Annotated in this window: 54 protein-coding genes (1 of these 54 cut by a window edge); 11 read left to right on the top strand and 43 right to left on the bottom strand. The window is 40.1% G+C overall.

What is annotated here, in order from left to right; all coding sequences use genetic code 11:
- Nucleotides 1-109: 109 nt before the first annotated feature.
- A complete protein-coding gene (locus ACYZ0U_RS14750; protein ID WP_461453304.1) occupies nucleotides 110-472 on the top strand; it encodes a response regulator transcription factor in 363 nt (120 codons plus the stop codon).
- Here ACYZ0U_RS14750 and ACYZ0U_RS14755 read toward each other — a convergent pair.
- The 10 genes from ACYZ0U_RS14755 to rpsT form a co-directional block, all read right to left on the bottom strand.
- Nucleotides 438-944 (bottom strand): hypothetical protein, encoded by a 507-nt coding sequence (locus ACYZ0U_RS14755; protein WP_461453305.1) that lies wholly within the window; start codon nucleotides 942-944, stop codon nucleotides 438-440. The two genes, ACYZ0U_RS14750 and ACYZ0U_RS14755, sit on opposite strands and share 35 nt — an antisense overlap.
- 9 nt (nucleotides 945-953) lie before the next feature.
- Entirely contained in the window at nucleotides 954-1487 is a 534-nt protein-coding gene (locus ACYZ0U_RS14760) for an Mpo1-like protein (protein ID WP_461453306.1), read from the bottom strand.
- A 69-nt stretch (nucleotides 1488-1556) separates the two neighbouring features.
- Nucleotides 1557-3122 carry a ribonuclease Y gene (rny, locus tag ACYZ0U_RS14765; protein WP_461453307.1) on the bottom strand — a complete coding sequence of 522 codons (1566 nt, stop codon included), beginning with the start codon at nucleotides 3120-3122 and terminating at the stop codon, nucleotides 1557-1559.
- 225 nt (nucleotides 3123-3347) lie between these two features.
- Nucleotides 3348-3641 carry a cell division protein ZapA gene (locus ACYZ0U_RS14770; RefSeq protein WP_461453308.1) on the bottom strand — a complete coding sequence of 98 codons (294 nt, stop codon included), beginning with the start codon at nucleotides 3639-3641 and terminating at the stop codon, nucleotides 3348-3350.
- Nucleotides 3642-3662: 21 nt separating this feature from the next.
- Nucleotides 3663-3953 carry a hypothetical protein gene (locus ACYZ0U_RS14775; protein ID WP_461453309.1) on the bottom strand — a complete coding sequence of 97 codons (291 nt, stop codon included), beginning with the start codon at nucleotides 3951-3953 and terminating at the stop codon, nucleotides 3663-3665.
- Between the two features lie 93 nt (nucleotides 3954-4046).
- Nucleotides 4047-6446, bottom strand: a complete 2400-nt coding sequence (gene pheT / locus ACYZ0U_RS14780) for a phenylalanine--tRNA ligase subunit beta (RefSeq protein ID WP_461453310.1) — start codon at nucleotides 6444-6446, stop codon at nucleotides 4047-4049.
- A 144-nt stretch (nucleotides 6447-6590) separates the two neighbouring features.
- Complete coding sequence (locus ACYZ0U_RS14785; protein WP_461453311.1) at nucleotides 6591-6818, bottom strand: hypothetical protein; 228 nt, start codon at nucleotides 6816-6818, stop codon at nucleotides 6591-6593.
- A gap of 592 nt (nucleotides 6819-7410) precedes the next feature.
- Entirely contained in the window at nucleotides 7411-8118 is a 708-nt protein-coding gene (gene radC, locus ACYZ0U_RS14790) for a RadC family protein (RefSeq protein WP_461453312.1), read from the bottom strand.
- Nucleotides 8119-8182: 64 nt separating this feature from the next.
- Nucleotides 8183-8377, bottom strand: coding sequence for a hypothetical protein (locus tag ACYZ0U_RS14795; RefSeq protein WP_461453313.1), 195 nt, complete (start codon nucleotides 8375-8377; stop codon nucleotides 8183-8185).
- 147 nt (nucleotides 8378-8524) lie between these two features.
- On the bottom strand, nucleotides 8525-8779 hold the full coding sequence (gene rpsT / locus ACYZ0U_RS14800; RefSeq protein ID WP_461453314.1) for a 30S ribosomal protein S20: 255 nt from the start codon (nucleotides 8777-8779) through the stop codon (nucleotides 8525-8527).
- A gap of 196 nt (nucleotides 8780-8975) precedes the next feature.
- Between rpsT and ACYZ0U_RS14805 the strand changes: the two genes are divergently transcribed.
- A complete protein-coding gene (locus tag ACYZ0U_RS14805) occupies nucleotides 8976-9296 on the top strand; it encodes a phosphoribosylpyrophosphate synthetase (RefSeq protein WP_461453315.1) in 321 nt (106 codons plus the stop codon).
- 4 nt (nucleotides 9297-9300) lie between these two features.
- Nucleotides 9301-10263 carry a zinc dependent phospholipase C family protein gene (locus ACYZ0U_RS14810; protein WP_461453316.1) on the top strand — a complete coding sequence of 321 codons (963 nt, stop codon included), beginning with the start codon at nucleotides 9301-9303 and terminating at the stop codon, nucleotides 10261-10263.
- A gap of 25 nt (nucleotides 10264-10288) precedes the next feature.
- Here the strand turns inward: ACYZ0U_RS14810 and ACYZ0U_RS14815 are convergent, their stop codons facing one another.
- The 9 genes from ACYZ0U_RS14815 to ACYZ0U_RS14855 all read right to left on the bottom strand — a co-directional run bounded on the left by ACYZ0U_RS14815 (nucleotide 10289) and on the right by ACYZ0U_RS14855 (nucleotide 18523).
- Nucleotides 10289-10930 carry a VTT domain-containing protein gene (locus ACYZ0U_RS14815; RefSeq protein ID WP_461453317.1) on the bottom strand — a complete coding sequence of 214 codons (642 nt, stop codon included), beginning with the start codon at nucleotides 10928-10930 and terminating at the stop codon, nucleotides 10289-10291.
- Between the two features lie 47 nt (nucleotides 10931-10977).
- Nucleotides 10978-11721: a DUF4397 domain-containing protein gene (locus tag ACYZ0U_RS14820; RefSeq protein WP_461453318.1), complete on the bottom strand. Its 744-nt coding sequence runs from the start codon at nucleotides 11719-11721 to the stop codon at nucleotides 10978-10980.
- The gene (locus tag ACYZ0U_RS14825; protein ID WP_461453319.1) at nucleotides 11718-12452 is read right to left on the bottom strand and encodes a DUF4397 domain-containing protein; all 735 of its coding nucleotides are present in this window, start codon (nucleotides 12450-12452) and stop codon (nucleotides 11718-11720) included. The genes ACYZ0U_RS14820 and ACYZ0U_RS14825 overlap by 4 nt, the downstream gene beginning before the upstream one ends.
- Nucleotides 12453-12561: 109 nt before the next feature.
- On the bottom strand, nucleotides 12562-13686 hold the full coding sequence (gene dnaN / locus ACYZ0U_RS14830) for a DNA polymerase III subunit beta (protein WP_461453320.1): 1125 nt from the start codon (nucleotides 13684-13686) through the stop codon (nucleotides 12562-12564).
- Between the two features lie 37 nt (nucleotides 13687-13723).
- Nucleotides 13724-16129, bottom strand: coding sequence for a gliding motility-associated ABC transporter substrate-binding protein GldG (gene gldG / locus ACYZ0U_RS14835; RefSeq protein WP_461453321.1), 2406 nt, complete (start codon nucleotides 16127-16129; stop codon nucleotides 13724-13726).
- A 16-nt stretch (nucleotides 16130-16145) separates the two neighbouring features.
- Complete coding sequence (locus ACYZ0U_RS14840; protein WP_461453322.1) at nucleotides 16146-16802, bottom strand: hypothetical protein; 657 nt, start codon at nucleotides 16800-16802, stop codon at nucleotides 16146-16148.
- Between the two features lie 16 nt (nucleotides 16803-16818).
- Nucleotides 16819-17526, bottom strand: a complete 708-nt coding sequence (locus ACYZ0U_RS14845; protein WP_461453323.1) for an ATP-binding cassette domain-containing protein — start codon at nucleotides 17524-17526, stop codon at nucleotides 16819-16821.
- Nucleotides 17527-17676: 150 nt separating this feature from the next.
- Nucleotides 17677-18243 (bottom strand): hypothetical protein, encoded by a 567-nt coding sequence (locus ACYZ0U_RS14850; protein WP_461453324.1) that lies wholly within the window; start codon nucleotides 18241-18243, stop codon nucleotides 17677-17679.
- An 82-nt stretch (nucleotides 18244-18325) separates the two neighbouring features.
- A complete protein-coding gene (locus ACYZ0U_RS14855; protein ID WP_461453325.1) occupies nucleotides 18326-18523 on the bottom strand; it encodes a hypothetical protein in 198 nt (65 codons plus the stop codon).
- Nucleotides 18524-18766: 243 nt separating this feature from the next.
- On the opposite strand from ACYZ0U_RS14855, the gene ACYZ0U_RS14860 reads away from it, so the two are divergent.
- The gene (locus tag ACYZ0U_RS14860) at nucleotides 18767-20245 is read left to right on the top strand and encodes a glycine--tRNA ligase (RefSeq protein WP_461453326.1); all 1479 of its coding nucleotides are present in this window, start codon (nucleotides 18767-18769) and stop codon (nucleotides 20243-20245) included.
- Between the two features lie 133 nt (nucleotides 20246-20378).
- Here the strand turns inward: ACYZ0U_RS14860 and ACYZ0U_RS14865 are convergent, their stop codons facing one another.
- The 4 genes from ACYZ0U_RS14865 to namA form a co-directional block, all read right to left on the bottom strand.
- On the bottom strand, nucleotides 20379-21713 hold the full coding sequence (locus tag ACYZ0U_RS14865; protein WP_461453327.1) for a M16 family metallopeptidase: 1335 nt from the start codon (nucleotides 21711-21713) through the stop codon (nucleotides 20379-20381).
- 17 nt (nucleotides 21714-21730) lie between these two features.
- Nucleotides 21731-23110, bottom strand: a complete 1380-nt coding sequence (locus ACYZ0U_RS14870; RefSeq protein ID WP_461453328.1) for a M16 family metallopeptidase — start codon at nucleotides 23108-23110, stop codon at nucleotides 21731-21733.
- A 159-nt stretch (nucleotides 23111-23269) separates the two neighbouring features.
- The gene (locus ACYZ0U_RS14875; RefSeq protein WP_461453329.1) at nucleotides 23270-23689 is read right to left on the bottom strand and encodes an OsmC family protein; all 420 of its coding nucleotides are present in this window, start codon (nucleotides 23687-23689) and stop codon (nucleotides 23270-23272) included.
- Between the two features lie 85 nt (nucleotides 23690-23774).
- Entirely contained in the window at nucleotides 23775-24848 is a 1074-nt protein-coding gene (gene namA, locus ACYZ0U_RS14880; protein ID WP_461453330.1) for an NADPH dehydrogenase NamA, read from the bottom strand.
- 129 nt (nucleotides 24849-24977) lie between these two features.
- Between namA and ACYZ0U_RS14885 the strand changes: the two genes are divergently transcribed.
- Together ACYZ0U_RS14885 and ACYZ0U_RS14890 are read left to right on the top strand one after the other, a co-directional pair.
- Complete coding sequence (locus ACYZ0U_RS14885) at nucleotides 24978-25685, top strand: dienelactone hydrolase family protein (protein WP_461453331.1); 708 nt, start codon at nucleotides 24978-24980, stop codon at nucleotides 25683-25685.
- 134 nt (nucleotides 25686-25819) lie between these two features.
- Complete coding sequence (locus tag ACYZ0U_RS14890; RefSeq protein WP_461453332.1) at nucleotides 25820-27028, top strand: cation:proton antiporter domain-containing protein; 1209 nt, start codon at nucleotides 25820-25822, stop codon at nucleotides 27026-27028.
- Here the strand turns inward: ACYZ0U_RS14890 and ACYZ0U_RS14895 are convergent.
- A complete protein-coding gene (locus ACYZ0U_RS14895) occupies nucleotides 27025-27393 on the bottom strand; it encodes a hypothetical protein (protein ID WP_461453333.1) in 369 nt (122 codons plus the stop codon). The genes ACYZ0U_RS14890 and ACYZ0U_RS14895 overlap by 4 nt on opposite strands.
- A 147-nt stretch (nucleotides 27394-27540) precedes the next feature.
- Between ACYZ0U_RS14895 and ACYZ0U_RS14900 the strand changes: the two genes are divergently transcribed.
- A complete protein-coding gene (locus ACYZ0U_RS14900; protein WP_461453334.1) occupies nucleotides 27541-27879 on the top strand; it encodes a single-stranded DNA-binding protein in 339 nt (112 codons plus the stop codon).
- A 499-nt stretch (nucleotides 27880-28378) separates the two neighbouring features.
- Here ACYZ0U_RS14900 and ACYZ0U_RS14905 read toward each other — a convergent pair whose 3' ends face one another.
- From ACYZ0U_RS14905 to ACYZ0U_RS14935, 7 genes are all read right to left on the bottom strand, one after another.
- Nucleotides 28379-29083: an SDR family NAD(P)-dependent oxidoreductase gene (locus ACYZ0U_RS14905; protein ID WP_461453335.1), complete on the bottom strand. Its 705-nt coding sequence runs from the start codon at nucleotides 29081-29083 to the stop codon at nucleotides 28379-28381.
- Between the two features lie 24 nt (nucleotides 29084-29107).
- Nucleotides 29108-30886 carry an aromatic amino acid hydroxylase gene (locus ACYZ0U_RS14910; protein ID WP_461453336.1) on the bottom strand — a complete coding sequence of 593 codons (1779 nt, stop codon included), beginning with the start codon at nucleotides 30884-30886 and terminating at the stop codon, nucleotides 29108-29110.
- 45 nt (nucleotides 30887-30931) lie between these two features.
- Nucleotides 30932-31882 carry a lysylphosphatidylglycerol synthase transmembrane domain-containing protein gene (locus tag ACYZ0U_RS14915; RefSeq protein ID WP_461453337.1) on the bottom strand — a complete coding sequence of 317 codons (951 nt, stop codon included), beginning with the start codon at nucleotides 31880-31882 and terminating at the stop codon, nucleotides 30932-30934.
- A gap of 126 nt (nucleotides 31883-32008) precedes the next feature.
- Nucleotides 32009-33115 carry an NADH:flavin oxidoreductase gene (locus ACYZ0U_RS14920; RefSeq protein WP_461453338.1) on the bottom strand — a complete coding sequence of 369 codons (1107 nt, stop codon included), beginning with the start codon at nucleotides 33113-33115 and terminating at the stop codon, nucleotides 32009-32011.
- 12 nt (nucleotides 33116-33127) lie between these two features.
- Entirely contained in the window at nucleotides 33128-33427 is a 300-nt protein-coding gene (locus ACYZ0U_RS14925; RefSeq protein WP_461453339.1) for an ArsR/SmtB family transcription factor, read from the bottom strand.
- Nucleotides 33428-33562: 135 nt separating this feature from the next.
- A complete protein-coding gene (locus ACYZ0U_RS14930; protein WP_461453340.1) occupies nucleotides 33563-35932 on the bottom strand; it encodes a glycoside hydrolase family 3 C-terminal domain-containing protein in 2370 nt (789 codons plus the stop codon).
- A 100-nt stretch (nucleotides 35933-36032) separates the two neighbouring features.
- On the bottom strand, nucleotides 36033-36443 hold the full coding sequence (locus ACYZ0U_RS14935; protein ID WP_461453341.1) for a DUF1348 family protein: 411 nt from the start codon (nucleotides 36441-36443) through the stop codon (nucleotides 36033-36035).
- Nucleotides 36444-36570: 127 nt separating this feature from the next.
- Between ACYZ0U_RS14935 and ACYZ0U_RS14940 the strand changes: the two genes are divergently transcribed.
- A complete protein-coding gene (locus ACYZ0U_RS14940; RefSeq protein WP_461453342.1) occupies nucleotides 36571-38064 on the top strand; it encodes a gluconokinase in 1494 nt (497 codons plus the stop codon).
- Here the strand turns inward: ACYZ0U_RS14940 and ACYZ0U_RS14945 are convergent, their stop codons facing one another.
- The 4 genes from ACYZ0U_RS14945 to ACYZ0U_RS14960 all read right to left on the bottom strand — a co-directional run bounded on the left by ACYZ0U_RS14945 (nucleotide 38065) and on the right by ACYZ0U_RS14960 (nucleotide 45720).
- Nucleotides 38065-39510: a S53 family peptidase gene (locus ACYZ0U_RS14945; protein WP_461453343.1), complete on the bottom strand. Its 1446-nt coding sequence runs from the start codon at nucleotides 39508-39510 to the stop codon at nucleotides 38065-38067.
- A gap of 139 nt (nucleotides 39511-39649) precedes the next feature.
- Nucleotides 39650-41302, bottom strand: coding sequence for a SusD/RagB family nutrient-binding outer membrane lipoprotein (locus ACYZ0U_RS14950; protein WP_461453344.1), 1653 nt, complete (start codon nucleotides 41300-41302; stop codon nucleotides 39650-39652).
- Between the two features lie 26 nt (nucleotides 41303-41328).
- Nucleotides 41329-44433, bottom strand: a complete 3105-nt coding sequence (locus ACYZ0U_RS14955; protein ID WP_461453345.1) for a SusC/RagA family TonB-linked outer membrane protein — start codon at nucleotides 44431-44433, stop codon at nucleotides 41329-41331.
- A 39-nt stretch (nucleotides 44434-44472) separates the two neighbouring features.
- The gene (locus ACYZ0U_RS14960) at nucleotides 44473-45720 is read right to left on the bottom strand and encodes an ROK family transcriptional regulator (protein ID WP_461453346.1); all 1248 of its coding nucleotides are present in this window, start codon (nucleotides 45718-45720) and stop codon (nucleotides 44473-44475) included.
- A 552-nt stretch (nucleotides 45721-46272) separates the two neighbouring features.
- On the opposite strand from ACYZ0U_RS14960, the gene ACYZ0U_RS14965 reads away from it, so the two are divergent.
- Entirely contained in the window at nucleotides 46273-47037 is a 765-nt protein-coding gene (locus tag ACYZ0U_RS14965; protein WP_461453347.1) for an SDR family NAD(P)-dependent oxidoreductase, read from the top strand.
- 52 nt (nucleotides 47038-47089) lie between these two features.
- Nucleotides 47090-47998, top strand: coding sequence for a helix-turn-helix domain-containing protein (locus ACYZ0U_RS14970; RefSeq protein WP_461453348.1), 909 nt, complete (start codon nucleotides 47090-47092; stop codon nucleotides 47996-47998).
- A 16-nt stretch (nucleotides 47999-48014) separates the two neighbouring features.
- Here the strand turns inward: ACYZ0U_RS14970 and ACYZ0U_RS14975 are convergent, their stop codons facing one another.
- Genes ACYZ0U_RS14975 through fucP form a run of 4 tightly spaced genes read right to left on the bottom strand, consistent with a single transcriptional unit; the run spans nucleotide 48015 to nucleotide 52210 of the window.
- Nucleotides 48015-49028, bottom strand: a complete 1014-nt coding sequence (locus tag ACYZ0U_RS14975) for a zinc-binding alcohol dehydrogenase family protein (protein ID WP_461453349.1) — start codon at nucleotides 49026-49028, stop codon at nucleotides 48015-48017.
- A gap of 32 nt (nucleotides 49029-49060) precedes the next feature.
- Nucleotides 49061-49891: an amidohydrolase family protein gene (locus tag ACYZ0U_RS14980; protein ID WP_461453350.1), complete on the bottom strand. Its 831-nt coding sequence runs from the start codon at nucleotides 49889-49891 to the stop codon at nucleotides 49061-49063.
- 6 nt (nucleotides 49892-49897) lie between these two features.
- The gene (locus ACYZ0U_RS14985; RefSeq protein WP_461453351.1) at nucleotides 49898-50920 is read right to left on the bottom strand and encodes an aldo/keto reductase; all 1023 of its coding nucleotides are present in this window, start codon (nucleotides 50918-50920) and stop codon (nucleotides 49898-49900) included.
- Between the two features lie 21 nt (nucleotides 50921-50941).
- Complete coding sequence (gene fucP / locus ACYZ0U_RS14990) at nucleotides 50942-52210, bottom strand: L-fucose:H+ symporter permease (protein WP_461453352.1); 1269 nt, start codon at nucleotides 52208-52210, stop codon at nucleotides 50942-50944.
- A gap of 142 nt (nucleotides 52211-52352) precedes the next feature.
- Here fucP and ACYZ0U_RS14995 point away from each other — a divergent pair, with 142 nt between their 5' ends.
- Nucleotides 52353-53219 carry an AraC family transcriptional regulator gene (locus tag ACYZ0U_RS14995; protein ID WP_461453353.1) on the top strand — a complete coding sequence of 289 codons (867 nt, stop codon included), beginning with the start codon at nucleotides 52353-52355 and terminating at the stop codon, nucleotides 53217-53219.
- Between the two features lie 286 nt (nucleotides 53220-53505).
- Here ACYZ0U_RS14995 and ACYZ0U_RS15000 read toward each other — a convergent pair whose 3' ends face one another.
- The 4 genes in view from ACYZ0U_RS15000 to ACYZ0U_RS15015 are tightly spaced (at most 21 nt apart) and all read right to left on the bottom strand, a layout consistent with a single transcriptional unit that may run on beyond the window.
- Nucleotides 53506-54663 carry a glycoside hydrolase family 130 protein gene (locus tag ACYZ0U_RS15000; RefSeq protein WP_461453354.1) on the bottom strand — a complete coding sequence of 386 codons (1158 nt, stop codon included), beginning with the start codon at nucleotides 54661-54663 and terminating at the stop codon, nucleotides 53506-53508.
- Between the two features lie 21 nt (nucleotides 54664-54684).
- Nucleotides 54685-56022 (bottom strand): sugar porter family MFS transporter, encoded by a 1338-nt coding sequence (locus ACYZ0U_RS15005; RefSeq protein WP_461453355.1) that lies wholly within the window; start codon nucleotides 56020-56022, stop codon nucleotides 54685-54687.
- Nucleotides 56023-56024: 2 nt separating this feature from the next.
- Nucleotides 56025-57080, bottom strand: coding sequence for a LamG domain-containing protein (locus ACYZ0U_RS15010; RefSeq protein ID WP_461453356.1), 1056 nt, complete (start codon nucleotides 57078-57080; stop codon nucleotides 56025-56027).
- Between the two features lie 19 nt (nucleotides 57081-57099).
- On the bottom strand, nucleotides 57100-57671 hold the 3' end of the coding sequence (locus ACYZ0U_RS15015) for a RagB/SusD family nutrient uptake outer membrane protein (protein ID WP_461453357.1). The gene runs 934 nt beyond the window's last position; only the last 572 of its 1506 coding nucleotides appear in the window; the start codon falls outside the window, past its right edge; its stop codon occupies nucleotides 57100-57102.

The raw sequence follows: 57671 nt of genomic DNA on the forward strand, positions 1-57671 counted from the left end.
TATGTTATTGCATTTTGACATCACTCTGTAAAGTATTTGTTATAGGCAAAAACGTTCACACTTTACCTTTAAAAATTTCGTTTGTACCTTAAACCGCAACATTTAATTTATGCAGAAGCGAATTTTGTTGATAGATGATAATCAGGATATTCTTGACGTTATGCAGGAAGCATTGGTTTACCAGGAATATGAAGTTAAAGTTGCGCTCGACAGCAAAGAGATCATCAGTGATACTCAAAACTTTGAGCCTGATCTGATCATTTTAGATTATCATTTGACGGGTAAAAACGGCTACGAAATCTGCAGGCAATTAAAAACAGATCCTAAACTTGGTCATATTCCGGTAATCATCTGCTCTGCTTATGTAAATAAAGATGAGAACTTATCTGCCTGGGGTTGTGATGATGTAATTGCCAAACCTTTCGGGTTGGAAGAGCTTACTGAAAAGGTGAATAATTTGATATTGGATTAATTATATTATTTAGTTCTTTTTTGTCTTTTAAGGCCTCATATTTAAACAAGAAAGTGAACAAACAATAACAAACTAAAAACATGATGTATCCAGTTGAATCAGGTTTAAATTTCTGATTTGATGTAAATATAATAATTGATCCTGTCGACAGGATTAATATCCACAATAAAAACAAGATCGCTACAGGATGTATGTACATCACTATGCTAACCTTAGATTCTTTACCGTCGGAATTTACTTTGCATTTTATTATTGGACGAAAAGAATTTTGCCCTTGCTTTAAAGCTTGAATTAGACTAAAGCGCTTACCATCATAACTTCCGTCAAAATATTTTTCACGATCAGGCCTTTTAAAAATATTTTTAAGGCTGAATTTTATTGGCGGATTAATATTTTCTTCAATCTGCTTAATAACAGTTTCTCTATCAGAGTCACTTCTAATAATAAAACTTTCGACGGGAAGAAACCACATATTAATATACTAGTATTTGATCTTAAACCGCTTCACTACCAAATGCACTAAAAACAAGGGTGCTATCAAAATATTTTTGCACTGATACTCAAACGAAAGCTTTTTACTTTCCTTTTTATAACCACCATATAGCGCGGCACAACTTACAAAAAATATCAACCCGCATAAAGCACCCATTGGCGGCCCTCCTGCTTTTTGCCATTGCAGTAACAAGATGACGAGATAACTATACGCGAGCATTATAAACAGCATAAAATAGCTTAACAAAGGTGAAAGCCTGTAGTAATAATATACGCTTATCGCCAATAAAAATGATGACCAGTTAAAATCGGCATTGTACCGGCCCAAAAATTTGATGTAGGGAAATGGTATCGCCCACAATAAGCCGAATAAACTAAAAAATAACAGCGGGATAAATATAATATGAAGCAGGATATTTGTTGGATCCTGGTGCGCGGCGGCAAATTTATCAAAGTAAAATGCGATACTGCCAGGCTTGGCAGCAGGTACTGGCTGGGCTTTGGTTGTTTTCTTTTTAGACACGGTTATTGAATAATGAACGCCGAAGTGTTGTACTTCGGCGTCCGGTATTTTGGTGTTCGTTATGCTTTATTACTTAGCAAAAGCAACCGACCTGGTTTCCCTGATCACCGTAACCTTGATCTGGCCCGGATAGGTCATTTCAGTTTGGATACGGTTGGAGATATCAGCAGCTAAAACTTCTGATTCAGCATCGCTGATCTTTTCGCTTTCAACCACAACACGCAACTCGCGTCCTGCCTGTATAGCGAATGTTTTTTCAACACCTGGATAAGATAAAGCAAGCTCCTCAAGCTCTTTTAAACGCTTAATGTAACTTTCTACTACCTCGCGCCTTGCACCCGGCCTTGCGCCTGAAATGGCATCACAAACCTGGATTATCGGCGACAACATCGAGGTCATTTCCACCTCATCGTGGTGGGCGCCAATCGCGTTGCAAACTTCAGGGTGTTCCTTGTATTTCTCGGCCAATTGCATACCTAAAATCGCGTGCGGCAATTCCGGGTTATCATCAGGCACCTTACCAATATCATGTAACAGACCAGCACGTTTAGCCAGCTTAACGTTTAAGCCTAACTCAGCTGCCATGGTAGCGCAAAAGTTAGCCACCTCGCGCGAGTGCTGTAAAAGATTTTGACCGTAAGACGAACGGTAGCGCATACGTCCAACCATCCGGATCAACTCCGGATGTAAGCCTGTAATACCTAAATCTATCACGGTACGTTCGCCTATCTCAACAATTTCTTCTTCAATTTGCTTTTTGGTTTTGGCAACCACCTCTTCAATACGGGCCGGGTGGATACGGCCGTCGGTTACCAAACGGTGCATTGCCAAACGGGCAATCTCGCGCCTAACCGGATCAAATCCTGATAGGATAATAGCTTCCGGGGTATCATCCACAATGATCTCGATACCGGTAGCGGCTTCCAGGGCACGGATGTTACGGCCTTCACGACCAATAATTCTACCCTTGATCTCGTCATTTTCGATATTAAAGATCGAAACGGTATTCTCAATAGCAGCCTCGGTAGCCGTACGCTGTATTGTTTGGATAACTATCTTTTTAGCTTCCTTAGTGGCTGTCAATTTAGCTTCGTCAACAATATCCTTAATCTGCGCCATTGCTTTGCTGCGGGCTTCTTCGCGCAGGTTATCAACTAACTGGTTACGCGCTTCTTCGGCAGAAAGGCCAGCAATAGTTTCCAGTTGCTGCACGTGCTGATTTTTCAGGATCTCAACTTCTTCCTGCTTTTTAATAGCGATCTCAGTTTGTCTTTCTAAATTTTTACGCACATTATCCAACTCGTTTTCCTTGCGTGTCGCATTCTCCAAACGAGAGTTTAAGGATTGTTCTTTTTGTTTAAAGCTGTTCTCGCGTTGATTGTAAGCGTTGTTTTTAGCGTTAATTTCCTGCTCATGCTCGGCTTTTAATTGTAAAAAGCGCTCTTTTGCTTCCAGCAATTTGTTCTTTTTAAGGATCTCTGCATTATTTTCTGCATCCTTTAATATTAATTTCGCTTTGTTCTGGGCCTGGTTTTCCTGCGACTTGAAAAGTTTCCGTAACAGGAAACGGCCGATAATAATGCCTATCCCGGCACCGATCAGGAGCCCGATAATAGCATATAATGATGAATCCATTCTTTTTTTAGGTTATATAAATAAAAAAACCGCAACTAATTTTTAAGTGTTCATGTATTGAAAAACTTCGTTACAGATATAGGGACCATGGGTTACCGTTAATGTATGACGAATAACGCATGCCTCTTTGATCCGCTGAATATTGAAGCGTTAAGTTTTTAATAGTGAAACTCAAAATTTAACTGCGGTTAAATCTTAAATGCTCTGTTTTTATGTAAAGAACGTTTATTGCTTTGAAAAAAAATCGTTCAGTAAGTGATCTAAATGGTAAACCCTATCGGCTACATCCGTGTCCTCCACAGTAACCTTCTTCTCCGCTTTTAATGATGATGTTGCAAAATGCAGCACACTCATTGCAAGCAAATCCTGTTTATCCCTAACCGCGTAATTCTCCTGGTATTCCTTTATGCGGTCGTTGATCAGCTTAGCTGCCCTACGTATTATTTCTTCCTCTTCCATGTTCACCTTTAAGGGGTAAACTCTGTCAGCAATATTTATTTTTATAGAGATTTCTCCCATTGAGCTTTTTCACTATTTATGTTACTTTTTCAATAACACAATGCACTTATCTATTTCCTGCACAAATTCGTTAATTTTTTGCTTAATATCAACACTTTTTTCATTTGTTTCTGAAAAAGATTTTGCCAACTTCAATACACGAAGCTTTTCCTCCAAATCCTTAGTCTTATTTTTGCTGGCATTAAGCGCTGCTGTTAAGCTGTTATTCTCCAGTTTCAGCAGGTCGTTCTCCTCCTGCAAAGCAGCACAAAGCTCAATTAACCTCTCGGTTTTATCAATAACTTTATTTAATTGTTCTGCTACCTGGCTCATGGTTGGTTGATTGGGAGAGTGGTTGATTAAGTGAGTGGTTCTTTTTAATTGGAAACAGTTACTGCTCGCCAATCAACTATTCACCATTCACTACTATTTCCTAATCTCAGCTCCTGCTTCTTTTTCTAAATTATAAATTAATTTCTGCATTATCGCATCAATATTTTTATCGGTGAGGGTTTTCTCTATATCCTCGATGATAAAGCTTAACGCATATGATTTTTTGCCTGCCGGTAATTTATCGCCTTCGTAAACATCAAACACATTCACCTCTTTCAATAGCTTACGCTCTGTTTTTTGGGCGATCTGCTTTAATGCGCCGAATGTTACATTTTTATCGATCAGCATCGAAAGATCGCGCCTTACAGCCGGAAATTTTGATATATCCTGGTAAACGATCTTATTTTTGCGGGCAACGGTTATGATCAGGTCGAAATTAAAGTCGGCATAAAAAACCTCCTTGCTTACATCAGCCTTTTTCAATGCCGATGCCGCTACCGAACCAAATTTAACCAGTTGCTTATTGCCACGCATGTATTGTAAACCATAAGCAAGCTTTTCGCAGGTTGAATCCTCAATTGTAAAATCTTTCACATTCAGTTTTTCGATGATACCATCAACAATCGACTTCAGGTTATAAAAAGAAACCGTCTTTGACTTTTGTGCCCACGATTCTTCAGTATTGGCACCGGTAATAAATATACTGAAACGCTGGGTTTCGTTATATTTTTCTTCCTGAACGCTATACACCTTGCCAAACTCATAAAGTTTCAAATCGGCAGCGCGCCTGTTTTGGTTGTACGCAACAGCTTCCAAGCCAGAGTACAACATGCTTTGGCGCATTACGTCCAGATCGCTGCTTAGCGGGTTTAAGATCTTAACAGCGGTATCTAAATTATCTGAATAAGCCGACCTGGTCAGCGAGTTCGACATGATCTCGTTAAAACCATTAGCGGTTAAAATATCCGATAATTGGTTTTGCACCGAATCCTTATCAGGCCTGATAGATGTATTTAATGATGCCCTGATCTGAGTTGGGATATGGATATTGTTGTATCCATAAATGCGCAGGATCTCCTCAATCACATCCACATCGCGGGTTACATCCACCCGGTAAGGCGGCACTTTTAATGATAATCCTTCGGCAGTTTCATTAACGATCCGGATGTCCAAACCGTTGATGATCGCTTTGATCTCATCATGCGTAATAGACTGCCCAATCAGCCTGTCTATATTGCGGTAAGTTACCTCAACCTCGAACGGTGCAACCGGTGCCGGGTAATTATCAAAAATATCTGATGAAACAGTTCCCCCAGCAATTTCCTGGATCAATAAAGCCGCGCGTTTTAAAGCAAACACCGTCATATCCGGATCTGTACCACGCTCAAAACGGAACGAGGCATCGGTTTTTAGACCATGGCGCTTGGAAGTTTTACGAACAGAAACCGAATTGAAATAAGCGCTCTCTAAGAAAATATTTTTGGTTGATGGTTTAACACCTGAATCTGCGCCGCCGAATACACCGGCAATACACATCGGCTTTTCAGCGTCGTAGATGATCAAATCATCGACAGAAAGCTTACGCTCTACCTCATCCAGCGTTTTAAAAGTAGTTCCCTCAGTGCTATTTTTAACAACCACTTTTTTACCTGCAATAGCATCTGCATCAAACGCATGCAAAGGCTGACCTAACTCATGCAGCACATAGTTAGTTACATCCACAATATTATTGATGGAACGCACGCCGATAACGGCCAAACGCTCCCTCAACCATTTCGGTGATTCTTTTACTTCGATGCCTGAGATACTAATACCTGAATATCTTGGCGCTGCCTGGGTATTCTCTACCACAACATCAATTTTCAGGTTATTATTATCCACCTTGAATGCCGAAACATCAGGTTTTTTAACATTGATCTTTAAGAAAGCGGCAATATCACGCGCTGTACCTAAATGCGAGGCCGCATCAGCACGGTTAGGTGTTAAACCAATTTCGAACAGGTAATCATCGCTAACTTTAAAAAAGTGCTTAGCCAAAGTACCCGGAACGGCATCATCAGCCAAAACCATAATACCCTCGTGCGATGTACCCAGGCTGATCTCGTCTTCGGCACAGATCATGCCTTCAGAAACTTCGCCGCGTATTTTTGATTTATTGATCTTGAATTTTTCGCCCTCTAACGGATGAACATAGGCGCCCACTACGGCAACCACCACTTTTTGTCCGGCTGCCACATTAGCCGCACCACAAACAATCTGCAGGTCCTCGCCGGTGCCAACGTCAACTTTAGTAATGTGCAGATGATCGGAATTGGGGTGATCCGAGCACTCTTTCACATGCCCGATAACCAAACCCTCCAAACCGCCGGGGATAGCCTGTACCTTCTCCAAACTTTCAACTTCTAAGCCGGTGCCGGTTAATATGGTTGAAATTTCTTCGGGAGATTTGTCCGTATCAATAAATTCTTTGAGCCAATTATAAGATATCTTCATTATAACAGAATGATAATCGGCAAAGATAGGATTTAAGGCGAAAGGTTGAAAGGATAAAGCTTATTTAGGAATTCGGATGTTCTATTTCGGATTTAATGAAAATACTTGCTTCTAACTAGTTAATAGAAGCAAGTATTAATAAGTTTAGTCATCCAAATCATCTTCATCATCAAAATCAAGCGTGTACGATGGCTCTGAAGCATCATAAGCTTGTTTCAATTCAGCCGGATCAACATCATCATCTAAACTGGCGTAATCGGGTTCATCCTCTTCATCAAAACCGTTGGAATGGATATCTTCCTGGCTCTGTTGATCTTCCGGGTCATTTTCGTATGAATCGTCTAATGGTATTTCGTCTCCTGGAGTTATCATCGTAGTTTGTTTTAGTTTTATAAAGTTAACGATATATTTTTATGGATGTTTTAATATTTTAAGGATTTACTGATGATAAAATGATAAGTACTAAAAGTACAAATGCAGGAAAAAATGCAAGGACTAATTTAAGAGGTCGTTTCAAAATAATAATATTATTGGAACTATTATAAGTAATAATACGCTTTAGTGAATAAGATAGCCCTATTACAAATAATACTGTAGCTAACAATACTATTTGATTCTGGGCTCCTTGTATAATTGGACCTTCCACTGTGCATCTATACATAAGCCATCGTATTCCAAAAGGAAAAACTCCTGCCAAAGCAATAAGCCCTGTAATTAAGCCAATTCTCGGATAATATATCAAGAGCCCCGTAACAACGACAAATAATAGCATTGATGACAATAATGACATATATGTAATTACCGCGTTTCCATCATTGAATCCTCTGAAATACCAAATAAAATAGCTTTGAAAAAGCATGTAAAATCCGAAGATGAAATAAAAAAAGTATAGCTTTATCATGATGTTAGGTTTTACTTTAATACTTAAAATGCATTAAAGTAACCCTATCCACAACTATCGAATTTATATTACCCCTTCATCCGCAAAGCTATAATAACTGCTATCAGTTATAATCAAATGATCTAATACTTTAATATCCAGCAACCTGCCAGCAGAAGCTATCTTTTTAGTGAGTTCGATATCCTGCTGACTTGGTTTTAAACTTCCTGACGGGTGGTTATGGGTTAGCATAATATTTACCGCCGAATACCTTAACGCAGCCGAGAAAATAATCTTCGGATCGGCAATGGTGGCGTTTATTCCTCCTTTGCTGATCAGTTCCTTCCCTAATATTTTGCAATTCTGGCTCAGCATCAGCACCCAAAACTCTTCGTGAGGCAAATCAACCAGGAAACGTTTCAAGAAATTATAGGCTTCCCTGCTGCCGGTAACAAATTCCGGTAGCTTTTCTTCGGTATCATTCCGGCGTCGGCCGATCTCAAGGGCGGCTATAATGGAAATTGCCTTGGCTTCGCCGATGCCTTTAAATTTGGAGAGTTCTTCTATTGAAGCACGGCCCAGTATATTCAGGTCGTTCTCATAATGCGCCAGGATACGCTTGCTCAGCTCAACTGCCGACTCATCCCGGTTACCCGAACCGATCAGTATGGCGATCAATTCAGCATCGGTTAGGGCGCGGCGGCCTTGTCCGCTCAATTTTTCGCGCGGGCGGTCCTCTTCGGCCCAGGCTTTTATACTGATCTTGTTTTCGTAAGGATTGGTGACAGGCATGGCTTTTAAAATTCAATCTAATCAGTGAATATAGCTGAATAAAATAAATTTTAAAATCTAACAATTAATTATCAGCAGAAATCGAGGAACCGACGTTTCCGCCACGCTCAAACACCTTGGTATTGCGGGCCATTATACGCTTAAAAAGAATGTTTGAAAGATCACGGGCTTCTTTAAAAGTTTGAAACCTAAACAACCAGCTCAATACATCAAGCACATATACTACAGGCCATAAAATAACAGCAGTAAATTTCGACATGATAGAGCCCGGTTGATATTATTAATAAAATTGGAATGTAAATATACAAAATATTTCATATCCAACTGTATATCAGGCGAAAATAAATAAACGCAAAAAGGCGATGAACTTATCATTCATCGCCTTTTGCAATATTATATGAGTAGATTACTTTAAGTTGTTTACAAACTTAGTAAGCTTTGATTTATTGTTTGAAGCCTTATTCTTGTGAATAACATTCTTTTTGGCCAAACGGTCAAGCATAGAGATCACTTTTGACAAAAGTTCACTTGCTTCAACTTTAGTAGTTGAGGTTCTTAATTTTTTGATGGCGTTCCTGGTGGTTTTTGCCTGATACCTGTTGCGTAAGCGCTTCGCAGCGTTAGAGCGGATCCTTTTTAATGATGATTTATGATTTGCCATTGTATAGCCTTATTATTCTACTTTTATTTAAGGACTGCAAATATAGGATGATTTATTAAATTATCAAATGCCTTTTTAAAAATAGTTTTAAACATCGAAAATAACGTTTTAAACTATAGTTTTACCTAAACAATATTTGCTTATACAGCATTTACACTATAAATTTACTATCTGCAAATATAATACATCCTATCCTATGAAACAGCAATTTCATTATGCAACCGTTACCGAAGCTATTGAAGCACTAAGAAAACAAGGTTTTACCCTCGACTTCAACCTTAAAGAAAACCAGCTGATTGTTGGCGACCAGGCCTATACCGCAAACGAATTTGAAATTGTTGATGTGTACCGTTATGAAGGCCCATCCGACCCGGGAGATGAAGCTACAGTTTATGCATTGGCAAATAAATCGGGCTTAAAAGGGGTATTGGTATCAGGTTACGGCGCATCATCAGATGAAGCCTCTGAAGAAACTTTAAAACAATTGCATTACAAATACCAGCAATCCCAATCGTAATTAAATGAAGCAGGCCGGCAGGTTGATCAGCGGGTTATTATTGGTTTTACTCTGTTCCTCGTGGGGATTCTTCGCGCATTACCGAATTAACCGGCTGGCAGTTTTCACTTTACCTAAAGCCATGAGCGGCTTTTATAAGGCCAACATAGAATATATTACCGAACATGCCGTAAGTGCTGACAAGCGTCGCTATGTTGACTCCACCGAAGCGCCGCACCACTTTTTAGATGCGGACCATTATGGTAAAAATCCGTTCAGTAAGATCCCTCAAAACTGGGGCGACGCCGTACATAAATACACTGCTGATACGCTGGATAAATATGGAACTGTGCCCTGGGCAATCCAGTACAATTACTATAAACTGGTAAAGGCCTTTAAGGCACACGATACTACCGAGATATTAAATACATCGGCCAATTTAGGGCATTACGTGGCAGATGCGCATGTACCGCTGCATCTCACGATGAATTATAACGGGCAACTCACCAACCAAACCGGCATACATGCTTTATGGGAAAGCCGCCTGCCCGAGCTTTTCGGCAACCATTATAATTACTTTGCCGGCAAGGCAAGATATATTGATGATCCGTTGAAAGAAGCCTTCAGAATCTGCAAGAGCTCTTTTGTTGAGGTTGATTCGGTATTACGATTTGAGCGGATGCTGAGCAAAACATTCCCTGCAGATAAAAAGTATACGACGATTAAGCATGGGCGCAAACAAGTGCAGGATTACTCCGAGGAATATAGCCTCGCCTACCAAAAAATGCTGAATGGCATGGTACAACGCAGGTTTAGGGCATCCATATTATCGGTGGGTAGTTTTTGGTATTCTGCCTGGGTTGATGCCGGGCAACCGGATTTGAATAAGCTGATAGGCGTACCATTAAACATCGACCAAAAGAAAGAAATACAACAAGAAGAAACTTTTTACAGGGCCGGAAAAGTGTTAGATGTTAAGAAGAATTAACGTTCTGATAAATTTCCTAAAATAATTAATGGTTTTTCTTCTTTTTTAGCGAAGCCAAAATAGGTGGTATTAACGAAAGGACGATAATAATGAGGCCCATTAAAGAAATATGTGCCTTTAAAAATGGAATGTTGCCCAATTCGTAACCTGCAAACAGGAAAACGATGATCCATAAGGCACCGCCAATAATATTATATAAGCTGTAACGTAAAAATGGCATGCCGCCTACGCCGGCAACAAATGGTGCTATAGTTCGGATAATAGGCATAAACCTGCTGAATATAACGGCCTTGCCCCCATTCTCATCAAAAAAGGCTTTGGTACGCAGGTAGTAATCTAGCTTTAATATTTTATTATCTGCCTTAAATACTTTAGGGCCAAAATATCCGCCTAATAAATAATTTAAGGTATTGCCCGCAAATGCAGCTACTATCAATATTAATCCCATTAAATATATATCCAAGCCCGAGTTCCCGCTGGCTATTAATGCACCTGCAGCAAACAGCAAGGAATCACCAGGTAAAAATGGGGTAACAACAAAGCCGGTTTCAGCAAATATAATGGCAAACAGTACAAGATAGGTCCAGCCCTTATACATGCTGCTGATATGTTCCAGGTGCTTATCAATATGCAATATAAAATCGATAGCGCTTTTTATTAGTTCCAAATGCTTTTAAATTTTCAGTAAAAATATAAATATATATTACAATAAGCCTACCTGTTTATAATGATACCTGCGCCAAACGCAGCAGAATCGGTGCGTGAAGGTATTCCGTAGGCATAAAGCGTATACAAGCGACCATCCTGAATGGTAGTGGTACCTAATGCTGTGCTTAAAATTGTTGTTGGTGTACCTGTAGCATTCATTTGAAAAACGTAATTTCCTGCAGGTAATAAAACATATGGCGAAACCTGCGCAAATTTAATACCCGAAAATGCAAGGGTACCATTAGCGGTAACATCAATACCTGTACTTTGTATAGATGCATCAACAAAGCGCACTTTTCCGTAGCCCACTTTCGGTATTGCGGTTGAATCATCTTCGGTAAATATTGGCACAAGGGTACTTAATGCAGTATCAACATTATAAACACCTGTTATAAACAAAGAATATTTATGATTAGCCTGAAAATTCAGGTTATGTATAGTAAAAAAGTTTTGAGTTGCTGATGTGGTAGCTGAAGATTTGATCTGTAAAGGCGTATCGATAGTGTTCAAATAAAAATAACCGTTAGCAAGCGGATAACTATATGAAACAGTATTTTGCTTTAAGAAATTCAGGTACAAATTGACCGGGTTTAAGTTAGGGCTCAGGTTTAAAACCTCGAATTGAACGTTTAGCCCTACACTACTGGCATTACCTGATTTACCGCATGATGATATATAAGGTGTTAGAAATACTGTTGTAAAAATTAACACCAAAAGCCCGTTGGCAGTATGTTTTTTTATATTGATCATTGATTTGGCGGAATATAAGGATCTGTAGCTAAACTAATGGAAAATGCTTGATTACCCGTTCCGGTTAACGATCCGCGGGTATATAAGGTATAAATAATACCTGTTTGAAATGTGAAGACACTATCAATTTTTGGTGTCGTGCTGTTAGCTAAAAATACTTGTACATGTTCGGGCACTGATGCATTAAAGGGAACAAAAGGGGTTGAACCAGCATAATTAATATTACTAAACGTAGCCGTAGCGGTATTAACATTAACACTTAAGGCTCCGGAATTTGCCGATGCGTTTACAAACCTAACCATAGCAACGTTATAGTTGTTATGAGCTGCAGAATCCGAAATAACACTTTCGGCCGTATCAATGGCGTCAATCGTTTTAAACATATCACCGGATGAGGTGCCTGTTACAAAAAATGAGTAAAATTGCCTGCTGCTGATGATAAATTGTTCACTAAATAAAACAGGCGCTGTACCTGATTTTTTTATGGAGAAATTTTGTGTACCGTTTGTAAAAGCTATGTATGCCGTTGCCCCACCGGGATAAATACTCGAAGTATAATTTTGACGCACGCCATTCTGGTAAATATTAATGGTATCGGCAGTGGCGTTAATCGTGTTCACTTCCGGCGGATTTATATCCAATGGGGTTACCAGGTCAAAATTTTTGTTGGTACATGAAATAAACCCTGTTGCAGCTGCAAAAAATAATATCGTAAATATCCTGAAATTCATATAGTGATGCTATATAACTGCAAATAGCGGGTGTTTGTTATCTTGATGAACAAAAAAGTCCGGTTTTTACACCGGACTCATTCTTGGATTTATAATTTAAGTTTACAACTTAAGCATAACTATTAAGCATTACCGGCATTACTAACATCAACACATCCTCGTTCTCGTCTCCTCCTTGTGGTAACAATAAGCCGGCACGGTTAGGTGTCGACATTTCCAGCGATACTTCTTCACAGGCAAGGTTCTTTAACATTTCTATCAAAAACCGTGCGTTAAAACCAATTTCCATATCATCACCTTCATACTGGCAGCTTAAACGCTCGTGCGCTTCGTTTGCAAAGTCAATATCTTCTGATGATATATTCAACTCGCTGCCATTGATCTTTAATCTTACCTGGTGTGTGGTTTTATTGGCGTATATAGCAACCCGGCTTAGCGATCCTAAAAAAGACTGGCGGTCGATGCTTAATTTATTGGGGTTATTCAATGGTATAACAGCTTCGTAGTCAGGGTAACGCTCATCAATTAAACGGCAAACCATATTGATGTTGCCAAATTTAAAAAAAGCGCTGGTGCTGTTATATTCAACAGATACATTTACATCATCACTTGGTAAAGCCGACTTTAAAAGCGTTAAAGCTTTTTTAGGCAGAATGAATGATGTTGTGCTTGCTGCTTTAGCGTCTTTACGGCGATAACGCACTAATTTATGTGCGTCGGTAGCTACAAATGTTAATGAATCTGATGTCAACTGGCAAAAAACACCTGTCATAGCCGGGCGTAACTCATCATTACTTACAGCGAAGATGGTTTTATTGATCGCTTCGCCTAATACTGATGCCGGAAGATTTACCGATGATGCATTTTCAACCGTTGGAATTTTAGGGAAATCCTCGCCATTCTCACCACTCAGCTTGTATTTACCATCGCCTGCGCTTATTTCAATAGCGAAAGTAGCATCATCAACCGAAAAAGTAACCGGCTGCTCCGGTAACGACTTTAAAGTTTCTAATAATATGCGCGATGGTATAGCAATACGCCCATTCTCCTTAGCTTCAACGCTTAACGAGGTGGTCATACTGGTTTGAAGGTCAGTTGCCGAAATGGTTAAGTTTCCATCCTTTATCTCAAACAAAAAGTTTTCCAATATAGGCAATACGGTACTGTTGCTTAAAGCGCCACTAACCGATTGCAGTTGCTTGAGTAATGTTGATGTAGAAACAATGAATCTCATATATAAAATTATAATTAATCAATCAAAAGTATAAAATTTAATGAGCATACTTTCGCTTGCGAATATAATGTTGAAAAATAGCAAATATTAACACCAAACACAAAGGTAAAATTGTATTTATTAATTGCCATTTTAATTTTTCGGCGCGGACACGGGCACGATCCAATAAACGGATCTGGATCTCCTTTGTACGTAGCGCAATAAGGCCCGAATCATCGGTCATGTAATCGGCAATATTAAGCAATAAGTTCTTGTTACCAAAGGTTTGCTGGCTATAATGATCATACCCCAATGGATACGGAGAACCATCGGTACTTACCTGGTTTTTAAACACATCACCATCGCTTATCACAATCATTTTGGTGGCTCTACTTACCGGCAATTGCGGTATAGGCTCACCAATGCCATCAGGTACCGGCCTGTTTAGGAAATCCGAAGGGAACACACCCTCTAATAATACACCTACGGTTTTTGGCGTGCTCTGGAATTCCTTTGGATCGGGTTCCTGCTCTAATGCCTGCAACGATAGCAGTTTAGGCGTACTTAATTTTTTATTGTAGGGTGATGATGTTAGCAATACTGTTTCCTTAACGCCCTTTACCGCCAGCGTATCAATTGTACTCACAAACTCACCGCGAATACCATCCAGGTTTTTAACGATCGGATTTTTTGACTGCGGTATAAATACCGGATAAAACAACCACGGCACCATTTGTATCTGCGCCTGTCCGCCAACGCTGCCTGTACTTACCGGGATCTGCGCGCAATCAATATCAGCTATCAGGTCGTAATTGATACGAACACCATAAGTAAACAGCTGGTCGTCCAGGTTTAGTTGTTTCGGGAAGGCCATTTCCTCGCCACCATGGCCCTTCATGCTGTCAAGTTCGGCATTTATCTGGTCTATCGTCCATAAAACTTTACCGCCACGCATAATGTATTGGTCAAGCTTATATTTTTCCTGTTCGGTAAAAGGCTTATCAGGTTTTGGGATAACCAACAGCTTAATCCCTGTTAACCCGGCAAACGGGATAGTTTTCAGGTCAACCCTGCCCACATCAAAACCATCCGACAGCGATTTCATGGCATCCTCTATCTGCAGATCGCTTAGCTCGTTATGGCCTTCGGTAAAACCAATTTCGGGCTTGCCCCCACTGGTTACTTTTTTTATGGCTGATGAAAAAGCATACTCTAAATTTTGAATAGAGTTGTTAACGACTTCGTCATCAGACAAACCAATGCGCGATTGCATTAAATTAACCACGATCTGTTTACCCTGGTACTGCACCAAAGCCTCGGGGAACAGCAACAATTGCGAGATGCCGTTATCATTTTTCACACTGTAGCCCTGCCCAACTATGCCCTTAGCTTCTAAAGAATCATAAACCGCTTTTTGAGCGGTGTCCGGCAAGTTTTTGATATCAGCAATCGGGTCGACGATATCATAGGTCAGATTACCATGTGTATAGGCTTGCAGATCGCTCAACATATCGCGTGTTGAGTGTTGCAGCCGTTTGGCCCAAGATGGGAAATTATCGCCCTTTAAATAAACAGTAACTTTTATGGGTTGAGATAATCCGCCCATAATTTCACGACTGATTGGGGAAATGGTATAGCGTTTCTCTTTGGTAAAATCAAAACGGGTAAATGTTAGGGTTGAAATAATTGCCAATACTACCAGCACGCCTATCCATCCAAAAGTGAATTGATTGAATACTGTTTTTTGACGTTGCCTAAGCAATACGAACAGGGTTAACCAAAGGAAAATTCCGGCTAGAACGATAAAATAAACCAGGTCGCGGGTATCTAAAACACCCCGGCTTACGGATTGGTAATGTTCGGTAATGCCAAAGTTTTCTAACGTCAGGTTTTGAAGCGATAGTATCTGGCTTAAAGAATCAAAACCACTGTAGAAGAAAAAGCACAGGAACACCGCGATTGTAAAAGCGATGATCTGGTTTTTGCTGATAGATGATGCAAACAGACCAATAGCGGCAAATGATGCGCCTAATAAAAAAAGACCGATGTATGAACCGATAACGGCACCTGTATCAATATTGCCAACCGGGTTGCCCAAGCTGTAAACTGAATAGTAATAAACCAAGGTTGGTACCAGTGCGAACAAGATCAGTATTAAACTAGCCAGATATTTACCGATTACTATTTGCCAGTCGGTTAGCGGGCGGGTAAGTAACAGCTCGAAAGTACCTTCACGGCGTTCCTCGGCCAATGATCGCATGGTAATGGCCGGTACCAGGAACATGAACAAATAAGGCGCAGTACTGAATAAGCTATCCAAACCCGCATAGCCATAATCCAGGATGCTTGAATCGGGGAATACCCATAAAAAAAGGCCAAGTACAATTAAGAATACGCCAATGGTTACATAAGCCACCAGCGAGCTGAGATACGAGGTTATTTCTTTTTTTAGGATACTGTACATTTTATAAAATTAGCGCTTAAAAATTATATTTATAGGCGAGCCTTATTCCAATTGCACTCATGCTATAATCGTCGGTTGGAGTTTTAAAACCGCGTTCATATTTCACTCCAAAATCAATCAGGTTATGCTTATCAAAAGGAGCAGTTATACCGGCACCAGCCGACCAAATAAATGAGCTATACTCGTTATTACCATTGCTAATCACTTTTCCGTTTTCGTCGGTTACAATATTTCCGTTATTATCACCAAATCTTATGGCATCGCCTAATGTACCTGCAACGTAAACATATTTTACCAGGTAATATTGTAAACCGGCGGTTACAGGAATAAACCGGAAAGGTAATTGTTTATAGGTATTATTCGATTCAACAGTATTTGACTGGTTTACATTATAAAACATTACACCGGGTGTGGCCAAAACCTGTTTATCTCCAAAGCTTACAAAGCCAGCAGATAGCGTAACTTTAAGGTTTTTATATATCGGCTGTTCAAATTTAATATCAGCGCCTACGCCATCTTTATAAATATCGCGGGCATAATTGTTACTTGTATTTAATGGTAATAACAAATCGGGGCCTATACTGATAGCCGGCTTGTTATCCTGAGCTGCAACAAACAAACTTGCAAAACTTAGCAAGCATGCCAATAATAATTTAACATAAATTGATCTCATAATTATTAGATTTATGTTATCTATTCGTTAACTCGATAAAAATATTTTCTAACGATTTACCGTCGTTTTGATCGCGCAGGCCTTGCAAGCTGTCGTTTGCCACTATTTTGCCTTTATTAATGATGATCACATTATCGCACACAGCCTCAACCTCCTGCATAATGTGGGTACTTAACACAATGGTTTTGGTTTTACCCAATTCGGTTATCAGGTTTCGGATGCCGATCAATTGGTTTGGGTCGAGACCGGAAGTTGGTTCATCCAAAATCAGCACTTCGGGATTATGCAGGATGGCTTGTGCCAACCCTACTCTTTGGCGATAACCTTTAGATAGCTGACCAACTTTTTTATGCTGCTCAGGTCCTAAACCGGTTTGCTCAATAACTTCCGCAATATGTTTTTCAGGTGATGAAATTTTGTGGACACCCGCGATAAAGCCCAATGATTCTTTTACATACATGTCCAGGTAAAGCGAATTACTTTCGGGCAGGTAACCAATGTGTTTACGAACATCGAGTGATTGTTTTTCAACATCAAAACCGCAAACGGTAGCTGTGCCCGATGTTTGCGGGATGAAGCAGGTAAGTATCTTCATGGTGGTTGACTTGCCTGCGCCATTCGGTCCTAAAAAGCCAAGCACACCCGGCTCAGCCGAAAAAGAAATGCCATCAACTGCTTTTTGCTTACCGTAAATTTTGGTTAAGGATTCAACACGGATACTCATGGGGTAAAAATAGATTTTAGATTTGAGATATGAGACACGAGATTGAAGATTTTATCTTCGGTCTCCAATCACCTCAATTCACCTCCAAATTTACGCACAGGAATTTAAAAAAGTACTGACACTGTTTTGTCAGTACAGGGACAGCGGTTATTAAAATTGATACCTATAAGCCAAATTAACACCTAACTGAGATTCGGGGCTACTGTAATAAATGGTTTTATAGCCTGATTCAAAATTCAAACCGAAGTCTAGCGAATTATGCGCATCGAAAGGCAACAAAACACCAAAACCAAAGCCATAAATAAAGGATGTGTTTGCTACATAATTAGCCTTAAATGCGGCTCCGGCATCACCATCTACATAAAAATACCTGGAGTAATAATAACGCAGGCCTGCCTTTACAGGAATAAAATGATAAGACGGGTCAGATCCAGTATTACTGATCGTGCAAGCATCACATACAGGTGATGTAACAGGCTCTACAGTATATACCCTATTATCAGGAATTAATGCGGAATAACCTGCACTAAATTTCAGTTTTAAACTCTGCAATAGTGGCAATTCAACCTTGGCATCAAAGCCAACATTAGCCTTATAGTTTTTGAGTGGAAAACCCACATCTGTGCCTAAGCTCAATGCCGGTTGTGAAGACTGCGCTTTAACCAGCGTAAAGGCGGCTAAGTTGATAACTAAGAAACAAAAGAAAATCCTTTTCATGCTTATTGGATTAGGTTTATTTATCCAAATATGCACAGAAAATTTCAAATAAGTGCTGACATTATGTTGCCTGTATGGCTAATTACTTCTCAAAAACCACCAAATCTGCACTATCACCTAATTTCTCCAATGTTTCGGAGATTTCTTTAACCATCGGATTGATAGAGAGATATATTGCCTGTCCGGGAATAAAGGTAAATCCCATGGGTTTTTCAACCCGGTAATGGTTAACATCGTGCGTAACGGGATATATGGCTATAATTTTTACGGTATGCGGCATAATACAATGTTTTATAGTTAATTATTTTTCTGGGATTTTGTTTGAGGGGATAGCTATTTTGACTTTCTTGCAGTTTGACTCACACAGTTTTCATTCAGCCGCTCAACCTGCATCATTATTTTCACACTCTTTCCGCCACAGGCGAATAGAGTGTCGACAAGCGTAGCGGTGTCGGGGTGAGTATAAACGTTTATCAATTCTTACTTCCGCACTTCCCCGTTAAAAACTATATTTGCCCCTATTATGAGCAAAGCACCCGACGAACTTTTTAAAAATGTAATAGCACATGCTAAGGAATATGGTTTCGTATTCCCATCCAGCGAGATATATGATGGTTTAAGCGCGGTTTACGACTACGGGCAAATGGGCGCTGAGTTGAAAAACAACATTAAAACCTACTGGTGGAAAGCCATGGTGCAAATGAAGGATAACATTGTAGGGATTGACAGCGCCATATTTATGCACCCGAAGATCTGGAAAGCAAGCGGCCACGTGGATGGTTTCAGCGATCCGATGATAGATAATAAAGACTCTAACAAACGTTATCGCGCCGATCAGTTATTGGAAGATAAGATAGCAAAATATGATACGGATGGCCAGACTGATAAAGCTGAAACTTTACAGCATGACATGGACGAGGCGCTTAAAAATGAAGACCTGCCCCGTTTAAAAGAGCTGATCATCGAACATAAAATTGCCTGCCCTATCAGCGGAACAGTTAACTGGACAGATGTTCGCCAGTTTAACCTGATGTTCAGTACCCAGATGGGGGCCGTGGCTGATGATGCTGATGTGGTTTACCTTCGCCCGGAAACCGCGCAGGGTATATTTGTGAATTATTTGAACGTGCAAAAATCAGGCAGGATGAAAATCCCGTTTGGTATAGCGCAAATTGGTAAAGCTTTCCGTAATGAGGTTATTGCAAGACAGTTCATTATCCGGATGCGCGAGTTTGAACAAATGGAGATGCAATTTTTTGTTCGCCCCGGCACACAGGCTCAATGGTTTGATAAATGGAAACAAGCCCGCCTCGACTGGCATTTGGCTTTGGGTACCGATGTAAATAAATATCGTTTCCACGAGCACGTAAAACTGGCGCACTATGCCGATGCCGCTTTTGATATTGAATTTGAATTCCCATTCGGTTTTAAGGAGGTTGAAGGTATCCACAGCCGTACCGACTTTGATTTGAGCCAGCACCAGAAATTCTCGGGTAAAAAAATGCAATATTTTGATCCGGAACTGGATGAAAGCGGCAAGCCTTACGGTAACTATATCCCTTACGTTATTGAAACCTCGATCGGGTTAGACCGTATGTTTTTACTAACGATGATCAATGCTTTTGAGGAAGAAGACCTGAGCACCGAAGAAAAACAGGATAGCCGCAGTGTATTACGCTTACACCCTTGCCTTGCGCCGGTAAAAGCTGCCATATTCCCGCTGACTAAAAAAGACGGTTTGCCTGAAAAGGCCCGTGAGATAATGGATAGCCTGAAGACAGACTTCAACTTGCAATATGAGGAAAAGGATGCTATCGGCAAGCGTTACCGTCGCCAGGATGCAATTGGTACACCTTTCTGCATCACGGTGGATCATCAGACTTTAGAAGATAATACCGTAACCATCCGCTACCGCGATAAAATGGACCAGGAGCGCATTGCCGCCGATGACCTGCGCAAAATTATTGGCGATATGGTGAGCTGGAGAAACCTGCTGGGATAGTTCAATGGTTCATTAGTTAATGATATCTGTTGAACACCACAACAAAAAATCCCCCGAAGTAACTTCGGGGGATTTTTTGTTGATGCAGGTAAGGGTGAAATCTCCACCAATAACTAATGAACTATTGAATAAACTAATTATTCACCGGATTATCACCTGTATGCAGTGTACCATTTTTATATAGTGTTGGGTCAACCTTTTTGGTATCACCCTGGTAAACCCATACAATGTTGCCTATATATTTATTAAAAGCATTATTTATATCGGCAAGCGTTACTTTTTTCACATTGTCAATCAGTGTTAATGATTTTCTCCAGTCATTAAATAACACCTCGTTTGCCACAATTGATCCGGCCTGCGCGCCGTTGGTTTCGTTTTTATAATAAAACCCGGTAAGGTAAGCTACTTTTTTATCAGCCAGTTCAGCCGCCGTAAAACCATGGTGCTTGGTGCTGTCAACAAGTTTATCAAACACGGCTATGTATTTATTAGGCATGGTTGTAGACACAGAGAATTTAGCCACTGATACCGAACCCGGGCTAAACCATGCTTGCGGAGCATAAGAAAGCCCGTTATTGGTACGGATATCCAAAAAATGCCTGTCGGCGAATATGCGCATCGCTATCTGGAAAGCATAATAATCCGGCGCGCTTACTTCCGGGCCGCTGGTTACACCCTCAACATAATTAGTTGCCAGTTCTTTTGATTCCTCGTTAAATGAATTATTGTATACCCTAAAGAAAGAATCTTTCATAACATAAGGCGCGCCTTTTTTAATTGGAGATATCAAAGATCTAACCTTGCTTTCGATCTCGGCCTGGCTTATATCTCCAACAACAACAATAAACATGCGCGATTTTGTTAATACAGAATTGTAATAAGCTTTAGCTTCAGCCGCAGTTAGTCCATTTATAATTTCAGGTGTGCCTTGCGGCTCTTTGGCATAATCACGCCCGGCAAATGCTATCTTGTTAGCCATTTTATCTATCGATGCATCCGGTTGAGATTCTTCTGAACGAAGATCATTTATGGCATCTTGTTTAATACGTGAAAACTCTGTAGTATCAAATTTTGGCTCATCGATCGCTTCAGTATATAAACCCCAAACGGTATCAAAATCAGATTTTACGCAACTCATATTGATTGTTGCATAATCCTTACCCGCATGCCCATCTATAGATGCGCTAACCTTATCCAAAGCATTTTTAAAGCTGTTTTTATCATGCTTTAATGTACCACACTCGGTTAAAGCGCGCATAGCCATGGTTTCAATGCCCATTTTACTAGCTGGATAAGTATCAACGCCACCCCTTATTACCGTTTGTATCTCTATAATGTTATTGCCGCTGGGCTGTACAACCACCTTTACACCATCAACCATGGTTTCGTAAGCCTTATTTTGTGCCATTGCCGGCTTTATGCTTCCTGTTGCCGCTATAATCAGCAGGCTATATATATATTTCTTCATGTGTGATAAAATTTAGATTATTGCGCCGCAAAAAACGAAGCTGCATTAACTGTTTTATTTAGTTCAGGATTAATTACTATACCACCAACAAATGGTTTACCAACTATATAAGTGTCAAGGTACCTTTTAATGTCCTCGCGGGTTACTTTCTGATAATTATCAGTATTGTCGGTATAATAATTTAATGAGGTACTCGCCCAATCAAAACTTAACTGACTTGGCAGGCTTGATGGTTTTTCTTTGGCATATTCATCGCTGCGGAGTAAAATAGCTTTGGCATCTTTTAATTGTTCATCTGTATAATAGTCAGCCTGGCTCCACATGTTTATTTGTTTGTTCAGCTCGTAATAGCATTCCTTAACTTTATTAGGGTTCGGAATTACACTTACACTTATTGGGCCTGTATACCTGCTGGTATTGTATTCAAGGCTCACGCTACTTGCCAAACCTTTATCAACTAAGGCCTGCTGTAATTTTGAAGCATTTAAGCCAACTATGGTTGAAAATACATCCGCAGCAATAGTTGATGCTGAATCAGTTTCATATGATGGGCCCTGCCATTCATACATAATGTATGGCACGCGTGAAATGCTAGATTCCTGTACAAACAGGTCGGTTTTGGCAATCGGTTTAAATTTAGGTATCGGATACTTGGTTATGGGATCAAAACCACTGCTTTCCCAGCTGCCAAATATTTTTTCGGCCATGGCAAAAGCTTCTTCATGTTTTACATCGCCGCAGATAGTAAGCAAGCTATTGTTAGGAAAGTAATATTTATTTTTGATCACCATCATCTTTTCGGGTGTGGCTGTATTGATAATGTCGTGGATACCTATCGGGTTTTTACGGGTGAACAGATCGCCCCAAACCTTTTTATTTACAGAAATGTATAATTGCGCAAACGGGTTACTCTCCATACGTTGAAACTCGCCATCAACCACTACACGCTCCTTTTTCATATCCTCAACACGATATATCGGGAAACGGATTGCTGCATTTAAGAATTTCAAACCCTGATATAAGCTATCTGTATCAAACGTGAAAAAGTAATTTACACGTTCGTTACCGGTTGTACCGTTCCATATAGCGCCAAGTTCCTGGGTACGTTTTAAGAATTGTGCCTGGGTTGGGTAATCCTTATTGGCTTTAAAGAACATGTGTTCGAAAAGGTGGGATAAACCGTTGTAAACAGAATCTTCGGTGAAGGAACCGTTTTTTACAGCTATCTCGATGGTAGCCAATGGCACCTTGCTGTTTTCAATTACCACAACCTGTAATCCGTTGGGTAACTGTTTCCAGTAATAGCCTGCCGGGAGCCGAAGCTGGGCAAAAGATCCTGCCGCGATCAACAGCAAAGCTGTACATAAGGTAACGCTTTTAATAATTTTTGAGATCATATTGAAGGGTTTAGTTAAGAGTTATAAATATAGCAGTATTTAATAAATAGCGTATATTTTTTAACATAAGACGAATAATATATACCTGTGTTACAACTCAACAAAACAAAAAAGGCAACCGTTATAAAACGGTTGCCTTAACTTATGAGTTACATTCGATTAGCTGTATTGAATATCCAAAGTAATTGGCGCATTCAAAACTTTTGAAATGATACAATTAGTTTTTGCACCTTCGGCAACCTCTTTAAATTTATCTTCAGACACACCGTCAATTGCTGAACCAACTAATGATAAGTGAATGCCGGTGATTTGTAATGCCTGCATATCCAATTCTAAAACTGCTTCAGTATTCAAATCGCCCGGGGTAAAGCCAGCTTGGGTTAAAGCTGCACCAACTGCCATGGTAAAGCAACCTGCATGCGCTGCTGCGATCAATTCTTCGGGGTTAGTACCAATACCATCCTGGAAACGGGTTTTAAATGAATACTGGGTGTTGTTTAATATTGTGCTTTGGGTTGTTATTTCGCCTTTACCATCGGTTAAGGTACCGTTCCAATGAGCTTTTGCTGTACGTTTCATAATTATTGTTTTTTATTAGTTTTTGTTGAGTAAAATTAAGCTTTTGTTTGATAGTTGTATATTGATAATATCTATAGCTTATAGACTATTTATGCCATTTGGCTCGCTCATATTGAACCGGCCATTTAACTTCATGATTAAGTACATGTGCCGCGCGCAATGGAAAATACGGGTCGCGTAATAACTCGCGTGCAAAGAATACCATATCTGCATGGCCATTTTGAATAATGCTATCGGCTTGCAATGGCTCGGTTATCATACCCACTGCGCCGGTTAATATATCAGCCTCTTTACGAACCTGCTCTGAAAATTGAACCTGGTAACCCGGGCCAACCGGAATTTTAGCTGCCGCGACATTACCTCCGGTTGAACAATCAACCAAATCAACGCCTTTTTCTTTTAATATTTTAGCCAAAGCAGCAGAGTCGTCGCCTGTCCAGCCGCCTTCGGTCCAGTCTGTGGCAGAAATTCGTACAAATATCGGCAGGTCTTCAGGCCAAATTTCCTGTACAGATGCTAACACCTCCAGCAAAAACCTGATCCGGTTTTCAAATGAACCGCCGTATTTATCTGTGCGCTTGTTACTGATCGGAGATAAAAACTCATGGATCAAATACCCGTGCGCACCATGCAGTTCAACTACTTTAAAACCCGCTTTTAACGCCCTTGATGATGCTGCCTTGAAATCGGCTTTAATTTTCTCTATCCCTGCCTTATCTAATTCAGTCGGTGCAATTTCGCCTTCGGTAAATGGAACGGCACTTGGACCAAAGGTTTCCCAGCCACCTGGTTGATCTGATTTTAATTGCTCATTTCCTTTCCAGGGTATTTCATGGCTTGCCTTTCTGCCCGCATGAGCCAATTGAATACCTGCAACAGCGCCGTGTTCGTTTAAAAAACCCGTGATCTGTTTTAGCTTTTCGATGTGCTCATCTTTGTAGATACCCAGGTCATGTGCTGTGATACGGCCCTCGGGCGATACCGCTGTTGCTTCCGTTATGATTAACGCCGCCCCGCCTACTGCCCTGCTGCCCAAATGCACCAGGTGCCAGTCGTTAGCAAAACCGTCCTCGCTGGAGTATTCGCACATAGGCGATACTACGATGCGGTTTTTAAATTCGATACTTTTTATTTTTAAAGGAGAAAACAAATGTGCCATGATGTTCTTTTTGTACAAATATGGAATTAACAACGGGGTAAAAATTCATGCCTTTGTAAAATACAATTTACAAAGGCCGCCCGATCTTAAATGTTTAAACCAATATATTTGTTTTACAAACACTACATTATGACAAACGAGAAAAACTATGTTGACCTTGCTATTAGTGATGGCTCGGAAATGGCAGCCTACATCGCTTTACCAGAAAACCTTCAGCCAAATACCCCTGCAATTATTTTAATACAGGAAGCCTTTGGTGTAAACCACCACATGCGTAATGTTGCAGATCATTTTGCAAAAGTCGGTTACGTGGTTATAACTCCTGAAATCTTCCACCGTACCGCGCCAAAATATTTTGAAGGCCCTTATGATAACTTTCAAGCCGTAATGCCGCATTACCAGGCCATAACTAACGAAGGCTTAGAGGCTGACCTGAAAGCAAGCTTCGATTGGCTTACCAAACAAGTTGATGTTGATACCGGCAAAGTATTCAGCATTGGTTATTGCTTAGGCGGCAGGGTATCATTTTTAGCCAATGCCGTGCTACCGTTAAAAGCTGCAGTATCCTACTATGGCGGAGGTATTGATCAAATTGCTGATAGAGCGAAAGATCTGCATAGCAGGCATTTATTCTTTTGGGGTGGAAAGGATACCCATATATCTGACGAAGCGATCAATAAAACCTTAAAAAGTTTAGATGAGGCAGGTAAAGATTATATCAACGTAAAAATTTCATTTGCTGAACACGGGTTTAGCTGCAATGAAAGGCCATCTTACAATAAACAAGCTTCGGATGATGCTTTGGCTTTAACATTGGCTTTCCTGCAAAACAGTTAGGGAGAATAGAGATAAGATATAAGAGTCGAGAGTCAAGACAGGTTGAGTAATACCATCAATTTTTTGTCTTGTTTCTTGACTCTTGGTTCTTGCCTCTATATAAACTATCTTTACTAAAAACAATACTGCTAAGTATGACATCGTACACCACCCTAATCATATTAAGCGGACTGGTAATATTTTCCTATTTGTTTGAACTTATTAGTGGGAAGACAAAAATACCATCAGTAATCCTGCTGATGTGCCTTGGCATCGGCATAAAACAGGTGCTGGACTATTTTAATTTTACTGCACTCAACTTCGGTAATATTTTACCAACACTTGGTACGCTTGGCCTTGTGCTGATCGTATTTGAGGGAGCACTTGAGTTGCGTTACAGCAAGGATAAAAATGCTGTAATTACAAAATCATTCTTTTCAGCATTGATAATTTTACTGGTTACATCTGTTGTAATCACCTTTATTATTCAATATATCAGCGGGCAGGATTTTTACCATTGTTTTATCAATTCCATCCCTTTTTGCGTGATCAGTTCGGCAGTGGCCATACCGGCTGCAGCCAATATGAGTAAGGAGAAAAGGGAATTTATTGTTTATGAATCTTCTTTCTCCGATATACTCACCGTAGTGTTGTTTAACTTTATGGTGAATAACAGGCGGATCAGTTTCATATCCTTCACCAAGTTAGGCGCGGAGTTAGGTATTATCACCGTAGTGGTAATCGGGTCATGTTTATTACTGTTGTATTTGATTGGCCGGCTGAGCCATCATGTAAAATCGTTCCTGGTTATCTCTATTTTGATCCTGGTGTATTCAATCGGGCAGATGTTCCATTTGTCATCCCTTATCATTGTTTTAGCCTTAGGCTTATTCCTGAATAATGCCAGCCAGATCAAATTTCCGCCATTTAGAAAATACTTCCTTTACCCTAAACTACGCTATGATATAAAGCAGCTTTTCCAGCTATCTGCAGAAAGCGCGTTTTTAATGCGGACCTTCTTTTTCATTATGTTCGGCTATACGATGGATATTTACCAGTTGCAAAACTGGTCGGTATTGCTTTGCGGAGGTGCCATGTTAATAGGTATTTATTTGGTGAGGTTCATCTATATTAAGCTGGTATCAAAAACCGATCTGATGCCTGAGCTGGTGCTGATACCAAGAGGATTGATCAGCGTACTTTTGTTTTACAGTTTGCCACCTGACCTGAAAATCAAAGGCGTGGAAACAGGGTTACTGTTCGTGGTGATATTAGGGACAAGTATAATTTTAAGTTTAGGTTTGCTGGTTACCAAAAGGCAAGCAATAACTACCAGGCAAGGCAATAACAATTTTGAAAGCTAATCATTGCTTTTATCTCCTCTTTTCACTAATAACAATTCATCACCATCCAAAAGAAGACATCCATATTCATAGCAAAAATGATAACGCTTATCGTTTTTCGTTTGGTAGATACTGGTAAAATAGTCGAAATCAAACCCTTTAACCAACATTTTTTCCCGCGTGGTTTTTGTTTTCCCTGATGGATTCAACTCTTCCATAATCCGGCGGTTGCGGCGCAGGATATTATTGATATTCCTGATCAGGTTGTAACTACTGCTGTTTAGCTGGTTATTATAATTATTGCGGCACATATCATTACAAAACTTTTTATCTGCACGGCCGTGGATCACTTCGCCACAATCCAAACAATATTTTTCGGTATTCATAAAGCTAATCTAAACAATTAATTATCCGTTTGCAAACGCTTACAAACGGGAACTGTCGACTATAAGCACTTAGTAACCGACTAAACTTTGCCGCTATCCACACCTTTGTATCAAGCAATAACGAAAAGATAAAATTTAGTAAGCAACATGAATACATTAAAAAACAGCGTGCGTCTGGTAGGAAACCTGGGCATGGATCCGGAAGTAAGAAATTTTGATGGTAATAAAAAACTAACCCGTTTGTCAATAGCTACTAATGAAAGTTATAAGAATGATAAAGGCGAAAAGATAACCGATACACAATGGCATTATTTAGTTTTTTGGGGCGCGCAGGCAAAGCTTGCCGAAGATTATTTAAAGAAAGGCGATGAAGTAGCTGTTGAAGGTAAATTAGCAAGCCGTAGCTACACTGATAAAGATGGAAATAAACGCTTTGTAACTGAAGTTGTAGTAAATGAATTTTTAAAAATGAATAAGCAAGCTTAAAATATTTGTACCTATCCTTATCACCAGCCGTGAGAGATTTTATAATCTCTTTCGGCTTTAAACAAAATAAGAATACCCTTACGAGGCCGTAAGGGTATTATGCAACTCTATATATGAATTGTACTGTTAAACTATGGTAACAAATGTATTAGTCAAGTAATTTCTTACCGCGCAATACAAGCGTTCTAACGATCATGAATACCGGAAGTGCTACTACCAGTCCTTCAATAAGAAATGTGCTATTCATTTTGTTAGGTATTAATATTAGGTTAATTTTGATTTGCTGAAACAATGCAAATACTATTCCCGTTTAAGCAATATACGATTGTATTGACTGCTAGGGTACTTCAATAGTTTAAATGGATAAAATGAATATTTAACCGGGTATTTATTACCTCAAAACACGTACTTTTTTACCCGAAGCGAGTACAAAATTCCACTATATTCTTTATAGCTCTAATGTTATAATTAAAAAATCAACGCTATATTAAAATTAAAACTAAGGTGTTGATAAAGCTACAGGCAAAACTTTACCGTTAAAAAACTGGTGCCCGGTTAATGCAAAGTCAGCAACATATTTTCCCATTTCAAAGGCCATTACCGGAGATTGATAACCTGGGAAAGCTTTCTCCAACATTTCAGTTTGCGCTGAACCTAAAGCCAGGCAATTTACTTTAATGCATAGTTCTGTTAACTCCTGTGCTAAGCACTCTGTTAATGTATGTAATGCGGACTTACTTGCCGAATACGCAGATAGTCCTAAAAATTTTGAACTTCCCTGGAAACCGCCCATACTACCAATATTTACAATATGCGAACCAGAAGGCATAAACTTTAACACATGCTGTATCATACGCACATGACCAATAAAATTACTCTGCAACATTTCCACAAAATCAGTTTCCAATAACTCAACAAATGGTTTATTGATCAATACACCAGCATTATTTATTAGTGCATCAACCTGGCCATCAAAATTTGTAGTGATAAATTGTTGCAGGCTATCGTAATCATCGTGTACGATATCAAAAGCAATAGCATAAAGGCTACACTCGGGATTAAGGTTATTGGCAATCTCCAGCAAGCGCTCCAATTTATCCTGCGAACGGGCCAGCGCGATAACTTTATGCTTACCTGATAGTATTAATTCAATTACTGTTTCAAACCCAACGCCGCTGCTGGCACCTGTTATAATGATGTTCATAAACCCGATCCTGAATTACAAATGCTAAAATATTAAATTTTGCTCAATCGGGTGCTTTATTAAATATAACCCATCATTGATCAGCTTCATTAATTCCGGTTCGGTTGCTGCCTTATTTTCCAGGAAAGCCCTGATCTCAGCCGCTAATACTTGTTCCGCATCTTCATGGTCAAGTAACTCTAAAATTTCCAAAGCGCAAAGCCAGTCATCATGATGATTAGTTTGCAATACATGCCATACATTACCTAAAAAGCCAAGATCGCCACCGATATACCTGCGGTTGCGCACCTGCTGGTATAATTGATGCAATTCAATAGTTCGCACATCATATTGCACATGGTGCGTGCCTGTTGCTGATTTATGTGCCACTTCAATAAATTCGTCCTTATCCGCAGCACCACAAAAAACAGAAATTATTTTGTAGCCAACTGCCATATCATAAACACCCCAGGCAGGATCAAACAGCACCTCTCCTTTTTTATTCTTCACAAAACAATCAATAAAAGTGATCAGTTGAATTTTATCTTCATTTATAGTAATTGTTTTTATAACACCGCTTACGGTTATGCCGCTCTCAAAATCCAATATAGTACTTTCGCCATTTATTATGCCTGCAACATCTAACTCGCCTGTCGAGAAATCCTCTAATGGTTTTTCATGACCCTTTAATTTTCCAACCGGTGAACTGAACCCGTCTTTATGATAATCTTTACCGTGCCCGTAAAGCTGTCTGTTATTAAATGCTAAAGCACTTGGCCCTGTTGTATTTATAAAATAAGGCTCGTTGCTTTTATCTACCTTAAACTCCGAAATTGTACCGCTAACTTGTAAGCCCGAGCTATAAACCACAGTACAAGTATTTTTGCTATCGACTGCTTTTTTTAACCCTGCAGCCCCGCCTATTCTAAATGCCATGGTATCAGCATATTGTTCCAGCACATGAATCAGGTTTTGAAAGCTTGGGGTTACAAATAATTGCGGCTGCGGCTTAGTAATATCATATGGGTATTTTATTGCCCCAATATCATACCAAAGCTTTTTAACATGCTTTGTCATACAGCTAACACTTTCACCAATGGATGAAAGCAGCCCTGCGCCATATATTTTAGGCTCTTCCAAAGTTCCTATTAAGCCATATTCAACAGTCCACCAATGCAGGCGGCTTAGCAGTGCCATTTCGGATGGCTCGCCCATATTTTCCTGTTGCCAGGCAACTAAATCTTCTGCCTTTTTAAGCTCGTCCTCATTTGCATCGGGCATTTCTTTTAGGATCGATAGCGCGCGGATAGCTTCGTAAAGATCAAAATCCTGGGCAGAGAACATAGCCTTAGCCCCTATCGATCCGAAATAACTTAAATATTGATGATAGTCATAATCGGCAATAATTGGCGCATGGCCTGCAGATTCATGGATAATGTCTGGTGCAGGCGTATACTCAATATGATTCAGCTGACGGATATCCGCCGCAATAACCAGTACTTTATAAGCCTGGTACTCCATAAACGCGGCAGGCGGAATAAAGCCATCAACAGTTACCGCGCCCCAACCTATTTTGGCAAGGGCTTCATTCATGTCCTGAAGGTTTGGAATTTTCTCTATTGAAAGTCCGGCTTTTGTTAGTCCGGGAATATAAGGGTAATACGCGATATCTTTCAAATAGCTGTAATTCTGTCGCATAACATACCGCCAAACGGCATGGTCTACTGGGGTGTAATGCTCGTAGTTTTGCTCAACAATAAACTGTTTTAAATGTGCAGGCAATGCTGCAACCTGCGGGTTGCCGAAATCATTAAAAGAAGCCATTGGTCAATCGGTTTATAAAAAGTGCAAATTAAGAAAATAGCTTTACTATTCCTTAATTTCCTCTGCTTTTGGCAGGCCTTTTTGTAAACTATCCGGGCGCAGCAGGTAATAAATACCGGTTAACGCTACTAACAATGATATTAGATAAAATGAGATGCTTAAAAATATACCCAGGCTGGCATCAACATGAAAAAAGCCTGCCGATTTAGTAAACACAAATTCGCGGGCACCTGCACCACCAATAGTAATTGGCACTACTGCCGCTAACGCCGACACGAGGAATGCCAGTAAATAAGGGGCGAATTTGCCGGAAAAATCCTGGCTTAACAAGATCATGATAATTGTTAAAACCTGGCAACCTTGTACTACGATAGCTTTGGCGTGGCCTTTAAAAAAGTGTTTGCCAAACTCGCTGAAGAACACTTTTACAACAATGTAATAAGCAATACTCCCCACCACAAAAATACTTGCAGGTATGGCTATGTTGATAGGTATTTGAGGAATAAATATTTTAAGGCAAACGATGATCAATCCTATTGCCCACAAACCGCTCAACCTGTCAAATAAGATAGCCCAAAATACTTTTTTGGCTGATAAATTATAAGTTTTATTAAGTAGCCAGATCTTATAACCATCGCCGCCGATACCGCCCGGTAAAAGGAAATTGTAAAATATTCCTAACAGGTATAACCTAAAATTGAATCTTGGATCGAGCCTTAGGTTAATTGATTTGAAAAAACTTAGTAAACGCCACGACGAGGCAACCATCGATGCGAAATAAAACACCACACCGGCAAGTATCCACCAGTAATTGGCATGTACCATTCGCGCAGTAACTTTGTTAAAATCAACCTTACTGAACACATAATAAAGGAGCGCCCCGGTGATAACAAATTTTAATACGGTTTTTATAACGTTCCAAAGCTTATCCTTAAGGGTTTTAGGTTTAACTTCTTCGCTAACTTCCTCAACTATGGATTCTTCAATATTTGCCATGCGCATGCAAAGCTAAGTATTTTTTAATTGGGCAATTCATCCAATTTTCATGTTGAAAGGAAGTGTTAAGTATAAAAAACGTCCATGTTATCAACATGAACGTTTTTTATACTGTCTTATTTAAACTTATGACATTACCAATTCGCCTAAGGCTGCTGGTGAAAATCCTTTTAACTCATCTGTACGGCCTTCATGTATTTTTTTAGGCCAGAAAGGATCTGCCAATATTGGGCGACCAACGCCTACCAGGTCAAAATCACCGCGATCAAAACGCTTGATCAATTCCTCAAGCGAGCTTGCCTGTGAGCTTTCGCCTGCAAACGCGCTGAAGAAATCACCTGATAAACCTACCGAACCAACAGTTATAGTTGCTTTACCGCTAACCTTCTTAGCCCAGCCCGCAAAGTTCAGGTCAGAACCTTCAAATTCCGGCTCCCAAAAACGGCGTTGTGAGCAATGGAAAATATCTACACCAGCTTCGGCCAATGGATTGATCCAGGCTTCAAGCTCTTGTGGTGTTTTGGCCAACTGATTAGTGTAAGCAGCAGGTTTAAATTGCGATAAACGAATGATTACCGCGAAATCTTCACCTACGCGTTTACGCACTTCTTTAATAACTTCTATCGCGAAACGGCTGCGTTCTGCTAATGTTTTACCGCCAAAAATATCGGTACGTTCATTCGTGCCTTCCCAAAAGAATTGATCTATCAAATAACCGTGTGCGCCGTGAATCTCCACACAATCAAAACCTAATTCCTTGGCATCCGCAGCTGCCTGTCCAAATGCTTTTATAGTATCGGCAATATCACTTTCGGTCATCGTGTTACCATTGTTAAAACCAGGCCTGTTCAAACCAGACGGGCCTTCAAATGGCTGAGATGGCAACCAGCCAGAAGCATGGTTATCCATAATCCCCATGTGCCATATCTGTGGCCCCATTGCGCCACCTTCTGCATGTACACCATCGATCACATTTTTCCAGCCGGCTAAAGCATCGGCACCATAAAAATGCGGGATATTGGCATCGTTTGATGAAGACACCCTATTGATAACGGTTCCTTCTGAAAGTATCAATCCAGCCTCGCCCTCTGCACGCTTGCGGTAGTAAGCCGCAACATCAGCGGTAGGTACACCATTTGGAGAGAATGAACGTGTCATAGGCGCCATTACAATACGATTTTTTATATTTAATGATTTGAGGCTAAACGGCCTGAATAAGCTGTCGGTATTCATATATAATATTAATTAAATTTCTGATTGAATAATTTGGTTCAGTTGCGCAAAGCCATCCTCGTTGCGTTGATAATAAGTCCACTGCCCTACGCGGTTTGATTTTACCAACCCTGCACGTTGCAGCGTTGACAGATACTCGGATACTGTTGATTGGGTAAGCCCGGTTTTTATCTGTATCTGACCAACGCAAACACCATTGGCATACCCATTTACTGCTTGCTCCGGAAAATACGTTTCCGGGTCCTTAAGCCAGCTAAGTATCTGCAAACGCGACTTGTTAGAAAGCGCCTTGAATATTTCTACCTGATCCATAATACAAAGATATATCGGAATATTCCGATATATCAATAAAGATTTTGGATATGACATTAGGTTGATATTTAATAAGAAAGCCCTTAGAAACTATCTAAGGGCTTTAAAAATTATAAAAGCGAATTGGTATTTTTATTACTTTCCTTTATACTCATCAATGGCTACTTCAGGCTTCAATACGTTATGGTCTTTTTCAACCATAATAGTTTTTGAAACGCTAAAGTTGGCTGTTTGCCTGATATCACGTGATGAAGCGCCAGCTTTCAATATGTAATTGCCGGCATCAGTGATCCATTCAGATTTATCGGTGTGGAACGAAGCCAGGTCAGCCGCATTGATTTTGAAAGTTAGGTTTTGGGATTCGCCGGGTTGCAGCAAACGGGTTTTACCAAATGCTTTTAACTCCTGCGCTGGTTTATCAATGGTTTTAGTTGGCGCGCTGATGTATACCTGTACCACTTCTTTACCGGCAACACTTCCGGTATTCTTCACGGTAATTGTAGCTGTTAAGGCACCGATAAATACTGGCGAACTTAACTTTAAATTGCTGATAATAAAATGAGTGTATGACAAGCCATAGCCAAACTCGTACATCGGTTTAACTTTATAGGTATCGTAGTAACGGTAGCCTACGTAAATCCCTTCCTGGTAAACTACGTGCTCTGGTTTATTAGCTGGTTCGCCGGGGAAATTTTTGGCAGATGGCACATCCTCATATTTCGCCGGAAACGTAGTTGCCAATTTGCCTGATGGGTCGACTTTACCACTTAAGATATCGGCAATAGCGTTACCAGCCTCTTCGCCTGGTTGCCATGCTAATAATATCGCATCGGCATTATCTTTCCAGCCGTTCATGTCAATAACACCACCGATATTCAATACGATAACTACCTTTTTGCCTTTTGCATGGAAGCTATCCGCTATCTTTTTGATCTGTTGTTGCTCGTTTGGTGTAAGTGTATAGTTGGTTGCCAAATCACGGTCTGATCCTTCGCCCGCATTTCTACCTATGGTGATCAGTGCCAGGTCAGCATGTTCAGCCTCATCTGCTATTTTATCTTCGTTAACCATCATTTCAGGCACTGGTCCCGGCCAATGATGCTCTTTTCTTGCTGTTACCCATAGTTTGGCGGTTGTATCTTTTACAAAAGAGGTATAAGTAGCCTCTAAAACAGGATCGGTTATGTAACTTGCTTTTGATAACCCCTGAGCAACAGAAATTACATACGCCTTGTTCACATCGCCGCTACCAGTACCGCCTGCAATGGTAAAGTACGATGCATTACCAAATGCCGCGATTGATTTTACATTTTTGGCGATAGGCAGAGTTTGTGCATCATTCTTCAACAAGATCATACCCTCGGTTGCCGCTTTACGGGATACTTCGGCATGTGCTTTTAAATCAGGCTTATTTGAGTAAGCATATTTTTTAAATGATGGTGATTTCAAGATGATGTTAAGAATATGGGCAACATTCTCATCCAAAATATTCATACTTAGTGAATCATGCTGAACAGCATTCATCAAATCCTCAATCTGGTCTGGCCGGCCCGGCATGATCAGATCATTACCGGCATTTTCTTCAGCAACATCACTATAACCCCCACCCCAATCGGTCATTACAAAACCTTTAAATTTCCATTCATCACGTAAAACTGTAGTGATCAGGTCATGCCTTTCAGCGGTGTAGGCGCCATTCAACCTGTTATATGATGACATAACCGTCCATGGGTTTGATTCTGTGATTGCTATGCGGAAATTCTTTAAATACAACTCACGTAATGCCCGTTGGCTGATCTGTGAATTAACAAAATTCCGGTCAGTTTCCTGGTTATTAGCAGCGAAGTGCTTAATGGATGTACCAACGCCATTGGACTGCACACCATTAATTAAGGCCGCAGCCATTTTCCCGGCGATCAGAGGATCTTCAGAATAATATTCAAAATTACGGCCATTCAATGGGTTGCGGTGGATATTTACGCCGGGCGCTAATAAAATATCAATACCATATTCCTTTACCTCGTTACCAAAAGCGCGGCCAACACTTTCTACTACTTTAGGATCCCAGGTCGAGGCTAATAAAGTACCAACAGGGAAAGCAGTTGCATAATAAGTGTGCGTACTATCACCTTTACGATGCGGACTGATCCTTACCCCTGCAGGGCCATCGCTCAAAACCATTGCGGGGATGCCTAAACGTGGGATGGCATTGGTATTACCAGCTGCGCCATCAACCTTAACTTCGGTTTTACCTATCATAGGTGGCGGGGCAACATAACCATTGCTCATACCCGCCTTTAAACCCGCTGCCTGCTTTGGTCTCGGTGCTTTACCTGCGCCAACAAGCAATGTGCATTTCTCTTGCAGGGTCATGGCGGCAATAACTTCTTTTATTGAATTTTTGCCTAACTGAGGCACTGGTTTGGTTTGTGCATTTACGGCGAGCGTCGTAGCACTAAGCATAGCCAGCGCGAAACCGGCAGCAAGTTTTTCATGAAGTCTCATAATGTAGGAATTGTTGTGGCTGTAAATATATTATAATCATTGCTTCATAACAAAGCATTAGGTTTAAATATTATTTTTTAACCAGAACAATCAAAACACATTAAAGTCGACGGCCATTTTTATTTATTGCCAGCGCATTAATACTGGCGAAACGCTTTTTCATTAAGCCATTCTCATCAAATTCCCAGTTTTCATTTCCATAAGCACGAAACCACTGACCTGAATGATCGTGATATTCATATTCAAAGCGTACAGCAATTCTGTTTTCTGTAAATGCCCAAAGTTCTTTTTTGAGTTTGTAATCGAGTTCAAACTGCCATTTTCGGGTTAAAAATTCAATTACTTCATCCCGGCCATTAATAAAACTTGAGCGGTTTCGCCATTCTGTATCAATGGTATAAGCAAGCGCTATTCGTTGGGGATCCTGGCTATTCCAGGCATCTTCAGCCAGTTGTACTTTTTGAGTAGCCGTTTCAAAATTGAAAGGAGGCAAAGGCAGTTTCTGTTCCATAATGCAAATTACCATTAAACTAATTGAGGCTAATGGTAATAATTATGGTTTTTGTGGTATTAACTTTACAAATTACAAGCATCAGCATAAATTTAAAACAACTATTTTAGGCGTGTAATTTATTTTGATGGCGGCATACTTATTAGGTATTGATATTGGCACCGGGAGCACCAAAGCTGTAGCGGTTGACCTTGATGCAAAATCAATAGCAAACTCACAACATTATTATCCTGCGCATAATCCACAACCCGGTTACAGTGAGCAGGATCCTGAAATTATCTTTAAAGCATTTGTAAATTGCATTACCGATGTAGTTCAAATAACCGGCAATTCTCCTATGGCTGTTAGTTTAAGCAGTGCAATGCATAGTGTTATTCCTGTTGATGCAAATTGCAAACCACTTGCACCAATGATCACCTGGGCAGATTCGCGCAGCGAAGATGTGGCCGAGCGGGTAAGAAATTCCGCACAAGGCGCAGAGATCTACAAAGTATCCGGCACACCAATACATGCCATGACACCGCTTTGCAAGATCATCTGGATAAAAGAAAATCAATCTGATTTATTTGCAGCTACCTACAAATTTATATCTATAAAGGAATATATATGGTATCAGTTATTTAATGTTTTTGAAGTTGATTATGCTATTGCATCGGCTACCGGATTGTTTGACATTATAAAATTGGATTGGAATCCTGAAGCTTATGAGCTTGCAGGCATATCATTAAATCAGCTTTCAAAACCTGTTAATACCACTTATAAAAAATCAGCTCTTACTGTATCAAGTGCACAACTTTTAACACTTAATGCCGATACCCAATTTGTAATTGGCGCAAGCGATGGCTGCTGTGCAAACCTTGGCAGTTATGTTACCGAACCGGGAGTAGCCTCGTTAACTATAGGAACAAGCGGTGCAGTCCGTATCACCAGTAAACGGCCTGTTTATGATTATCACAGTATGATATTTAATTACCTGCTAAACAAAGACACTTTTATTTGTGGCGGAGCGATTAATAACGGGGGTATTGTGCTGGATTGGCTGTTAAAAACATTCTCAGGTAAAAACTCATTTGCCAAAACTGATTATGAGTTATTTTTTGAGGATATAGCCGGTATACCTGCAGGCAGTAATGGATTACTTTTCCTACCCTATTTATATGGCGAACGTGCACCCCTGTGGGATACCAAAAGCTGCGGGGTGTTTTTTAATATAAAGCCAATTCATACCCAAGCGCATTTTTTACGTGCAGGTTTAGAAGGAATATGTTTCGCGTTGAATGATGTGATCCAATCGGTCGAACGATCATCATCAACTATTGAACGCCTGCACATCAGCGGTGGTTTTATTAATTCGACGGTTTGGGTGCAGATGCTGGCGGATATTACCCAAAAAAAACTAATTACCGTACAGCAGGAAGACGCGTCAGCTTTAGGAGCTATATTTTTGGCTGATGATGCGCTTGGACTAAATAAGTTAGGTAAAAATCTATCAGACAAAAATAAAATAAGCTTACTGCCAGATAAAAGCAACACGAACATTTATAACAATCATTTTTTAATTTTCAAAAAGCTATACCAGGATTTGAAAGAAACTATGCATTTGATGCATAATTCTCAATGATTACAATTTCGATAATACGCCTAAACCAGAGCAAGCATCCCAACCCGGCCCGGCGGTATATCCTGTGCCTGCTGATGTTGTTTTGTTATCCCCACTAACAATATCCCTGCATAAACCGGGTGTACTGTAAATTTTCGGATTAATAAACCCTGATGGTTTGCCATTTTGCTGATTGAGCAATGCGATTAAACCTGCCATTAGTGGTGCCACGGCACTGGTACCGCCAATTACCATTTGCTGGCCATCAACCAAAACCTTATAGCCGGTATCGGGGTCAGCATCGGCTGCAACATCTGGTAAACCACGGCCTTTAAACTGGGTATCTAATTCTAAAGGAACATTTGCATTGGCTTGATAATCCGGCAAAGGGAAATAACTGCTTACACCGCCACCTGATGCTGAAGTATCGGAATCATGCCATACAACTTCAGAAACGATGGTATTACCATCAACTCTTAATGAGGTACCACCACACGATAACGCATAAGGACTCGCGGCCGGGAAATCAACATGAACCTTACCATCCGTTTCACTATCGCTTGACCCACTATCGCCTGCGGCAATACAAATACTAATACCTAACGAAGCCGCTGTTTTAAAGGCCTCGTTAAAGTTATCCATCGCCTGTTGCGTCCAGTTAACCTCGGCTGATCCCCAACTGATGGATATCACCGAGGGTTTATTGGTAGTATCGTGTATGGCTGTAGTTATAGCATCCAAAAAACCCTGGTCAGTATTGGGCGTAAAATAAACTGCTATTTTTGCGCCCGGTGCAAGAGCGCCCGCAACTTCAATATCAAGCATTACTTCGCCATCAGCACCATCTGAAGTGGTTGGCGCATTTTTACCGCCATCAACTGCGATAGCTTTAACGCCAGGCTTAGGGATATTCAGGCTTTTAAAATAATTAGTAATATCCGCAGTTCTGAAACCTCCGCCTAACTCAATTATCCCTATGCATTCACCAGCACCGGTAACTCCTTGTGGAAAGCCATATATTTTAGCCAACTGATCGGGTGTAAAAGCAGCAGAAGCTTCGGCATGTGAAATAAATTTACCATTTTTTTTTGCTACCTGGAACATTGGGCGGGCAATTGGCTTGTTATCCAAACCAAAAACACCTACAACAATATTCGTCAATTCATCAGGCACCTGAACTTCAGGGCTAAAGCTACGGTAATTGGTATGGCTTTTAAATTTTATGCCGAATGCCGTTTCAAAATCAGCAAGCTTACCGGTTAGCATTACGCTTCGCCTTGCAAGGTTAACATCTACCGTACTCAATAAATGCTCGTGAGCAAATGCCTCAACTTTGTCTGCATCCTCCTGAGATGATGCATAATTGTTAAGATATTCTTCCCTGCTAAGTAAATTACCGGGTGCCGGCAATTCCTTTTTCCTGCGCAAGCGCACGGTTACTGTAATGGTATCTTCCTGTAAATGCATATAATTACAAGAGCTAATAACAGGAAAGGTTTGTAAAATTTTTAAATTTAATATCGATAATACTGCCACATGTATAAAAAAAAACCCCGCCGAAGCGGGGATTTGATAAACTAAATTAACTGTATAAATAACCCAATTATTAAAAGTTTTTAGGAACAGCTTGTCCTTTATTAGTATCCCACCAAACTGGTGTTCCACCATTATCAGGTCCACCAAGCATAGATACAGCAGCCGCAATAGCAGTTGCGTTATTTGTATACTCAGTTGAAGGGTAAGCTATCCTGCGGATTTGTAATGCTGTACTGATTGTACCACCACTGTTATTTACAACAACAGGGAACAACCTTGGATAACCTGTACGACGATATTCAGTCCAGGCTTCCCAACCACCGCAAGGGAACATCGCGATCCATTTTTGAGTGATAATACGCTCTAAATTTTGCTCATTAGTAGCAGCGCTATTCCAGGCAATAGTAATTGTTGAGATTGCATTGATACTGGCATTTGGAGCAGATGTAGATGGTGTCTGAGGGTCTACATAATTAGCCTGTGTACTGGTTTTATCAGTAAGATAACTACCTGCAGAAACACCCCATTGTGCCATTGATGTGGTGATACCTGTTTCATAATCTGTTTGGGCACTTTCTGTAGTCCAGCCTCTTAATGCTGCTTCAGATCTTAAAAACCAAACTTCAGCTGCAGTCATTAAAGTCATTGGCGAATATTCGCTGATAGTGGAGAAGTTAGGCAATGAATAACCGGTATAACCAGGTTTTGAACTTACAGGTGTTCCGGCGCGTATACCTACATACTGACCAGCGATACTTGCCGGTGAACTTGCAGGAGAAATCATTTTTGATTCACGCGGATCATTATATCCGTTTAAATAGGAAGTTAGCGACGCGCCTACGGCCAAATCTGTCCAGCTTGTACCGATCCACCATATTGGGCTATGATAACCATAACCTGTAAGGCCGGCATTATCTGTATTTAAGGTTAACACACCGGTTGGATCATTTAATGCTTTTAGGGCTTGTGCTTTAGCTGTTACAGGATCCACATTTACAATATGCATAGCTAACCTTAAACGTAATGAGTTAGCATATTTTATCCATTCAGTGTAATTTCCTGCATAAACCATATCAAACTTAGCAAAAGGAGTAAGTTTTGGATTAGCTGCTACATATTTTTCCAAATTAGTTACAGCTGTATCAAGATCAGCAAAAAGCTCATTATAAACAGCTTGTTGCGAATCATAAGGTGTTGTGGCACCCTGCCCAACCTTGCTATAAGGTACAGGACCATAATAATCGGTTACCCTACCCATAGCCGTAACTTGTAATATCTTCGCTATACCCCAAAAATCAGGTGATGCAGTTCTTGTTCCCTTTTTTTCGATGGTTTGCACAACACCCATTACACGGGTATAACCCAATGTATAAACATCTGAATTCCAACCATCAACCAACGAATAGCTTTGGTTATTAATATTACCCCTAAACGGATCTGGCGACATATAGTAGCCTGAATAACAATCCGAGTTTAAGTTTTGGCAAAGCTGATAATCATTTTCTTCACCAAATATATTTTGCTGAATACCAGGGTAATACAATCCGATGATATTATTGTCCGGTACTAATTCGGCATTAGTAATACCGGAATTATCGGTATTTATTTTTTCAAAGTTTTTTGTACACCCGCTAAAAGCGATGACGCACATAGCAACCAGGGTAGACTTGCTAAAAGTACTAATCCCGATTGATGTATATTTTAAAAAATTTATCTTTTTCATAACTAATATTTTAAGAATAACTGTTATTAAAATGAAGCTGTAAATGATGCTCCAACATTCCTGGTTGTAGGTGCGTTAAATACGTCTACACCTGCTAATCCATTTGAAGTCGACATAGTGATCTCCGGATCATACGGCGCTTTCTTGTAGAAATAAATCAAGTTACCACCAATAATCGAAAACTTAACACTTTTTATTACACTTTTCGAAATAGGCACACTATAACTTAAAGACGCTGAACGAAGACGTACTACTGTTGCGCTATACATATAAGCTTCGCCAATACCAGAACGGCCGCCTACTGCAGAATAATAAGTTTGAGCATCAACTTTAGTTACAGCCTGACCAGTTGGGTTAACACCATTAATAGTAACACCACCTGCATCACGCGCTGCACCACTTGCTGCTGAAACGCCATAGCTGTCTAATAACATTTGTGTCATTGACAATACCTGGCCACCAAACTTACCATCAACTAAGAAATCAAGGCTAAATCTTTTATAATTAAAAGTGTTTCCCCAACCTAACTGGAATTTTGGATTTGGATTTCCAAGCAATTGCGGAGTAGTATTTGCTATCGGGGCGCCAGTTGTGCCTACTTCAATTTGCCCTGTTGCACTTCTTTGGAATTTGTAACCATAGATATCGCCGTATTGGCCTCCTGTAACTAACACAGACTCATAAGCATTATTACCAAAACCTGTTAACACAACCGGGGTGGTTGGTGCCGATGGGTTAAGTTCAATAATTTTATTTTTATTGAATGAATAGTTCAGGTTAGTATTCCAGCTGAAATCGCTGCTTTTTACTATATCATATCCTAAACGCATTTCAATACCAGAGTTTTGGATATTTCCTGCATTTAAATAACCTGTTGAATAACCAGTGGATGCCTCAGGAGTGTATTGAATAAATTGGTTATAACTATTTGATTTATACCAAGTAAAGTTATAGCTCAATCTGTTATTAAATAACCTTAAATCAAGACCTGCCTCTTTTGATTTGGTATTAGTAGGTTTTAAAGTTGGATTAGGGTATACACTATTAAAGTTTATAGAACCACCGCTGCCTAAATAGTTGATAGGATTGGTAATATATTGAGTTACTGGAGTTGCTACTTCCGCATATGAACCTCGTATTTTAGCATAGCTAATAACATCAGGTAATTTTAATGCTTCATTCAATATGACTGATAAACCAACTGAAGGGTATGAATAAGATTCATTTGGAGTAAATGCCAGTGTAGAAGACCAGTCGTTTCTTTCTGTAACTGTTAAATATGCCCAGTTTTTGAAAGAAAGGTTTACGCTACCAAAAATTGATTGAACCTGATTGTGATTATTAGGCAAAGTTAAAACATTACTGTTTGCAGAACTTGTGCCGCTTGACGTAACAACGTTTTGCTCAATAAACACGTTAGGAATAGAAAGGCCTAACCCTGAACCAAAAGAATTACCAACAGTGTTATCATCTGTAATACTTGCACCTACTAAACCGTCTAATTTAAATGCTCCTTTGATAGGCACTTTAAAGTTAGCAATGAAGTCACTGTACATTTGGGTAAGCGTTTGCTGGCTTCTGGTAAATGAACCATTAACCCCAGGAGTTAATACTGCGTTAGTTCCGGCATATAAATCTTGTTCAAAAGTATCTGCAACACGGTCTACGTTACCACGAACCTGGAAGTTTAACCAGTTATTTACTTCGTATCTTACAGTTGAGTTAACAATTAAACGATCGCGGTTAGCATAGTTTGGATTATTGTTCGTTATCCACCAAGGATTCTGCTGAACATCTTCATTTGCATCCCAGTTTTGTGTTAATAAACCGTTTCTTCCTGGTTCAGGTACCGCATAATTTTCTTTGTAGGGTAATATACTTTCGCCTCTTGGAAACAGGTATAAGCCTGTAAGTGCGTTATAGTAAAAACCTTCGCCCGGTGCATCTACAATTTTTTGATTAACGTAGTTTGTATTAACATCAACTGTTAATTTATTATTCAAGAAGTGGCCTGTCTCTCTGAATGTAAAGTTATTACGTTGCAGGTTATCACCAGGCTCTACGCCATTTGCAGTAGTATTTGCATATGAAAAATACGTTTGAGCTAATTCTGAACCTGATGAAAAGTTAATGGAATTAGTCAGATTATCTCCATGCCTGAAGAAATCTGATAAGTTATTCTCAGTTACTGGGCTTGCCAACTTTGCTCCCCAGCTTTCATCACTACCTGCTGCAGGACCATATTCGTTTTGAAATTTTGGCTCGTATGACACCGCATCATTAGTATATGATGATGACAAATTAATGGATGTTTGACCCGCTTTACCTTTTTTGGTAGTAACCAAAACAACACCATTTGCTGCCTGGCTACCATAAAGTGCCGCTGCCGAAGCCCCTTCAAGCACTGTAATGCTTTCGATATCTTCCGGATTTAAGTTTGATATACCATCACCACCATCCGGTGAACCACCATAAGTTCCGGTTGGCTGGCCATTTGCATTAGAGGTATTGGTCATCGGCACACCATCAATTACATATAGTGGCTGGTTGGTACCTGTAGCGCTTTTACTACCACGTAAAATCACCTTAACCGAACCGCCTACACCCGATGAGCTTGGTGAAATATCCACACCGGCGACTTTTCCGTTTAGTGAATTCATCAAGTTATCGGTTTTAACATTGGTAAGCTCATCGCCACTTACAACCTGGTTGGCATAAACTAATGATTTTTCTGATTTTTTAACACCCAATGCCGTTACAACAACCTCGTTAAGGCTGTTTGGGTTTGGCACTAAGCTTATAACATATTCTGTTTGGCTACCTACGGTTACTTCTTGCTTTACATAACCTACGTAGCTAAATACTAAAACATCGCCGGGAGCTACATTCAGTGAGAACGCTCCATTTGCATCTGTCCTGGTTCCTTTTGTTGTTCCTTTGATGGTTACAGATACCCCCGGCAATGCCTGGCCTGTTTCATCTTTTACAACTCCGCTTACGGGAGCCTGGTTTATCACGTTACGGCTTACGCTTGTAACTGTAAACTTAGCCTTGCTATATGCGTTTGGGTGGCTGCTGGCCCCCATCGCGATGCATGGCATCATTAAAATAAGTGGTAATATTTTTTTCATTTTGTTTGAATTAGTTTAGTGTTAAAGTGTTTTTTTAAGTTAGTTCTTTGCTGTTTTCTCCATGCTTTGTGGTTTTGTGGTGATTGATTGATTTTTATTCTCTTTATCGAAGTTCTCCATGACCAGTACCGCCGTGCCGATCAATTCCGCACTAAAGCCCAGGTCCGAGATCATCAGTTCCGTGCTGCTTACCAGACGCGGTATACAATATTTATTCAGTGCCTGCTGCACCGGGGCCAGCAATATCTTCCCTACTATTGCCCCCCTGCCGCTCAGCACAATGCTCTCCGGGTTCATGATGTGGATCAGGATAGCCAGCGCCTTGCCGATCTTATACCCCGCATCCGACAGCAGCTCGATCGCGAACTGGTCGCCGTTGTTGGCTGCTTCCATGATCGCGTTGCCCACCAGTTTTGATTGGTCCTTCTCCGTATGCTGCAAGCTCGAGATATGCCCCTTCTTGATCCCCTTGACCGCCTTCTCGGCTACCACCAGCATCGAGGCTTCCGCCTCCAGGCAGCCGCGTTTGCCGCAGGTGCACAATGCCCCGTCTTCTGAAAGCGGGATATGGCTGAACTCGCCTGCGAAGCCGTTATGCCCGCGGTAGATCTCACCATTGATGATCATACCCAACCCTATGCCCCAGCCCAGGTTGATCACCATTACATCTTTATGATTTTTAGCGATGCCGAACTTTTGTTCTGCCAGGGCGATCAGACTCGAGTCGTTTTCAATATAGGCCGGTACACCGGTTTCTGTCGTGATCAATTGAGTAAGGCTTTGCCCGCCGGAATCCAAATAGGTGTAGTTGATCCCTTCGGTAGCATTGATAAAGCCCGGCATCCCGATACCGATCCCCGCTATCTTTTCTTTGGGAATACCGGTAGCGGCGATGTAGTTATTGATATAGTTTATCAGGGAGGAAAGGGCGTTGGGGTTATTGAACAGCTTCAGCTCCGTCATGGCGATATCTGCCACCGGGTTATTCAGCAAATCCAGCATCTGGATCCGGGTGGATAGCTGGTCCATCGCTACCGTTACAATATACATTGCCGTTGGCTGCAGCGAATACATCAGCGGCCTTCGCCCGCCGCTCGAGGGCGCGTAGCCCTGCTCTATCACAAAGCCTTCTTCGATCAGCTCATTCACCGATTTCGATACCGATGGGATACTCTTGTCTAAAATCTCGCTCAGCTCTGCACACGACAAAGCTTTGTCAAAATAAAGGCGCTTAATAATAACATTCTTTAATTCGGCGCTTTTAACAATTTTAGTTCTAAGTTCCACTCAATAGTTAGTATTTTATTTGCTTAACAAACTAATTGAAAAAAAACAAGAAAAACAAATACTTTATATTTTTTTTTAAAAAGTTAATTTATGTTTTAAAAAAAATAGAAAATGTATTCTAAAAAAGAATAAATGCATATAAGAGTTAAAATTCTTTACGATTAAGCAATATTCTGATCAAAAAACATCAAAATATTTTTTTAAAAAAAATTAATATTTTAAAAAAAAGAAGAATATTTATCCTTAAAAAGTATTATTTCACTAAAGTTGAAATTGAGCATTTAAAAATTATTTTATTACAGAAAAAAATATCTAAATAATACTTCACGTGTAATATCTGTATTTTTTTAAATAATAAAGTATATATAGACAAGATTATGGACTTGGTGTTGATGGCTCTCATGGCTTTTTTGTAAATCTGAGCGAGGCATTTTACATAATCTAATTATGAGTTATTTTTGCAGATTATTTGAAATTCGCAAAAAGCAGATTGATTTATTCAAACAGCCAATACTACATACTTGCCACCTTTGTATACTAAAAACATACAAAATGGAAAACAAAAGTAAAATTGCCCTGGTAACCGGCGGTAGCCGCGGATTAGGTAAAGACATGGCTCTACAGCTTGCTAAAAAAGGTATTAATGTGGTACTTACCTATAACAGCCAAGCAGATGACGCTAAAAACGTAGTATCACAAATTGAACAAATTGGTCAAAAAGCAGCAACGCTTCAACTAAACACCGGTGACATCAAGAGCTTTGATGCTTTTGTAAACACCTTAAGCGAAACATTGACTAATACTTTCAATACTACCCATATCGATTTCCTGATAAATAATGCAGGTGTTGGCGGGTATTCACTTTTAAGCGATGTTACCGAGGAACTATTTGATGAGCTATTAAATATTCATTACAAAGGAGTTTATTTTTTAACGCAAAAGCTATTACCGATGATGAATAATGGCGGCGGTATAATAAACGTATCAAGTGGTTTAACACGCGTAACTGTACCCCGATCATCAGCCTATGCATCAATGAAAGGTGCGATAGAAGTGTTTACCCGGTACTTGGCTAAAGAGCTTGGCGAACACGGTATAAGGGCCAACACAATAGCGCCAGGAGCAGTATTAACTGATTTTGGAGGCGGGCATCTTAGAGAAAGCAAAGAGCTGCAACAATTTATAAGCAACGTAACTGCATTAGGCAGGCCGGGTGAAGCTGATGACATTGGCGGCGTAGTTGCATTTTTATGTACCGAAGATGCAAAATGGGTTAACGGCCAACGTATAGAAATTTCCGGCGGCATGGCATTGTAAATAAGTTATCTGCTGGAGGAATTAAATTACTAAATTTAAATTATACAAAAATATGATCACTCACTCTTCACTGGATAACTTTTATCAAAGGAACGGGGCGCAACTTCCGGAGGGTTCCATTAAAGAGATCGGTCATTTTAATGTTTTTGAAGCTGAGAAACTGTTTGACAAGAAAACCGGAACCCGGATAATGCCTTACAGCCGCAGGGAATATTATAAGATAAGCTGGTTAAAAGGAAAAAGCAGGGCAGAATACGCGGATAAAGTGATCGATATACCTGAAAGTGCCCTGCTTTTTGCAACCCCTAAGATCCCATATAACTGGGTTCCTGATGATGGTAACCAAACAGGCATGTTCTGCATTTTCACTGCCGATTTTATTTCTCCGTATAAAGCCGGTAGTACAATTGATGATCTTCCAATATTTCAACCGGGACAGTTGCCTGTTTTTCAACTTGATGAACTGGAGGCAAAAGAAATTGAATACATCTTCAGAAAAATGAACAAGGAGTTTTCTACAGATTATAAATATAAGTATGACTTGATGAGGACCATGGTGCTTGAGTTAATTCACTATGGTCAAAAATTGCAACCGATGTCCGCCCTGAGTGCTACCCAAAATGCTACAGAGCGGATCTCTTCGCTGTTTATTGAACTGCTCGAACGCCAGTTTCCGTTAGACTCCTTAAATCAACGATTAAATATGCGTGCTGCAAAAGATTATGCAGACCGTTTAGCTGTACATGTGAATCATTTAAATAAGGTATTAAAAGACACAACAGGATATACTACTACGCAATTAATAAGCAAAAGGGTTGTACAGGAGGCTAAAATTTTACTCAAGCAAACCAATTGGACCATTGCCGAAATAGCTTACATCTTGGGCTTTGATGACTTGGCCCATTTTTCAAATTTCTTCAAAAAACAAACCTCATTTCCCCCACTGGCATTTAGAGTTTAAAGTATCTGCAATAAATTTAAACCTCAACCATTGCTTTTATAACCCCGTTTTCAGGGTTTAACCAGGATTCAAACTGATCACGCACTTCATCAAACTTTACCCGGTGTGTTATATAGTTTGTCGGATCGACATCTCCGTTTTTAATTGAAAAGATAACGTGGTCAAAATCTTCTCGTGTTGCGTTACGACTGCTCATTAATGTGGCTTCCCGTTTATGAAATTCCGGGTGGCTAACGCTGATCTCACCTTTTTGCAAGCCCACCAAGACATATCTTGCTCCGTGAGCCATATATTGAAAAGCGCCATTAATAGCTTTTTGGCTGCCTGTGGCATCTATTACCACTGTTGGCATATCCTTGTTGGTAATAGCTTTTAACTGTTCCATAACATCTTCTGTGGCTGCATTTATGGTGTGATGTACTTTTAGTTTGTCTTTGCAAAAAGCTAATCGTTGCGTATTAATATCAATAGCTATTACTTTGCCGCCTGCTATCCGGGCAAATTCCATAATTCCCAATCCGATAGGGCCCGCACCTATCACTAGTACAAACTCACCCGATTGAACGCCTGCTCTTCGCACACCATGTGCGCCGATAGCTAATGGCTCAGTTAAAGCAAGCTCGTCGAAACTCAATCCCTGGCTTTTCACTAATAAACGCGAAGGGACTTGTAAATATTCAGCCATACCGCCATCCACATGTACACCGGATACTTGCATATTTACGCAACAATTTGGCTTACCCGACCGGCATGCAATGCAATGGCCGCAATTATAATAAGGGATAAAAGTTACAGCCTCTCCAATTTCAAATTCTGTAGCACCATCTGCTTCAATCAATTCGCCTGCTAATTCGTGTCCGAGTACCCGAGGGTAAGTAAAAAAGGGTTGCGTGCCTTCAAATGCATGTAAGTCTGTTCCGCAAATGCCTATTCTTTTTATTTTGATTATCGCATGTCCTGATTGTAATTGCGGTTTTTCTCTTTGTTCGTAAACCAGCTCACCTGGTTTTGCACATACCAATGTTTCCATATATCATTATTTGCCGAAGCTTTTTATTCTTTTTATAATTTGTAAAACTTGGTGGCATTATCGCCCCAAAACATAGTTTGCTCGTTCATTGAAAGTTTACCTGCATAATGTTCTGCTATGTTAATCACTTTTTGATAATTGCCTGCAATGTTGCAAACCGGCCAATCGGAACCGAACATCAATTTGTCAATACCAAAAGCATTAAATACAATATCCAGGTATGGTACAAAATCCATGTATTGCCAATTCTGCCAATCCGCTTCTGTAACCATTCCCGAAACTTTGCAGTAAGCATTGCTTAACGCTCCTATCTTGCGCATACCATATTCCCATTGGCCGATGTATTTGTCTTTGATATATGGTTTAGCCATATGGTCTATAACAAATTTTTGATTGGGAAACTCACTGATCAACTGCGCTGCATATTGCAGCTGGTCAGGAAGAATTAAAAGATCATAGGTAAGATCATATTTATTCAGTGCCGAAATCCCCTTTTTAAATGCTGGCTTTAACATTAACGCCCTGTCAGTTTCACCCTGTAATACATGGCGAAATCCTTTGAGCTTTTTATGCTGAGTCATTTTTTCTAAACGGATTTCAATATCTTCGGATTGCAGATCTAGCCAACCCACAACGCCTTTAATAAAATCAAATTTGGATGCGTTGTCTAACTGAAAATAGGTTTCCTGTTCAGATTGATTGGATTGCACAACAACGCAACCGCTAAATCCATTCTTTTTTAATAATGGCTCAAGATCAACAGGCATAAAGTCTTTTTGTATGGCCGACATGCTTTCATCTATCCAATTATCTCTAACCGGATCAAAAATCCAAAAATGCTGATGCGCGTCTATCCGTTCCATTATGCGTTAATTAAATAACGATAAGCCTGCTTCACTAATTAAATTCGCTTTATATAAATCAACCCAAAAAGCATTGGGCAACTTGTCATTTGCCATGTTTATATTATCCGCAACCCGGTTAGGATTAGTTGTATTTAGCGCAATCGACTGTACTCCCGGCGCATGTAAACCAAATTGCACGCACGCAAGTGCAGGATTAATTTGATGGAGTTTACAAATAGAAAAGAATCTTTCGCGCCATTGAATCAGGGCCTGATCTTTAGCATTTTTATGATCAACTTCACGATAGTTATAAAAATTACCGCCCGTTAAAAATCCAGCGTTAAAAACAGCTGAATTTATAATTGCTGTTCCGTTAGATTGAAGCCTCGACATAAATTCTAACAGATCAGCCGGATGGCTGTGCACCGTCATGCTATTAGCAATCATCACCCAATCAAACTTTATATACCTGTCAATCTGCAATATTATTTCCCAGTTTTTTGCACCTATACCAATGGCCTTAACTTTACCCTGCTGTTTTAAATCAGTAAGCGCACGGTATGCGTCTATGATATCATGAAAACGTTTGGTCTTTTCATTTAAAGAACCGGCAGCGGCCATATATTCATCCGGATCGTGTACAGAAACAAGCTGTGCCTGATAACCATCCAGTAATTCGTTTCCCTGGTGATAGCATTCCAAAATCCCGTCATAACTGATGCTTTGTTTGGCATCATATTTCAAATCCTTCCACACACCGGGTTCAAAAGTAGGCTCAGGGTTTTTTAATTCTGTACGCAACCAGCCTAATTTGTTACTGATCAACACCTGACCAGATTGCACACCTAATAACTTCAAACTTTTACCAAGCGACTCCAATGCTAAGCCTGCACCGTATTTACCGGCAGAATCGAATACCGCTGGGATGGGAGAATTTAGAATACAACGGGATACGATCTCAGTTTTCACATCAGGATCAAGTGCCGTGTATAAATTGCCCAAACCGCTGGTACCGAATATGACTTTAGGAAGTTGAAGGCTTTCCATTTTGATCTCTTGTTTATTAATTTAAAATACCGGTGAAACAGGTAACTCGCTAACATTAACTTTGGCTTTATGCCCTGTCATCCCGAATAGAGCAATAATTATAAAGCAAATTAAAGGTATTATATACCCGTATTGAATGTTTCCGGTAGCATCACTTATATAGCCAAAAAACCGTGGTACAATTGCCCCGCCAACTATGGACATGATAATTAAACTGCTGCCGAATTCAGTATCACCTTTCAAATCCTTTATTCCCAAAGCGAATATAGTAGGGAACATGATCGACATAAAAAAACAGATCGCTATCACGGTGTAAACGGTTATCATACCATGCCCGGTAATTGCAATCACACATAAAAGCACATTGGCTGCTGCGTAAACCGCAATTAAATTTTCCGATTTAAAAAATCGCATTAAGACAGTACCTATAAACCTGCCTATTAAAAATGCCAGTCCGCAAATTCCTAAATAATCTGCTGCATCAATTTCTGTAATGTTTGCCGATTTTGTTGCGTAAAGTATAAACAAGCTAAATACACAAACCTGCGCTCCTACGTAAAAGAACTGTGCAGCTATTCCCCAGGAAAGATGCCGGTGTTTTAGCGCATGGAGAATATTTTTACTGGTTGCTGCTTCTTCCTTACCTTTAAACTGGGGCAATTTTGTTAATGAAAACACAATAGCTATGGTTACCAGGATGCAGCCAAGAATAAAATAAGGTAATTTTACGGTAGATGCTTCTGCAGCTAATGAAAGCTTTCGCGCTGATGCAGACATTAAACTTAATTCCTGTAAACTGCGGCCTTTTGTCAGAATCATGCGTGCACCAATAATTGGCGCTAAAAACGCAGCAAGGCCGTTAAACGATTGTGCAAAATTAAGCCTTAAAGTAGAGGTTTTAGGATCACCCAAAACGGTGATGTAAGGGTTTGCGGCTGTTTCCAGCGTGGCAAGTCCGCAGGCAATAATAAAAAGCGACACCAAGAAAAAAATATATTGCTGGGTATTTGCTGCAGGTATAAATAAAAAACAACCGGATGCAAAAATTAACAAGCCGGCAATAATTCCCGTTTTGTATCCAAACTTTTTTATAATAATCCCTGCGGGGATAGCCATAATAAAATAGGCTATAAACACTGCAGAATCAACCAGTGTTGCCTGAACGGTAGTGAGCGTAAATGATCTTTTTAAATGCGGAATAAGGATGGGATCAAGATTATGGGCAAATCCCCATAAAAAAAACAGGCTTGTAAGCAGCGCCACTGCAAAAATACTATTTTTTGAATTCATGAATTTTGGTTCAACCGGCTTGCAGCCGTACAATTGGATAATTCAAAAAAACATTATTTACAGCCACAGGCAATCATCAATTTATCCATCTATTAAGTTATTTTAACATAAGAGTAATTGATATTGTATATTTGAGAATATAATGAAGCCCCAACTTGTTAAAATACCTTATGAATTAGAGCATTCCTTTAGTGTTAGAAAAGATATTGCGCCGAATATTAATAACCGCTGGCATTATCATCCCGAGGTTGAGCTGATTTATTTTCATAAAGGTGCAGGCACCCAATTTGTCGGCGATCATATTTCGCAATTTACCCCAGGAGACGTTGTTATTGTAGGCAAAAACCTTCCGCACTTTTGGAAGTATGATGATTGCTATTTAAAAGAGGTGATTACATCAGAACCATTTTCAACTGTTATTCATTTCCACGAAAATTTCATAGGCGAACGTTTTTTACATTTACCCGAAACCAAGCCCATAAAATTATTGCTCGAAAAAGCAAAAAGGGGTATCCTGTTTAAAGGATCTGAATCAACGGATGGAGGGGAGTTCATAGAACGCGTATTTCAATCCAAAGGGATCAATAAGATCACAACCCTCATCGAATGCCTTTCCGCACTTGCAGAGAAAGATAGAACTTTACCACTTTCATCCATCGGTTTTAAATATGATTTTCCAGACTCTGAAAACAAAAGGATTACATCCATATATAGCCATACATTAAGCAATTTCCATAAAAAACTCTCGCTTGACGAGGTTTCTCAAATAGCCGGGATGACCATCAACTCATTTTGCAGGTATTTTAAATATCATACCGGAAAAACCTATATCGAGTTTTTGAATGGAATTAGGATTGGGTATGCCTGTAAATTATTAATAGCTAACCAAACAAGTGTGAAGCAAATTTGCTACGAATGTGGGTTTAATAATTTTAGCTGCTTTCATCGCGTGTTTAAACGCTTAACAGGCAAAACGCCCCAGGCATACCAGGATGATTATTTATCCTGATTTGTTGCTTCAATGTTGATATAAACAGTTCCGGGTAAATATAGTAGGGTGTTTTTTTAAATAAAAAGCCAACCCTGGTTATTTTAGTGGCGATACTAATTTTATCCTGGCTATTTTATTTAGCTGGGTTAATGCCTGTAAATTGAATTACGATGGTCATGAATTGCTGATAAAGATTCAAGGTAAGATATAAACCTACGAGTATTTTAAATTATGTATTTAAATTTCAACAAAAACGGCCTTTGAACAATTCAAAGGCCGCTACTGTAATAAGTGGTTTAGTAAGTTACTTATCAATTATCGGATCCGGGGCTGCCGGATGCATAGGATCATAAACCGCTACAGCTACCCTTGAATCGGCGCAGCCATAGTATAAAAACCATTTTTGTTTAAAATAAACCATGCCTTCAATAAAAACTGTCCCGTTAATATATTGCCCGCTCTTTTCAAATGGTTTCATCGGCCTTAAAAAAGGCAGGTCTAACCGGGTTATTGGTTTTGATGGATCATTTTTATCAAACAAAGCCTCGCCTGCACAATAAGAGTTGGCGTTAAACCGGGTATCTCTCCCATCCCCTGCTTTATTCTTACCATTATAAAAAAGGATAATTCCATTTTTAGTTTTTATAGCCGGAGGACCACACTCAGTAAGATCGCTATCGAAATAACCTATCCTTGGTGATATTAGTTCCCTAAGTTCGCCTTTTGCAGTTACTACAGGCGCCCAGTCGATCAAGTTCGTTGAAGTAGCTGCGTAAACATGCTGCTCGCCCCAGTACATCCAATACTTACCTTTACTTTTTATAATCACCTGTTTACCGTTCACTACCTCAGTTAAAATGGAAGCCGATTTGCTGGCTATATTAAAAAATTTACCGCTATAAGCTTTTTTAAATATCGGCCCGAATTTTTTCCAGTGAATAAGATCGATGGAGGTGGCTACGCCTAATCGCGGAATATCGCGATTCCATTCAGTGTAAAATACTACATAGGTACCTGTGGGAGTAATAGCAACACGAGGATCTTCACAACCGCCCGGCCATTCATATTTCTTTCCTACGTCATTAGCGGGATAAAGTACCGGTTCCGGTTTTCTTTTGTAATGGATCCCATCAGCACTTTCTGCATAGCCGAGACGTGACGTACGAAACCCGATACCTATTCCATATTTATCTTCAGCACGATAAAGCACCACTATTTTACCATTTTTAAGCGCAGCAGCGGGGTTAAATGTGTCATTTGCCTCCCAGGCAACCTGCTTGTTGCTCATAGGGTCTAAAAAGGTTTTGTTAGTATCAGGCGAAATTATGGGGTCGATATTTTCCGACCTTACGAAACCGCCAAAAGCCCAGTAAGGTAATTTATTTACCGTAGATTGGGCAAAGCTGTTGATAGCTGATAATACCAGTATAAATACCAGACCTATATTTAATTTATTTTTCATTTTTGATTGATGTTTTAAGGATTAAACACTGGCGTAAAGCTCTTCGATCTTCTCAAGTGGCACCCCTTTGGTTTCAAACACATAACGGCTTACAAACATCACCATACTGATATTAATGATCCCATATATACCGAATGTTGCAACGGCTCCCAATTGCGCTAACATAACGGGGAACGTTAATGATACAATGGTATTGGCAACCCAATTACCAAATACAGCTATAGATGTAGCTGTACCCCGTATTTTGTCAGGGAATATTTCGGCAACGTATACCCATAGCACCACGCCCCATGTGCAGGCAAAACCACCTATGTATATGAATATAGTAATCAATACAAAATAGTTATGCAACATGTTAAAATAAAACAGCGCCGCCAAGGTAAACATACACAAACCCATTACCCATGAGCCTACAAGCAACAACTTTTTACGCCCAAGCCTGTCTATAAGCGGAAAAGCAAGTAAGGTAAAAATTAAATTTACTACCCCGGTTAAAACTGTTTGAAACAGCACACTACCGCCTACATGTGTTTTGGCAAATATCAGCGGAGCATAATAAAATATGATGTTTATACCGGTAAGCTGGGCTATGGCCGCGAAAATCAGTCCTATTATCACCACTTTTTTAAAGCGGGGCGATAATACATCTCTCAGGGCAGGCTTCTCTTCTGCAGCAATACTGTCACTTACTATATTTACCTGTGCCTGGCTTTGTTTATCGGAATAAATTTTCGCGAAAATCTTTTTAGCATCGCTTACGTTATTTTTAGATATCAGCCATCTGGGGCTTTCAGGAACTAAAAGCAACAGGAAAAAGAAAATACCGGATGGGATTACAGCCGCGGCAAGCATATAGCGCCAGTAATCATCACCCGGAGTAAGCAATGAGCTGTTGACAATTAAATAATTAGATATAAATGATAGCAATATACCCGTTACTATGGCCAATTGCTGCAACATCCCCAACCTACCCCTGAATGTTGGCGGAGCAACCTCTGAAATATAAATAGGCGCAAGCGTTGAAGCCATACCTATTGCAACGCCACCAACAAGGCGGTAAATAATCAACTGCAGGAAACTACCTGCAATGCCGCTGCCTATGGCGGCAATTACATAAAGCATAGCGGTTACAATCATCAGGTTTTTGCGCCCGAAACGATCCGCAAGATAACCGGCAAATAACGCGCCCGGGATGCAACCTATAGAAGCTGCGGCTACTACTAACCCAAGCTGTGCATCATTAAGATGGAAGAAAGGTTTTAAATATTGCAACGCGCCTGCAATTACGGCTGTATCAAAGCCAAATAGTAGCCCCCCTAAGGCGGCTACTATTGATATAAGGACTGTGTAACTTTTCATTATTAGTTAGGGCTTTCCATGGTATATAATGAGTTTACTTCGGTAGCGCTTAATACTTTGTTGTATAGCCTAACATCATCTATAGAGCCCTGGAAATAACTGGCGCCATAAAAGTAATTTGGGTTTGTTGTATCTGTAAAGTTATAAGCCGATTTAGGCAACTCGTTACCTATACAAACATTTACAATTGTTTTAGGCGGGATGAGGTTACCGGCTAAAGCTATCGTTTTAATCAATTTACCATTGATGTAAAAAGTTATAGCTCCATTTGTAAATGATGCGATGATCTGGCTCCACGCGCCCAGTTGAACGCTGCCCGGATTATCATCCTCATCATGAATTCCGGTATCGGTTGATACGGTAAGGAATGGGAAGTTATTTGACTGCAACTGAAACTTATATCCAAAGTAGTGATCTACTGAAAAAATATAATTGCCATTACTTGCTACCGCGGGCTTAACCCAGCAGCTAATAGTAAAGTTACTTGGATACAGTGTTGCGTCATACGGGATTTCAATGTAGCCACCATTATTAAAGTAATAAGCGTTATTAGCGGCGCCATATCTGTCGGTTGTTAAAGCCGGCAATGTACCGCCATCAGTTGCTGTTGCTGCCGAACTGCCTACATAATTGGTTCGCAGGGTACCGTTGTGACCGTTGCCTGTTGCATCCGTCGCGTCGCCGCTAAACTTCCAGTAAGCTACAAGGTTTTCGGGTGAGATTTCCTGTATCAGATTGGTTTTAAACGCAGCTATAGCCCTTATCAGGTTGGCTAACGTATTATTAACCTGGTATTGGGTGTAGTTGCCCGTTTTAACGTTCGTTGCAAGCGTAATTGCTGTTTGTAGTGTTGCTTTTGAGCCTACTGAATAATCACCAGCCTGTTTTCCCTCTACTGCGGCACTATATAATGTTGTTGCTGAATCAATCTGTAAGTCGAGCTTTGTTTTATCTGAATTATAATCAGCCGTGGCTCCGTTTTTTTTGCACGATTGAAATAAAGCTATAACAGCGACCATTATTACGGCCATTGTCACAATTCTTTTTAAATGTTTCATGTTCTAATTTTAAAAATTGTTATAAGCCTAAATTTGGATTTGATTGTCTTTCGCTTTCGGGTATCGGGAAAAACTTATCAGCATTGTAATTGAACAATGGTTTGTAGGATAACACACCATTTGCATAAGTAGCACCATACCTGATGATATCAAAAAAGCGATGAAATTCCAACGCAAGCTCTGAGCGCCTCTCCTTACGGATAAGATCACGTAACTGGCTTTGATCAGTAACGGTAATATCAGGTAATAAACCGGCAGGTACCGTACCGTTGTAACCAGGCAACGTAGTATCATACAAATAACTTTCCCTTGCACGCTTACGAACTCTGTTTAGCGGAGCTAAAGCTGCTGAGCTATTACCTGATTCATTTAGTGCTTCAGCTTCTATTAACAACACATCTGCAAATCTTATGGCCTGATAATTCAGGTTTCCATCGCCTTTAACACTAACCGGTATTTCAGATAATGGCTGGCAATCTTTTTTACTTAGGTAACCCGTTGTAGTCCAGGTTGGGTCGAACGTGCTGTCAAAATAAGGATGCCCTGCGCGGGCTATCGAATAATCTAATCGCGGATCAACTACACCTGTAG

It is taken from the genome of Mucilaginibacter sp. (genome assembly GCF_965225845.1).
In the GTDB taxonomy this organism is placed as follows: Bacteria; Bacteroidota; Bacteroidia; order Sphingobacteriales; family Sphingobacteriaceae; genus Mucilaginibacter.

Excerpts from the sequence above, each read along its gene's own strand:
- ACYZ0U_RS14750 (WP_461453304.1), top strand. The coding sequence starts at position 110 with ATGCAGAAGCGAATTTTGTTGATAGATGATAATCAGGATATTCTTGAC.
- ACYZ0U_RS14755 (WP_461453305.1), bottom strand. The coding sequence starts at position 944 with ATGTGGTTTCTTCCCGTCGAAAGTTTTATTATTAGAAGTGACTCTGAT.
- rny (WP_461453307.1), bottom strand. The coding sequence starts at position 3,122 with ATGGATTCATCATTATATGCTATTATCGGGCTCCTGATCGGTGCCGGG.
- ACYZ0U_RS14770 (WP_461453308.1), bottom strand. The coding sequence starts at position 3,641 with ATGGGAGAAATCTCTATAAAAATAAATATTGCTGACAGAGTTTACCCC.
- ACYZ0U_RS14775 (WP_461453309.1), bottom strand. The coding sequence starts at position 3,953 with ATGAGCCAGGTAGCAGAACAATTAAATAAAGTTATTGATAAAACCGAG.
- pheT (WP_461453310.1), bottom strand. The coding sequence starts at position 6,446 with ATGAAGATATCTTATAATTGGCTCAAAGAATTTATTGATACGGACAAA.
- ACYZ0U_RS14785 (WP_461453311.1), bottom strand. The coding sequence starts at position 6,818 with ATGATAACTCCAGGAGACGAAATACCATTAGACGATTCATACGAAAAT.
- radC (WP_461453312.1), bottom strand. The coding sequence starts at position 8,118 with ATGCCTGTCACCAATCCTTACGAAAACAAGATCAGTATAAAAGCCTGG.
- ACYZ0U_RS14795 (WP_461453313.1), bottom strand. The coding sequence starts at position 8,377 with ATGTCGAAATTTACTGCTGTTATTTTATGGCCTGTAGTATATGTGCTT.
- rpsT (WP_461453314.1), bottom strand. The coding sequence starts at position 8,779 with ATGGCAAATCATAAATCATCATTAAAAAGGATCCGCTCTAACGCTGCG.
- ACYZ0U_RS14805 (WP_461453315.1), top strand. The coding sequence starts at position 8,976 with ATGAAACAGCAATTTCATTATGCAACCGTTACCGAAGCTATTGAAGCA.
- ACYZ0U_RS14810 (WP_461453316.1), top strand. The coding sequence starts at position 9,301 with ATGAAGCAGGCCGGCAGGTTGATCAGCGGGTTATTATTGGTTTTACTC.
- ACYZ0U_RS14820 (WP_461453318.1), bottom strand. The coding sequence starts at position 11,721 with ATGATCAATATAAAAAAACATACTGCCAACGGGCTTTTGGTGTTAATT.
- ACYZ0U_RS14825 (WP_461453319.1), bottom strand. The coding sequence starts at position 12,452 with ATGAATTTCAGGATATTTACGATATTATTTTTTGCAGCTGCAACAGGG.
- dnaN (WP_461453320.1), bottom strand. The coding sequence starts at position 13,686 with ATGAGATTCATTGTTTCTACATCAACATTACTCAAGCAACTGCAATCG.
- gldG (WP_461453321.1), bottom strand. The coding sequence starts at position 16,129 with ATGTACAGTATCCTAAAAAAAGAAATAACCTCGTATCTCAGCTCGCTG.
- ACYZ0U_RS14840 (WP_461453322.1), bottom strand. The coding sequence starts at position 16,802 with ATGAGATCAATTTATGTTAAATTATTATTGGCATGCTTGCTAAGTTTT.
- ACYZ0U_RS14845 (WP_461453323.1), bottom strand. The coding sequence starts at position 17,526 with ATGAGTATCCGTGTTGAATCCTTAACCAAAATTTACGGTAAGCAAAAA.
- ACYZ0U_RS14850 (WP_461453324.1), bottom strand. The coding sequence starts at position 18,243 with ATGAAAAGGATTTTCTTTTGTTTCTTAGTTATCAACTTAGCCGCCTTT.
- ACYZ0U_RS14855 (WP_461453325.1), bottom strand. The coding sequence starts at position 18,523 with ATGCCGCATACCGTAAAAATTATAGCCATATATCCCGTTACGCACGAT.
- ACYZ0U_RS14860 (WP_461453326.1), top strand. The coding sequence starts at position 18,767 with ATGAGCAAAGCACCCGACGAACTTTTTAAAAATGTAATAGCACATGCT.
- ACYZ0U_RS14865 (WP_461453327.1), bottom strand. The coding sequence starts at position 21,713 with ATGAAGAAATATATATATAGCCTGCTGATTATAGCGGCAACAGGAAGC.
- ACYZ0U_RS14870 (WP_461453328.1), bottom strand. The coding sequence starts at position 23,110 with ATGATCTCAAAAATTATTAAAAGCGTTACCTTATGTACAGCTTTGCTG.
- ACYZ0U_RS14875 (WP_461453329.1), bottom strand. The coding sequence starts at position 23,689 with ATGAAACGTACAGCAAAAGCTCATTGGAACGGTACCTTAACCGATGGT.
- namA (WP_461453330.1), bottom strand. The coding sequence starts at position 24,848 with ATGGCACATTTGTTTTCTCCTTTAAAAATAAAAAGTATCGAATTTAAA.
- ACYZ0U_RS14885 (WP_461453331.1), top strand. The coding sequence starts at position 24,978 with ATGACAAACGAGAAAAACTATGTTGACCTTGCTATTAGTGATGGCTCG.
- ACYZ0U_RS14890 (WP_461453332.1), top strand. The coding sequence starts at position 25,820 with ATGACATCGTACACCACCCTAATCATATTAAGCGGACTGGTAATATTT.
- ACYZ0U_RS14895 (WP_461453333.1), bottom strand. The coding sequence starts at position 27,393 with ATGAATACCGAAAAATATTGTTTGGATTGTGGCGAAGTGATCCACGGC.
- ACYZ0U_RS14900 (WP_461453334.1), top strand. The coding sequence starts at position 27,541 with ATGAATACATTAAAAAACAGCGTGCGTCTGGTAGGAAACCTGGGCATG.
- ACYZ0U_RS14905 (WP_461453335.1), bottom strand. The coding sequence starts at position 29,083 with ATGAACATCATTATAACAGGTGCCAGCAGCGGCGTTGGGTTTGAAACA.
- ACYZ0U_RS14910 (WP_461453336.1), bottom strand. The coding sequence starts at position 30,886 with ATGGCTTCTTTTAATGATTTCGGCAACCCGCAGGTTGCAGCATTGCCT.
- ACYZ0U_RS14915 (WP_461453337.1), bottom strand. The coding sequence starts at position 31,882 with ATGGCAAATATTGAAGAATCCATAGTTGAGGAAGTTAGCGAAGAAGTT.
- ACYZ0U_RS14920 (WP_461453338.1), bottom strand. The coding sequence starts at position 33,115 with ATGAATACCGACAGCTTATTCAGGCCGTTTAGCCTCAAATCATTAAAT.
- ACYZ0U_RS14925 (WP_461453339.1), bottom strand. The coding sequence starts at position 33,427 with ATGGATCAGGTAGAAATATTCAAGGCGCTTTCTAACAAGTCGCGTTTG.
- ACYZ0U_RS14930 (WP_461453340.1), bottom strand. The coding sequence starts at position 35,932 with ATGAGACTTCATGAAAAACTTGCTGCCGGTTTCGCGCTGGCTATGCTT.
- ACYZ0U_RS14935 (WP_461453341.1), bottom strand. The coding sequence starts at position 36,443 with ATGGAACAGAAACTGCCTTTGCCTCCTTTCAATTTTGAAACGGCTACT.
- ACYZ0U_RS14940 (WP_461453342.1), top strand. The coding sequence starts at position 36,571 with ATGGCGGCATACTTATTAGGTATTGATATTGGCACCGGGAGCACCAAA.
- ACYZ0U_RS14945 (WP_461453343.1), bottom strand. The coding sequence starts at position 39,510 with ATGCATTTACAGGAAGATACCATTACAGTAACCGTGCGCTTGCGCAGG.
- ACYZ0U_RS14950 (WP_461453344.1), bottom strand. The coding sequence starts at position 41,302 with ATGAAAAAGATAAATTTTTTAAAATATACATCAATCGGGATTAGTACT.
- ACYZ0U_RS14955 (WP_461453345.1), bottom strand. The coding sequence starts at position 44,433 with ATGAAAAAAATATTACCACTTATTTTAATGATGCCATGCATCGCGATG.
- ACYZ0U_RS14965 (WP_461453347.1), top strand. The coding sequence starts at position 46,273 with ATGGAAAACAAAAGTAAAATTGCCCTGGTAACCGGCGGTAGCCGCGGA.
- ACYZ0U_RS14970 (WP_461453348.1), top strand. The coding sequence starts at position 47,090 with ATGATCACTCACTCTTCACTGGATAACTTTTATCAAAGGAACGGGGCG.
- ACYZ0U_RS14975 (WP_461453349.1), bottom strand. The coding sequence starts at position 49,028 with ATGGAAACATTGGTATGTGCAAAACCAGGTGAGCTGGTTTACGAACAA.
- ACYZ0U_RS14980 (WP_461453350.1), bottom strand. The coding sequence starts at position 49,891 with ATGGAACGGATAGACGCGCATCAGCATTTTTGGATTTTTGATCCGGTT.
- ACYZ0U_RS14985 (WP_461453351.1), bottom strand. The coding sequence starts at position 50,920 with ATGGAAAGCCTTCAACTTCCTAAAGTCATATTCGGTACCAGCGGTTTG.
- fucP (WP_461453352.1), bottom strand. The coding sequence starts at position 52,210 with ATGAATTCAAAAAATAGTATTTTTGCAGTGGCGCTGCTTACAAGCCTG.
- ACYZ0U_RS14995 (WP_461453353.1), top strand. The coding sequence starts at position 52,353 with ATGAAGCCCCAACTTGTTAAAATACCTTATGAATTAGAGCATTCCTTT.
- ACYZ0U_RS15000 (WP_461453354.1), bottom strand. The coding sequence starts at position 54,663 with ATGAAAAATAAATTAAATATAGGTCTGGTATTTATACTGGTATTATCA.
- ACYZ0U_RS15005 (WP_461453355.1), bottom strand. The coding sequence starts at position 56,022 with ATGAAAAGTTACACAGTCCTTATATCAATAGTAGCCGCCTTAGGGGGG.
- ACYZ0U_RS15010 (WP_461453356.1), bottom strand. The coding sequence starts at position 57,080 with ATGAAACATTTAAAAAGAATTGTGACAATGGCCGTAATAATGGTCGCT.